At 50.2% G+C, this 55,417-nt stretch carries 44 protein-coding genes, 1 tRNA gene and 1 other RNA gene; 15 read left to right on the top strand and 31 right to left on the bottom strand.

Annotation, left to right across the window (positions count from 1 at the left end; all coding sequences use genetic code 11):
- Window positions 1–88: 88 nt before the first annotated feature.
- Window positions 89–433, top strand: coding sequence for a hypothetical protein (locus tag Q2J39_RS01780; protein WP_288338953.1), 345 nt, complete (start codon window positions 89–91; stop codon window positions 431–433).
- Window positions 434–531: 98 nt separating this feature from the next.
- On the opposite strand, the gene Q2J39_RS01775 is transcribed toward Q2J39_RS01780, so the two are convergent.
- Both Q2J39_RS01775 and Q2J39_RS01770 read right to left on the bottom strand, forming a co-directional pair.
- A tRNA-Leu gene (locus Q2J39_RS01775) sits at window positions 532–615 on the bottom strand.
- Window positions 616–927: 312 nt separating this feature from the next.
- The gene (locus Q2J39_RS01770; RefSeq protein ID WP_230266932.1) at window positions 928–2,163 is read right to left on the bottom strand and encodes a phosphoribosylglycinamide synthetase C domain-containing protein; all 1,236 of its coding nucleotides are present in this window, start codon (window positions 2,161–2,163) and stop codon (window positions 928–930) included.
- Between the two features lie 624 nt (window positions 2,164–2,787).
- Here Q2J39_RS01770 and Q2J39_RS01765 point away from each other — a divergent pair.
- On the top strand, window positions 2,788–4,281 hold the full coding sequence (locus Q2J39_RS01765; RefSeq protein WP_288338954.1) for a polysaccharide deacetylase family protein: 1,494 nt from the start codon (window positions 2,788–2,790) through the stop codon (window positions 4,279–4,281).
- A gap of 153 nt (window positions 4,282–4,434) precedes the next feature.
- Here Q2J39_RS01765 and trxB read toward each other — a convergent pair whose 3' ends face one another.
- The 9 genes from trxB to tmk form a co-directional block, all read right to left on the bottom strand.
- The gene (gene trxB / locus Q2J39_RS01760; RefSeq protein ID WP_230266934.1) at window positions 4,435–5,349 is read right to left on the bottom strand and encodes a thioredoxin-disulfide reductase; all 915 of its coding nucleotides are present in this window, start codon (window positions 5,347–5,349) and stop codon (window positions 4,435–4,437) included.
- Window positions 5,325–6,059 carry an HAD family hydrolase gene (locus Q2J39_RS01755; RefSeq protein WP_288338955.1) on the bottom strand — a complete coding sequence of 245 codons (735 nt, stop codon included), beginning with the start codon at window positions 6,057–6,059 and terminating at the stop codon, window positions 5,325–5,327. Before Q2J39_RS01755 ends, trxB begins: the two co-directional genes overlap by 25 nt.
- Before the next feature lie 231 nt (window positions 6,060–6,290).
- The gene (gene hprK / locus Q2J39_RS01750; protein ID WP_288338956.1) at window positions 6,291–7,277 is read right to left on the bottom strand and encodes an HPr(Ser) kinase/phosphatase; all 987 of its coding nucleotides are present in this window, start codon (window positions 7,275–7,277) and stop codon (window positions 6,291–6,293) included.
- Between the two features lie 411 nt (window positions 7,278–7,688).
- Window positions 7,689–8,153 (bottom strand): helix-turn-helix domain-containing protein, encoded by a 465-nt coding sequence (locus tag Q2J39_RS01745; protein ID WP_230266937.1) that lies wholly within the window; start codon window positions 8,151–8,153, stop codon window positions 7,689–7,691.
- A gap of 225 nt (window positions 8,154–8,378) precedes the next feature.
- Window positions 8,379–11,261, bottom strand: a complete 2,883-nt coding sequence (gene uvrA / locus Q2J39_RS01740; protein WP_288338957.1) for an excinuclease ABC subunit UvrA — start codon at window positions 11,259–11,261, stop codon at window positions 8,379–8,381.
- Between the two features lie 635 nt (window positions 11,262–11,896).
- Window positions 11,897–12,763 (bottom strand): 16S rRNA (cytidine(1402)-2'-O)-methyltransferase, encoded by an 867-nt coding sequence (gene rsmI / locus Q2J39_RS01735; RefSeq protein ID WP_288338959.1) that lies wholly within the window; start codon window positions 12,761–12,763, stop codon window positions 11,897–11,899.
- Window positions 12,735–13,613 (bottom strand): regulatory iron-sulfur-containing complex subunit RicT, encoded by an 879-nt coding sequence (locus Q2J39_RS01730; RefSeq protein ID WP_230266941.1) that lies wholly within the window; start codon window positions 13,611–13,613, stop codon window positions 12,735–12,737. The genes rsmI and Q2J39_RS01730 overlap by 29 nt, the downstream gene beginning before the upstream one ends.
- Before the next feature lie 141 nt (window positions 13,614–13,754).
- Window positions 13,755–14,813: a DNA polymerase III subunit gene (locus Q2J39_RS01725; protein ID WP_288338960.1), complete on the bottom strand. Its 1,059-nt coding sequence runs from the start codon at window positions 14,811–14,813 to the stop codon at window positions 13,755–13,757.
- On the bottom strand, window positions 14,803–15,453 hold the full coding sequence (tmk, locus tag Q2J39_RS01720; protein WP_230266943.1) for a dTMP kinase: 651 nt from the start codon (window positions 15,451–15,453) through the stop codon (window positions 14,803–14,805). Before tmk ends, Q2J39_RS01725 begins: the two co-directional genes overlap by 11 nt.
- Window positions 15,454–15,758: 305 nt before the next feature.
- Here tmk and Q2J39_RS01715 point away from each other — a divergent pair, with 305 nt between their 5' ends.
- A complete protein-coding gene (locus Q2J39_RS01715; RefSeq protein WP_288338961.1) occupies window positions 15,759–16,346 on the top strand; it encodes an SOS response-associated peptidase family protein in 588 nt (195 codons plus the stop codon).
- A 268-nt stretch (window positions 16,347–16,614) separates the two neighbouring features.
- On the opposite strand, the gene Q2J39_RS01710 is transcribed toward Q2J39_RS01715, so the two are convergent.
- The gene (locus tag Q2J39_RS01710) at window positions 16,615–16,953 is read right to left on the bottom strand and encodes a TIGR04076 family protein (protein WP_288338975.1); all 339 of its coding nucleotides are present in this window, start codon (window positions 16,951–16,953) and stop codon (window positions 16,615–16,617) included.
- Between Q2J39_RS01710 and Q2J39_RS01705 the strand changes: the two genes are divergently transcribed.
- The 5 genes from Q2J39_RS01705 (at window position 16,867) to gpmA (ending at window position 21,089) form a co-directional block, all read left to right on the top strand.
- Window positions 16,867–17,262 carry a hypothetical protein gene (locus tag Q2J39_RS01705; RefSeq protein ID WP_288338962.1) on the top strand — a complete coding sequence of 132 codons (396 nt, stop codon included), beginning with the start codon at window positions 16,867–16,869 and terminating at the stop codon, window positions 17,260–17,262. The genes Q2J39_RS01710 and Q2J39_RS01705 overlap by 87 nt on opposite strands.
- A complete protein-coding gene (locus Q2J39_RS01700; RefSeq protein WP_288338963.1) occupies window positions 17,255–17,884 on the top strand; it encodes a YggS family pyridoxal phosphate-dependent enzyme in 630 nt (209 codons plus the stop codon). The genes Q2J39_RS01705 and Q2J39_RS01700 overlap by 8 nt, the downstream gene beginning before the upstream one ends.
- Before the next feature lie 227 nt (window positions 17,885–18,111).
- The gene (locus Q2J39_RS01695) at window positions 18,112–19,137 is read left to right on the top strand and encodes an N-acetylmuramoyl-L-alanine amidase (RefSeq protein ID WP_288338964.1); all 1,026 of its coding nucleotides are present in this window, start codon (window positions 18,112–18,114) and stop codon (window positions 19,135–19,137) included.
- A gap of 119 nt (window positions 19,138–19,256) precedes the next feature.
- Window positions 19,257–20,180 (top strand): N-acetylmuramoyl-L-alanine amidase, encoded by a 924-nt coding sequence (locus Q2J39_RS01690; RefSeq protein ID WP_288338965.1) that lies wholly within the window; start codon window positions 19,257–19,259, stop codon window positions 20,178–20,180.
- A 162-nt stretch (window positions 20,181–20,342) separates the two neighbouring features.
- Entirely contained in the window at window positions 20,343–21,089 is a 747-nt protein-coding gene (gpmA, locus tag Q2J39_RS01685) for a 2,3-diphosphoglycerate-dependent phosphoglycerate mutase (protein WP_288338966.1), read from the top strand.
- A 115-nt stretch (window positions 21,090–21,204) separates the two neighbouring features.
- Here gpmA and Q2J39_RS01680 read toward each other — a convergent pair whose 3' ends face one another.
- The 5 genes from Q2J39_RS01680 to mutS form a co-directional block, all read right to left on the bottom strand.
- Complete coding sequence (locus tag Q2J39_RS01680; protein WP_230266950.1) at window positions 21,205–22,551, bottom strand: hemolysin family protein; 1,347 nt, start codon at window positions 22,549–22,551, stop codon at window positions 21,205–21,207.
- A gap of 184 nt (window positions 22,552–22,735) precedes the next feature.
- The gene (locus Q2J39_RS01675; RefSeq protein WP_288338967.1) at window positions 22,736–23,476 is read right to left on the bottom strand and encodes a tRNA threonylcarbamoyladenosine dehydratase; all 741 of its coding nucleotides are present in this window, start codon (window positions 23,474–23,476) and stop codon (window positions 22,736–22,738) included.
- Window positions 23,454–24,428 carry a tRNA (adenosine(37)-N6)-dimethylallyltransferase MiaA gene (gene miaA / locus Q2J39_RS01670; protein WP_230266998.1) on the bottom strand — a complete coding sequence of 325 codons (975 nt, stop codon included), beginning with the start codon at window positions 24,426–24,428 and terminating at the stop codon, window positions 23,454–23,456. Before miaA ends, Q2J39_RS01675 begins: the two co-directional genes overlap by 23 nt.
- A complete protein-coding gene (mutL, locus tag Q2J39_RS01665; RefSeq protein WP_288338968.1) occupies window positions 24,421–26,622 on the bottom strand; it encodes a DNA mismatch repair endonuclease MutL in 2,202 nt (733 codons plus the stop codon). The genes miaA and mutL overlap by 8 nt, the downstream gene beginning before the upstream one ends.
- Before the next feature lie 178 nt (window positions 26,623–26,800).
- The gene (gene mutS, locus Q2J39_RS01660) at window positions 26,801–29,335 is read right to left on the bottom strand and encodes a DNA mismatch repair protein MutS (protein ID WP_288338969.1); all 2,535 of its coding nucleotides are present in this window, start codon (window positions 29,333–29,335) and stop codon (window positions 26,801–26,803) included.
- Between the two features lie 305 nt (window positions 29,336–29,640).
- Here mutS and Q2J39_RS01655 point away from each other — a divergent pair, with 305 nt between their 5' ends.
- Window positions 29,641–31,020, top strand: coding sequence for an FtsW/RodA/SpoVE family cell cycle protein (locus Q2J39_RS01655; protein WP_230266954.1), 1,380 nt, complete (start codon window positions 29,641–29,643; stop codon window positions 31,018–31,020).
- A 128-nt stretch (window positions 31,021–31,148) separates the two neighbouring features.
- Here Q2J39_RS01655 and Q2J39_RS01650 read toward each other — a convergent pair whose 3' ends face one another.
- Window positions 31,149–31,934 (bottom strand): NAD(+) kinase, encoded by a 786-nt coding sequence (locus Q2J39_RS01650; RefSeq protein ID WP_230266955.1) that lies wholly within the window; start codon window positions 31,932–31,934, stop codon window positions 31,149–31,151.
- Between the two features lie 52 nt (window positions 31,935–31,986).
- Here Q2J39_RS01650 and Q2J39_RS01645 point away from each other — a divergent pair, with 52 nt between their 5' ends.
- Window positions 31,987–32,538, top strand: coding sequence for a CYTH domain-containing protein (locus tag Q2J39_RS01645; protein ID WP_288338970.1), 552 nt, complete (start codon window positions 31,987–31,989; stop codon window positions 32,536–32,538).
- On the opposite strand, the gene Q2J39_RS01640 is transcribed toward Q2J39_RS01645, so the two are convergent.
- From Q2J39_RS01640 to ffs, 5 genes are all read right to left on the bottom strand, one after another.
- Window positions 32,530–33,204, bottom strand: coding sequence for a hypothetical protein (locus Q2J39_RS01640; protein WP_230266957.1), 675 nt, complete (start codon window positions 33,202–33,204; stop codon window positions 32,530–32,532). The two genes, Q2J39_RS01645 and Q2J39_RS01640, sit on opposite strands and share 9 nt — an antisense overlap.
- A 1,206-nt stretch (window positions 33,205–34,410) precedes the next feature.
- Entirely contained in the window at window positions 34,411–35,001 is a 591-nt protein-coding gene (recR, locus tag Q2J39_RS01635; RefSeq protein ID WP_288338971.1) for a recombination mediator RecR, read from the bottom strand.
- A 468-nt stretch (window positions 35,002–35,469) separates the two neighbouring features.
- On the bottom strand, window positions 35,470–37,218 hold the full coding sequence (gene dnaX, locus Q2J39_RS01630; RefSeq protein ID WP_288338972.1) for a DNA polymerase III subunit gamma/tau: 1,749 nt from the start codon (window positions 37,216–37,218) through the stop codon (window positions 35,470–35,472).
- A 5-nt stretch (window positions 37,219–37,223) separates the two neighbouring features.
- Window positions 37,224–37,964 carry a tRNA adenosine(34) deaminase TadA gene (gene tadA / locus Q2J39_RS01625; RefSeq protein ID WP_353887465.1) on the bottom strand — a complete coding sequence of 247 codons (741 nt, stop codon included), beginning with the start codon at window positions 37,962–37,964 and terminating at the stop codon, window positions 37,224–37,226.
- Between the two features lie 101 nt (window positions 37,965–38,065).
- An RNA gene (ffs, locus tag Q2J39_RS01620) (signal recognition particle sRNA small type) lies at window positions 38,066–38,163 on the bottom strand.
- A 590-nt stretch (window positions 38,164–38,753) separates the two neighbouring features.
- Between ffs and Q2J39_RS01615 the strand changes: the two genes are divergently transcribed.
- Complete coding sequence (locus tag Q2J39_RS01615) at window positions 38,754–39,509, top strand: hypothetical protein (protein ID WP_230266960.1); 756 nt, start codon at window positions 38,754–38,756, stop codon at window positions 39,507–39,509.
- A gap of 117 nt (window positions 39,510–39,626) precedes the next feature.
- Here Q2J39_RS01615 and serS read toward each other — a convergent pair whose 3' ends face one another.
- From serS to dnaA, 7 genes are all read right to left on the bottom strand, one after another.
- Window positions 39,627–40,922, bottom strand: a complete 1,296-nt coding sequence (gene serS, locus Q2J39_RS01610) for a serine--tRNA ligase (protein WP_230266961.1) — start codon at window positions 40,920–40,922, stop codon at window positions 39,627–39,629.
- Window positions 40,923–42,188: 1,266 nt separating this feature from the next.
- Entirely contained in the window at window positions 42,189–44,837 is a 2,649-nt protein-coding gene (gene gyrA, locus Q2J39_RS01605) for a DNA gyrase subunit A (protein WP_255658162.1), read from the bottom strand.
- A 26-nt stretch (window positions 44,838–44,863) separates the two neighbouring features.
- Entirely contained in the window at window positions 44,864–46,840 is a 1,977-nt protein-coding gene (gyrB, locus tag Q2J39_RS01600) for a DNA topoisomerase (ATP-hydrolyzing) subunit B (protein ID WP_230266962.1), read from the bottom strand.
- The gene (gene recF, locus Q2J39_RS01595) at window positions 46,833–47,933 is read right to left on the bottom strand and encodes a DNA replication/repair protein RecF (RefSeq protein WP_230266963.1); all 1,101 of its coding nucleotides are present in this window, start codon (window positions 47,931–47,933) and stop codon (window positions 46,833–46,835) included. Before recF ends, gyrB begins: the two co-directional genes overlap by 8 nt.
- Complete coding sequence (gene yaaA, locus Q2J39_RS01590; protein WP_230266964.1) at window positions 47,930–48,133, bottom strand: S4 domain-containing protein YaaA; 204 nt, start codon at window positions 48,131–48,133, stop codon at window positions 47,930–47,932. The genes recF and yaaA overlap by 4 nt, the downstream gene beginning before the upstream one ends.
- A 425-nt stretch (window positions 48,134–48,558) precedes the next feature.
- Complete coding sequence (dnaN, locus tag Q2J39_RS01585; protein WP_288338973.1) at window positions 48,559–49,698, bottom strand: DNA polymerase III subunit beta; 1,140 nt, start codon at window positions 49,696–49,698, stop codon at window positions 48,559–48,561.
- A 172-nt stretch (window positions 49,699–49,870) separates the two neighbouring features.
- Complete coding sequence (dnaA, locus tag Q2J39_RS01580) at window positions 49,871–51,214, bottom strand: chromosomal replication initiator protein DnaA (protein WP_230266966.1); 1,344 nt, start codon at window positions 51,212–51,214, stop codon at window positions 49,871–49,873.
- Between the two features lie 1,402 nt (window positions 51,215–52,616).
- Between dnaA and rpmH the strand changes: the two genes are divergently transcribed.
- From rpmH to Q2J39_RS01560, 4 genes are read left to right on the top strand one after another with little or no spacing between them, the layout of a single operon-like run.
- Window positions 52,617–52,751, top strand: coding sequence for a 50S ribosomal protein L34 (gene rpmH / locus Q2J39_RS01575; RefSeq protein WP_230225730.1), 135 nt, complete (start codon window positions 52,617–52,619; stop codon window positions 52,749–52,751).
- A gap of 41 nt (window positions 52,752–52,792) precedes the next feature.
- On the top strand, window positions 52,793–53,155 hold the full coding sequence (gene rnpA / locus Q2J39_RS01570) for a ribonuclease P protein component (protein ID WP_230266967.1): 363 nt from the start codon (window positions 52,793–52,795) through the stop codon (window positions 53,153–53,155).
- The gene (locus Q2J39_RS01565) at window positions 53,136–54,197 is read left to right on the top strand and encodes a YidC/Oxa1 family membrane protein insertase (protein ID WP_230266968.1); all 1,062 of its coding nucleotides are present in this window, start codon (window positions 53,136–53,138) and stop codon (window positions 54,195–54,197) included. The genes rnpA and Q2J39_RS01565 overlap by 20 nt, the downstream gene beginning before the upstream one ends.
- A 6-nt stretch (window positions 54,198–54,203) precedes the next feature.
- The gene (locus Q2J39_RS01560) at window positions 54,204–54,842 is read left to right on the top strand and encodes a R3H domain-containing nucleic acid-binding protein (protein ID WP_288338974.1); all 639 of its coding nucleotides are present in this window, start codon (window positions 54,204–54,206) and stop codon (window positions 54,840–54,842) included.
- Window positions 54,843–55,012: 170 nt separating this feature from the next.
- On the opposite strand, the gene Q2J39_RS01555 is transcribed toward Q2J39_RS01560, so the two are convergent.
- Window positions 55,013–55,282: an HTH domain-containing protein gene (locus tag Q2J39_RS01555; RefSeq protein WP_230266970.1), complete on the bottom strand. Its 270-nt coding sequence runs from the start codon at window positions 55,280–55,282 to the stop codon at window positions 55,013–55,015.
- Between the last annotated feature and the right edge of the window lie 135 nt (window positions 55,283–55,417).

Below are 55,417 nucleotides of genomic sequence, written 5' to 3'. Positions count from 1 at the left end.
TAAGTGAGCTTGTGAAGCTTAAGTGAACAGCATTGGTTTTAAACTACAAAAAACAAAGCTCGTTGGGAAAGTTCTAGAGGAATAAAAAATGAATTTCAAAGATCCATATAGAAATCTTTTAAGAAAAAGAATAGCTGTTTCCGATGAAGCCATTACCTTCAGCGAGCTTTTCATCAAGGATACAGTACATTTATTTGCGGCTAACATTCCCGACGCCATGCACTTCTTAAAAAACAATTGCACGGAAGACGAGTATTCATGGATCAGCGAAATCATTGACGATAGTGCAGAACAGTCGAAAAGTGTTGAACTCATTGAGGCATATAAGAATCTGGCTGAAAAATATCCAGAAGAAACGAAGAGCTACAATATAAAATCATTCATTAATTCCGCTATGGCCATTGCTGAGCCCTGGCAGGAGGATGAAGACTAGTCTTCTAAACTCAATCTAGTATAAAAAATCGCACGTAAATCGCACATCAAAACAAAATAAAAACCCGATAGGCTTTACCTACCGGGATATTTGTTAAGTGGTGCGGACGATGCGAGTCGAACGCACACGGGTTGCCCCACTGCCGCCTGAAGACAGCGTGTCTGCCATTTCACCACGTCCGCATATGCGCTTTGTTTCAACGCTTTGATATTATAGCATGCGAAATCAGAACTGGAAGACCAAAGTACATTTAAATTCTAAAGATTTTCTAAACAAAATGCCCGGTTCACTTGTTCTGTTCCCTGAACGGAACGAGAAAACGGGCTTGTGCCTCTATGTGGACGTCTGGATCTGGATTTTTCTTTTGCTTTTTCCTTTGGCCAAGAGCGGATAACAGAAAAGAGACGGCATAGATCGACGAAAAGGTCGATGCCGTCTCTTTTATTTATTCAGGGATTTCGAAGATTCGTCTTTTCTTTTGCAACGGAATCCAGCTAGTCGAGATCCTGTCCAATGTCGGAACGATGAATCAGATCGGAGCAGTGAATGGCGTCTGCGGATTCCTGTACTTTTGCACAGGCTCCGGCAAGCGTTTCGTCTACGCGGGTAAGAATAAGTACGCGTCCGCCGTCCGTAAGGATCCGGCCGTTTTCTCCGACTTTTGCGTGGTTGTAGTTGATGATGCCTTCAAAGTCTTCATCCATCACAATCGGCGCATCGTGGGAATCGGTCTGCGGATAGTCCTTGCCGGCCAGAACAACGGAAACTGCTACTTTCGGCCGCCATTCGAGATTTACCGGTTTGCCTTCCTGCAGATCGAACCAGGCTTTGGCCAGATCGCTGCGCAGAAGCTGCAGATAGGAAACCGCACCGGTTTCTGAAAGACCCGGTTTCATGTTTACGCAGACCAGACCGTGATCGGTCAGCACAAATTCACCGGTCAGAAGACCGTTGTAGTCCACGCCACGTTTCTGGATCACCTTGAAGAACGGAACCATAATTCGCTCAACGGCTTCCTGGGCGTGTTCATGACTGATCGGACCTCTGGCGCTGCATACCGCGCCCATTCCTTTGGCCTGCGGATCGTCTTCATGTTCATAAATACCGCGCATCACAATATAAGGAAGAAGCGGAACCACACGGGCCTTATAAACCATAACCGGCAGATTAAAGCGGCGGCCTTCTTTAAATTCAGAAACCATGACGCGGGTACGTCCATTTCCAAACCATTCTTCCAGCAGATCCAGCGCTTCGTCTTCGTTATACGGAATGGCGAACCGTTTTTCGCCTTCCACTTCCTTCAGTACGAACGGGCATGGAAATTCTTCCACAAACTTTCGTGCTTCTTCAATCGTATTCAGCATGCGGAAATCCGCTACCGGAATATCGTTTTCCTGCATAATCTTGGCCCAGAGCGGCTTGTCATCAATCATATGACAGGCTTTGATATCCGGGGCCAGAACATTCCATCCACGGCTGGAGAGACTGTCTCCCCATCCCTTGCGGATGAGATCCTCATCACAGAGAATGACCAGATCTGGTTCAAACTCCACCAGCGTTCCAAAAATGTCTTCAGGATTATAGTTATCCGGGAGCTCTTCTACCGACTGCTCAAACTGAACCGTTCCCGGATTTCCGGGGACGACGAGTACTTCATTACTGCCGCGGCATTCCAGAAGCGAACCCAGAGCTTGTTCTTTCGCATTTTCACCAATAACAATTATTTTCATACACCAATCTCCTCTGTTCAGGTTTGCCATTTCTGCAATTCATATTACCATGTGCATTTTCCCTGACCGCAGATCCTGCTAACTCCTGTTCAGTTTGTCATATTTGAGGAAAGATATTTTTAACTGATGCAAAGGAATTTTAGGAAGGGCAATCTGTCCACAGTATGCGCCGTCCTTTTTTGTCTATTCTTTCCTACGCTCACGTTTCATCTTATCCGTATACTTTCATCCAGCTTTTCTTACTTTTCAAAAAAGGCCGGTTCATAAAGTCTTTTCTTCGGGTATCCGAAGAAGACGAACTTTAAACAGCCTTAAGATTGTACGACAGATCGTCATAATCTTTGTGATTTTTAGTGCATCCGTTTTCAAACCGCCTGTTTTGTCCTGCCGAACGCCTGAATCGTTTCCGATCGCACCCCCTGAACGTACACGGGGAAAACGTTCAGTTCTGTCATTTTGTCAGAAAAGAGCGTGCGCGGCTCAGAATTCTGTTACATTGATATATACCTTTTCCTGTCCGGACGATGCGTTTCCTTCACTTTGAAAAACGATCGCCGGCCGTTTAAAAAAGCAGGCAGACCGCAAACCTTTCCGCAAAATCTGCGCTGCCAGAAAGGAGAACCTGTGAATTCTGAACCGTCCAAATCCAGCCCTTCTTTACAGGAGCCGGCTGCCCAGAAGAAGGCTTCGAAAAAAGCTTCCAGAAAACAATCCCGGCCGGCAAACCGGAACAGAAACCGGCGTAGAAATCGGATTCTGCTTCTGATTGCGCTGATTGCCGCCGCCGTTGCGGGTTTCTATCTGCTTTTCAAGGCGCTGAACCCGATCAGCCTGGCTTCCGAAGTCTATATGGCTGAATATACCGAGTCGTTTAACTCCAAAGGAAACCTGAAATCGGTCTTCCTGGATTCCGAAGACAAAGTCACATTTAAAGGCTCAGTAGATAAAGATAAAATCGGCACTTACGATGCCGCCTATGTGTATAAAGGAAAAGAATATCCGTTTCTCGTTGAAGTAAAGGATACGAAAGGCCCCGAGCTCGAAGTCCACGATCTGACCATTACGACCAATGAGAATCTGACGCCGCGCATGTTCGTGACATCGTGTTCCGATCCGTCCAACTATTCCCTGAAAATGACCGGCGATGACCCCAAGCGCCGCGAAGGGTCCTATGAAATCACCATTACAGCCCGGGATGACTACGAAAACGAAACCAGCAAGACCGTCAAGCTGACCCGCGTCAACGATACCCATCCTCCGGTCATTGAAAACTTCACCGAAAGCATTGAGCTGCTCCAGGGAAAACCGTATCCCGCCGAACAGCTGATCATCACGGATGACTATGACGAAAAGCCTTCCGTACACATCGATACTTCGGCGCTGAATACGGAAGCCCCGGGTTCCTATCCGGTTACCATTCGTCTCATTGACCATTCCGGCAACGAACAGACGTATTCGCAGACGGTTACCGTAAAGGAAAATCCAAACTACGGAAAGAAACTGGTGTATCTGACCTTCGAAGAAGGTCCGTCCAGCCAGACCGATGCCATTCTGGACGCTCTGGAGCGCAATAACGTCAAAGCGACCTTCTTTGTTACGGCGGAGCATCCAGAATCCGCCGATAAGATCCGCAAAATTGCGGATGCGGGCCATTCGCTGGGCCTGATGTCCTATTCCAACAATCCTTCCGCCATCTACAAATCCGAAGACGCGTATTTCAAGGATCTGGACAAAATTTCCAGTCTGGTCCGTGAAGAAACCGGTCAGGATGTCAAACTGATCCGCTTCCCGGAAGGATCCGGCAACACGGTCGTTCCCGGCACGGGAATCATGTCCGATCTCGTTCGTGCCGTCAGCCAGAAAGGCTACATGTACTGCGACTGGAACGCGGATTCCAACGACTGGTATGACGTGAACATCGATCCAAACACGCTGATCAACACCTGTCTCCAGCATATGACAGCCGATCAGCTGGTCGTCCGCTTCCACGACTCGCCCGACCAGTCCACGACTGCCCAGGCGCTCGATGCGATCATTCAGAACTATCGGGACAACGGCTATTCTTTTGAAGTCATTGATGAAACGACGATCCTTCCGCATCAGGTTGTCATGAACTGATACGAATTTTCTGAGCTGCTCTGTGATTTTTCGCAGAGCGAAGACCATAGACAAAAGGCGATACGCTCGTGATTCTGCGCGCGTATCGCCTTTTTCTGTTTCTGACTCTGAATTTCTGTATGAATTTTCGTCTGCCGAAATCGATGAATGATCCTAGATTCCGGTGACGTAGTGGAAGGCTTCTTCCGCTGCGATAGCACCGTCTCCGCAGGCGGTAACGATCTGACGAAGTTCCTTGTCGATGCAGTCGCCGCATCCGAAAATTCCAGGAACGGCGGTTCTCATGCGGCGGTCAACGACCAGATAGCCGCGCTCATCGAGTACGCCAAGATCCTTCACAAAGCTGGTTTCCGGAATGTGACCGATGTAAGGGAAGATGCCCTGACATTTCAGATGTACTTCGAGGCCGTCTTCGAGGTTTTTGAGGGTAAGTCCGCTGACTTTGCCGTCTTCCATCTGAATGGAAACCGGGATGTGATGACGGATTACGCGAATCTTGTCGTTGGCGGCGATGTCCTGCTGCACTTTGGTTGCTGCACGGAATTCATCGCGGCGGATGACAATCGTTACCGAAGACGCGAAGCGCGCCAGGAACTGCGCTTCTTCCAGAGCGGAGTTGCCGCCGCCGATGACAACGACTTCCTTTTCACGGAAGAAGGCGCCGTCGCATACGGCGCAGAAGCTTTCGCCGTGACCGATGGCTTCCTGTTCGCCAGGGATATCGAGATGACGTTCTGCCGCACCCGTGGCGACAATAACGGCTTTCGCATTGATGATGGTGCCGTCTTTCAGGATGACCTGATGACCGGCGGATACGGATTCAACTTCGCCAAACATGTACTGGGCGCCGAACTCGATGGACTGCTGATACATCTGCATGGCCAGATCCGGTCCGGAAACGGAAGGTACGCCAGGATAGTTATCGACCTGGTACGTTTTGAGAAGTTTTCCGCCTGGAGCCGTACCGTCAATCATGACTGTCGTCAGTCCGGCACGGGAAGCATACAGTGCGGCGGTCATTCCAGCTGGGCCGGCGCCGATAATCACAAGATCATATTCTTGTTCCATTTTGATTCCTCCTTGAGAAGAAAAGGAAGCTGGCGAAGATCATCGATCAGATAATCCGGACCTTCCTTTTCGAGTGCTGTTCTTTGTACTGTATCTAAAGTATAGCCGATGGACACAAAACCGGCTCTGTGTGCCGCCTGAATGTCTGCGGCGTTGTCTCCGACGTAGACCGCTTTTTCCTTTGGATAGCCCATGACTTTCGCCGCATGCAGCAGTCCTGCCGGATCCGGCTTGCAGGCCGGCTGATCTTCCTTCGCGAATACCGCCTCAAAATATGGACGCAGATGACAGATTTCCATCCCCAGCAAAACCGGTTCGCGCCGCTTGTTGGAAAGGATTCCCATCGCATACCCTTCGTCATACAGCTTCTGAACGGTTTCGAGCGCATGCGGCATTTCACGCAGCAGCATGTAATGCAGATCCTTGTTAATTTTCTGATAGAGGTCGATCACGTCTTCCACTTCTTCCGGCGGAAAATAGCGAAGAAAGGTCGTTTCGAGCGTTGGGCCGAAAAAGGAATACAGCTCTTCGGGGCTCAGCTGGTAATCGGGAAGCTTCTGGGCAAACACCTGCCGGAACGTCTCGAACACAAGATTCTGCGAATCGATCAGCGTGCCGTCCAGGTCAAACAGCACCAGCGGCTTTTGCGGATCGACAGTATGTTTTGAGGATGGGGTCTGTCCTGCATTGGAATTTGGCAATTTTTCCATGTTCGCTCTCCTTAAAAAATGCCTTGCGGCATTCTCGTCGTTTTCGTTTCGGGGTACTTCGGGTATCCCCGGTCTATTTTGCGTACATCGGGTTCATTCCATCACGTGCATATCGCGTACATATGGAAACAGAGCGCCGGGAGCGCTCTGTTTTTCGATGTCTGATTTTTGTATTCGTTCATTCTTTCGGCAGTGTCTGTGATTCACGCCGTTTTTTACGCTTTGGCCATCTTAATTGAGCGGCTCTGCGTTTTGCATGGCTGCGGCTTTGACTTCTTCCTCTTCTTCACTGCGGTTCTTTTCAATTTCTTCGAGAACCAGCTCTTCGAAAACTTCTGCGGAATCGAAGCCGTCCTGCTGAAGCAGATAGTTGGTTACCGCCGTTTCAATAACGGTCGCCATCGGCCGGCCGTACGTAACCGGGATGACCATTTTCAAAACCGGGATGCCAAGGTAGTTGGAATACTGCTTGTCTCCCAGACCGACACGGTCATACGCCACGCTCGGATTATACGTTTCGAGACGAATTTCAAAACTGATTTCCGCGGAATTGGCAACCGAGGTAATGCCGTACAGGCGCTTGATATCGATAATGCCGACGCCGCGCAGTTCCATGAATCCGGAAATGACCTGAGCGGTTTTGCCGACGAGCGTGTTGTGAATTCGATACAGATCCACCCGGTCATCGGCAACCAGCTGATGGCCCCGCTTGACGAGGTCCAGTACGATTTCACTTTTGCCGGAGCCGCTGGTTCCGGTAATCAGAACGCCTACGCCGTAAATGCGGACGAGTTCGCCGTGCAGCAGTGTCGCCGGGGCGAGCAGTTCGTCGAGATAGTTGGTGACATTGACGACGACCTGGCTCGTTTTTGTCTTCGTTTCAAAGACAGGAAAGTCCTTCCGATCGGAAATCTCCTTGAGAATCGGCGGGCAGACGTGGCTGCCGGTCAGAAGAATGCAGGGGGTATCCGCATGCGTCACGAATTCAAAAACACGGCGCTGCTGGATTTCGTCCATCTGTTCGGTAATGTAGCGGTATTCTTTACCGCCGATCACGATCAGACGCTTCGTCTGCGAATGGGACAGGTAGCCGGCGAGTTCAAGACCCGGACGGTTAATATCCGGCAGGGTGATCGGGCGCTTGAGGGCTTTGCTGGTGCCGGCCACCTGGTTCCAGTGAAATTTCACAACCAGATCCCGGACTGTTGCTTTCGCCATGTGTTCTGCCCCCTTTCCCTGCTCTGCGGATTTCGCAGTTTTTTGCGGCCGCTGTTCAGAGCTTTATCATATCTTATCCAGCGGTTTTTCTGCGTACAGAAATGACCGGCATAGAGTATCCCATCACAAATTTCTGTGTTCCCGCTGTATTTCCTTAACATTAGACAGTTCGAAATGTCAAACGGATTCAAAATGCCCGAATGTTTCTTCCAGACGATTTTTCGACCTTGTGCAAGACGTACAGTCTCTCAGTTTACATGTATCCCCGGGAAACGGGGAAAGCCAGCACACAGGAAAATGCCGGATTCTGACCTGACTGTTTAAACAGCGGCCCGAATCCGGCCTGATGCGGTGAATTGGCGGTGAATTCGCAGTGAAGTATTGGCTGGAATGGGTGTAAAGCAGCTTTTCTTATTCGTTGGAATCGGAAGTCATTTTTCCCTTCCAGTACGGAAGCTTTTTGAGATGTGATGCGTAAAACGCCCGGCATTCTTTTTCGCTCAGGCCATTCTGCGGCATCGAAGCGACGAGAAAATCCAGCATCTGATCCGGTTCGGTATACACAAAGGATCCGTCTTCCAGACACCACTTGCAGTAGCCGGGATCGATTTCTCCTTCCTTATTTTTCCCCATGATCGACGGCTCAAGAGGCATTCCGCAGCATTCGCAATAGCGAATCACCGGTGACTCCAGTAAAGCGTCGATCGATACGCCAAACACTTCGGACAGCTTCACCAGCAAATCCGCTCCCGGTATAGTTTCGCCATTTTCCCATCGGGATACCGCCTGACGGGTGACGTGAACTTTGTCCGCCAGCTGGGCCTGCGTCATCATCGATGCATCTCGAAGCTGTTTGAGAATCGTTCCTGTACTCATTTGCGTACCTCTTTTCCTGCATTCAGTATGCGGGAAGCCCGTATGAGGCTCAAGCAACCGTCCGTTGCCTTTTCTTCCTCGTTGAAAGGCAGAAAAAAGCAGCAGCTCGAGGAACTTTTTCCTTAAGCTGTTGCTCTGGATTCGAATTTCTTCTGCTATTTTGGATTTTTCGTTTTTCGGTATTTAAGCTCTTCGGATGATTTTTCCGATTTGCGTTTTGGTTCTTTATTCTTCGGTTTTGCTTTCCTTCTCGTCTTCAAAGCCTTTCCATTTCGTATAGGCTTCGGCTTCGCCGCCGGTAAGCAGCGGGGCGAGATACTGACCGGTAAAGCTGTTCGGGCAGGCCGCAATTTCTTCCGGGGTTCCCTTGGCGATAATCGTACCGCCGCCGGCACCGCCTTCCGGACCGAGATCAAGAATATAGTCCGCGTTTTTAATGACGTCGAGATTGTGTTCGATGACGATGACCGTATTGCCGCCGTCGACCAGACGCTGCAGCACTTCGATCAGCTTGCGGACATCGCTCGAATGCAGACCGGTCGTCGGCTCATCGAGAACAAAGACCGTCTTGCCGGTCGGCTTTTTCTGCAGTTCGCTCGCCAGCTTGACACGCTGTGCTTCCCCGCCGGACAGGGTGGTCGCCGACTGGCCGAGCTTGACGTAGGACAGACCGACATCCGCCAGCGTCTGCAGCTTGTGACGGATGCGGGAAATCGGCTGGAAAAATTCAATGGCTTCTTCCACCGTCATTTCCAGAACGTCGGAAATCGTTTTGTCCTTGTACTTTACCTGAAGCGTTTCTTCGTTATAGCGCTTGCCGTGACAAATGTCGCATTCGACATAGACGTCGGGCAGGAAGTGCATCGAAATCTTGCGGGTACCGTCGCCCTGACACGCTTCGCAGCGTCCGCCTTTGACGTTGAAGGAAAACTGCGATTTGGTGAAACCGAGCAGTTTGGCTTCGCGCGTCTGTGCGAACAGGTCGCGGATATCGTCAAAGACGCCGACATACGTCGCCGGATTGGAACGCGGGGTACGGCCGATCGGCTCCTGCGAAATCTCGATCAGCTTGTCGATTTCCTCAAGACCGCGTATTCCCTTTGCCTGACCGGGTTTTACACGGACTTTTCCTAAATGATGCTGGATGCCGTGGGTGAGAACTTCAGTTACGAGCGACGATTTGCCGGAACCCGAAACGCCGGTGACAACCGTAAATGTTCCGAGCGGGAACGAGGCGTTCACGTGCTGGAGGTTGTTGTGGGTGGCATTGATGACATCCAGCGATTTGCCGCTGCCTTTGCGGCGCACAGCCGGATACGGAATTTTCTCCTTGCCGGACAGATAGCGGCCGGTAATGGAGTTTTCGTTGGCCATGACCTGTTCCGGCGTACCGCAGGCGACGACTTCCCCACCGTGCACGCCGGCGCCTGGGCCGATGTCCACGATATAGTCGCTGGCGCGCATCGTATCTTCATCGTGTTCGACAACGATCAGGGTGTTGCCCAGATCGCGCATTTCCTTCATCGACTGAATCAGACGGTCGTTGTCGCGCTGGTGCAGACCGATCGACGGTTCGTCGAGAACGTACATGACACCGGTCAGACGGGAACCAATCTGGGTGGCCAGACGAATACGCTGGCTTTCGCCGCCGGAAAGAGTCGACGCCAGACGGTCGAGCGTCAGATACGTCAGACCGACATTTTTCAGAAACGTCAGACGGTTTTTGATTTCATTCAGACCGAGTTCCGCAATTTTGCGCTGCGCCGGGGTCAGTTCGAGATGTTCGATGAAGTCGATGGCTTCCACAACCGACATCTGGGTCCATTCGTAAATGTTCTTGCCGCCGATGCGTACCGCCAGAACCTGATCGTTCAGACGGGCGCCGTGGCAGGTCGGGCACACCGCTTCGCCCAGGAACGTTTCGTACCAGTCTCTCGACCAGGCCGATCCCGTTTCGAGATAGCGGCGTTCAATCAGATCCGCTACGCCCTCGATCGGCTCGTTGTATTCGCGGGTCAGGCCTTTATTGTTGACGATAGTGTAGGACACCGGTTCGTCCGAACCGTGGAGAACGATGTCGAGTTCCTTTTTCGTCAGCTTGCTGATCGGCTTGTCCATATTGATGCCGAAATGGTCGCACAGCGCCACAAAGCGCTGCCATTCCTGGTTGGACGAGCCGGCAATGTTTTTAAAGTAGGCGACGCCGCCTTCATTCAGCGTCTTTTTCTTATCCGGAATCAGAAGATCCAGATCGACTTTCTGGATGACGCCGATGCCCTTGCATTCCGGGCACGCGCCCATCGGCGCGTTGAAGGAAAACAGACGCGGTTCGAGTTTCGGTACGGTAAAACCGCAGATTTTGCACGCGTAGCTCGAGGAAAAGAGCAGCGTATCGTCCGGCGTCATGACCGCCGCCATGCCTTCGCCGAGATTGAGCGCCGTATTGATGGAATCGTAGTAGCGGCCGCGGTTATTGCCTTTAATGATTCGGTCGATAACGACTTCAATCGTGTGCTTCTTATTTTTTTCCAGCGGTTCGAGTTCTTCGATCAGACGGATTTCCCCATCAACTCGTGCACGCAGAAAACCGTCTTTCATCAGTTTGGCAAATGTGTCCTTGAACGTGCCCTTCTTGTCGCGGGCAATCGGAGCGAGAACGGTCGTGCGGGTGCCGTCGGGCAGAAGCATAACCTGGTCTACCATCTCGGTAACCGTCTGGCCGGTAATCGGTTCGCCGTGTTCCGGGCAGTACGGCACGCCGATGCGCGCGTACAGCAGACGCAGGTAGTCGTAAATTTCCGTTACCGTGCCTACGGTCGAACGCGGGTTGTGCGAAGTCGTTTTCTGATCGATAGCAATAGCAGGAGAAAGACCGTCAATCTGATCGACATCCGGCTTTTCAGAATTGCCGAGAAACTGGCGGGCATAAGAGGACAGGGATTCCATATAGCGGCGCTGGCCCTCCGCATAAATCGTATCGAAAGCCAGCGAAGTCTTACCGCTTCCGGAAACGCCGGTCATGATAATGAGCTTGTTTTTGGGAAGATCGAGAGAAATGTTTTTCAGGTTGTTTTCTCTGGCTCCCTGAATGTGAATAACAGAGTCCATGTTGATCCCTTCTTTCTGTTTTTCTGTTCGGTTTGTGTATGTATTTCGATTTTGTATTTCTGTCTGAAACTGGAGTGTAGCGCCCGGCTCTGGATTTGGAAAAGCACAAAGCCTGCGCCTTTTAAACTTTTCATGATTTTGGCACGGACAAAATGTCGTGCCGATAAATGATTTCAAAAAAGGATCTCTGGACGCTGCCCCAAAGCGGGTATGGTCTGGCGGATCCGCATACGGCGTCTTTTCTGTTTTGGAGAATGGTTAAGAGGGCCGGCTTCTTTATTTTGTCTCGTCTGGTTTCGTTTTCGTAATTTCTGGATTCTTCCTTGAGCAAAAAACGCAGAATTTCCTGCGATCTGCCTGCAGCCTGTAAAAAGCGTATAATCCAGCTTTTCATTATTCCATTTTTCACGCAAATGTCAATTTGAATGTGCTCATATTATGCACAACAAATCCTTTAGACAAGCCCAAAATTCCGCTTTTTCCAGACCGGATTGAGCTGTATGAACATCGCCTTGCGCGTCGGAATTTTCTTCGAACCGGCCGGTATGCCGGTATATAGAACGGCCGGTATGCCGGTATATAGAAAAGGCTGATTTCTGGTTTTGAAATCAGCCTCGTTTGTTTAAGAATGGGTTTTACTGCTCTTCCTGTTCCTTTTTCTGGCGCATCATTTCCTGATACACCTCGTTTTTGGAAAAGCCGCTTTCTTCGCTGGCTTTAGCGGCTGCCTGTTTGGGCTTGATGCCCGAGGCCGCCAGTTCAGACGCCATGCGAACCGTTTCTTCAAAAGAACGGTCAGTCTGCTGCGGGCAGCCCTGTACGACTACGACCATTTCTCCTTTCAGCTGGGAAACCAGCGGGAGAATTTTGGAAATCGTGCCGCGCAGGAACTCTTCGTGCAGCTTGGTCAGTTCTCTGGCCAGACAGATCTGCCGGTCGCCAAAGACTTCCTTTACGTCTTCCAGCATTTTTTCAATGCGGTGCGGCGCTTCGTAAAAAATTACCGTATACGGCAGGGACTTCAGACTTTCGAGTTCCTTTTTCCGGCGAACGCTTTTCGCATCCAGAAATCCGTAAAAGAGGAAATGAGACGTTTCCAGGCCGGAGGCCACCAGCGCGTTTAACGCCGCATTGCTTCCGGAAACGGGAATGACCGGATAGCCGGCCTGGGAAGCGAGCCGGACGAGTTCACTGCCCGGATCCGAAATGAGCGGATAGCCGGCATCGGAAATGACGGCGACTTTCTTTCCTTCTTCAAGCAGCTTTAAAATGCCGGTCGAACTCGTATGCGCGTTGTATTCATGATGCGCGATCAGCGGTTTGTGAATTCCGATCGATTTCAGAAGAAGGCCGGAATTGCGCGTATCTTCACACGCGATCACATCGGCGTTTTCCAGCGCCTCTTTCTGGCGAGGAGAAATTTCCGAAAGATTGCCGATCGGGGTCGGGACCAGATAGACGGCTGGTCCATTTTCATTCTGGAAGCTTTTCTGTCGATTCATGTTCTGCCTTTCTTGCCGGGAACAGTTCGTCAAAGGAGACAAACAGCGTTTCTTCCCGGTTTTCAAGCTTGGCTTGTTTCTGAAGCACGTTCATCGAGCTGATCCGATAGCGATTTCCGTTGTATTCGATCTGGGAATTCAGCTTCGGCAGGTTTTTGCGCAGCTCGCAATAGGCTTCGTTTTCAAAACGCAGACAGCACTTCAGCTTGCCGCACTGTCCAGACAGTTTGGAAATATTGAGCGCGAGCAGCTGGTTTTTCGCCATGTTGATGGACACAGTATCAAAGTCGCTCATGAACCGGCTGCAGCAGCATTCCATGCCGCAACTGCCGATGCCGCCGACCAGTTTGGCTTTGTTGCGGGGGCCGACCTGGCGCAGTTCAATCCGGCCGCTGATGCATCCGGCGAGCTCTTTGAGCAGACCGCGGAAATCGACGCGATCTTCGCTGACGTACGTAAAAATCACTTTGGAGCGATCAAGGGTATACTCGCAGGAAATCAGATGCATGTCGAGCTTGAGGCGCTCGATGGCTTTGGCACAGATCTCAAAGGATTTGCGTGCTTCTTCTTCATTTTCAGCTTTCTGGTGCAGGTCTTCCGGCGTGGCGCGGCGGACGATGCCTTTTAAGTCGCCCTGGACTTTGGACGCGTCAAAGGGCATCGACGGTACATAGACCGTACCGATTTCCTGACCGCGAACCGTTTCCACAACGACCGCTTCACCAGTTCGATGTTCCATTGTCGTTCCGAAGGTATACACCTTCTTGGATCCGTCAAACTGGATATACACCATGAAAGGGTAAGTTTTCGTATTCGATGCCGGCTTGGCGGCACTGGATGGTTTCGACATAATTCGTCTTGCCTTTCTAAGGAAGCAGACGGGTTTCGATCGATTTTGATTTTCTCTCAAAGAAAGATCGACAGCGTCCGTTCCAATCTATGGAGAAGCCGCCCGGTTTTGCGTGAACATGCAAAACGGCGGCTGAAATTTCTAAGGATATGCATCCTGCTGCAGGATGCCGGTTGAGCGTCTTTGTTTTCTGAGCGCTTCTTTGCGCAGATCGCGGGCAACGCGTTCGATCAGAAGAACAGGGTCGAGCGGCTGACGCAGGGCGTCGAGCGCTTCGACAAGCGTTGAGCGCTCTTCGAGACGATCCGCCTGTTCCGTCTGCTCCTGCTCCAGAAAGTAAAGCAGGCAGTGCAGGAAAAAGGCGGCCGCTTCCCGGGTGGGAAATTCGCTTTTGGAAAAGACGCCGCATTCCAGACGCACAATGGCGGAATGCGAAGTTCGCTGCGGCCAGTATTCCTTCGCCGCATCGCGCAGTTCAAACAGCGCTTCGTTTTCCAGGAGCGCTTCCAGACTGTCCGGACCGTAGCCGGCCCGGGCGAGAATCGCCACAATTTCGGGATCGTCGATTATTTCGGCAATTTCCGCTTCGAGTGCCGCTCGTGCAGGCGGCCGCATGGGGATCAGCTGACAGCGGGAAACGATCGTCGGCAGTACGGTATTGATCGCGCTTGTACACAGGATGCCGGTCAGCCCGTCCTTGGGCTCTTCAAGAAATTTCAGAAGCGTATTGGACGCGGAAGCGGTCGCCTGTTCGTACTGTTCAATAATATAAACCTGTCGTCGGGCGTCCGTCCCGCTCGAGGTGGCAAATGTATCCTGCAGACGCAGAATGTCTTCTTTGCGCAGTCTCCAGCTCGTTTTCTGTTCGCTGGGAACCGCGTTGGTTTTCCACCAGGCGTCGAGTTCCTTTCGCGTCAGCGGCTTGCGCGCCTGCAGACCGCCGGGATGCAGCCAGAAAAAGTCCGGATACATGTCTCGGGCGATCAGCTGACAGGTTTCGCAGTTCTGGCAGGCAATCCCGTCTTCATCAGGATGTTCGCAGTTCATCGACTGCGCAAACAGCAGAGCCAGCCGGCTCTGATCCGGGTTTTTCTGTCCATAAAACATGTAGGCGTGCGAAATGCGTCCGCTTTTCAGGGCATTGGAAAGAATTTTCCATGCGACCGGCTGGCGTTCCTTCAGCTTTTTCTTATCGACCATAGCCGGCCTCTTCGAGAAGACGGTCTACCTGCTTCATCGTCTGATTTGCTACGTCTTCGATCGACCCCGACGCGTCAATGCGGCAATATTCGGGATGCGTTTTGAGAATGGCTTCAAATCCGTCGGCTACCCGGGAGAAAAACGCTTCCTTTTCCTGATCGAGACGGTTCAGATTGCCGCGCAGGTTAATCCGCTTTGCGGATGTTTCCCGATCGAGTTCAAAAAAGAGCGTCGCGTCCGGCCGGAAGCCTTCCAGACCAAAATCATTGAGATGTTCAATCGTCTTCGCATTCAGATCGCGTCCAAAGCCCTGATAGGCGATCGACGAATCCAGAAACCGGTCGCAAAGCACGATTTTGCCTTCTTCCAAAGCTGGCAAAATGGTGGAAACCAGATGCTGGCGGCGGCTGGCGGCGTACAGAAGCGCTTCGGTTTTCGGATCCACTTCATTTTCGGGATCGAGCAGAATGTTCCGGATTTGTTCCGAGAGCGGCGATCCGCCCGGCTCGCGGGTAGTGATGACGGGAAGGCCGCGTTTCAAAAGTTCTTCATAGACATGCGCCATCGCAGTGCTTTTCCCCGCTCCGTCGCTGCCTTCAAAGGCGATCATGATGCCTTTGCTTCCTTCTGGCTTTTTCATCCTCTTTCCTCCCCGAGCGCTGCTTTCCTTTTTTCGCTCTGTTTTCTATATGGTTTTCTCTACATATTCTTGATTTCGCATCTTTGCTTTTGCAGATACAAAACGCTCTGCAGTCGAAATCCGCTTTTCCTATTGTATCAAGCGGCGCAAGCTCTGACGATCGGCCAAAACGCAGGCCCGGCTTTACAAAGGAAATCCGGGGTTTGCTACAATCAGGACAGGAAGCCATTCTGCCCGTTTTGCCGCAGACAGAGCGCTGTTTTGCCTGGCGGGCAGAAGGACAGAAAAAGAAAAGAGGAATGTGTATGTGCGGTCAGTTTCTAGTCAGCGAAGAAATCGTAGATTCTCTGCGTCATCTGGTGCCCAGGGAACACTGGGAGGAGATCGAGCTCGATCTGCATCCGCGTGTGATTTATCCTTCCGCCCGAACGATCGCCGTCTGCGCCAGAGACCAGGCGCTGAATCTTTCCGTAATGACGTTTGGCTTTGCCTCGTCTTCCATGAACCGCCGTATTTTCAATGCGCGTCTGGAAACCGCGTCGTCCAAGCCCCTGTTTGCGCGCGCCTGGAGATCGAATCGCGTTGCCGTTCCGGCCACTGCGTTTTACGAATGGACACCGGATAAGGAAAAAATCACCTTTGATGAACCCGGGCGCGTTCTGTATCTGGCCGCGCTGGCCCTCGATGATCAGTTCATCATTCTCACACAGGATGCCAATGAAAGCGTGGCACCCTATCACCATCGCATGCCGGTCATTCTGCAGGAAGATCAGGTGCCCGCCTGGGTCCTCGATTCCGCACAAAGCGCCATTCTGGGCCAGAACGCTTCGCCCGCTCTGCATGCAATTCTTCCAGAAGAGCCGCTTACGCTTTTTTTAAATTTTCTCGTTTAGAACATTCTGACGCCGCAGACCGGCGTCTTTTTTGAACCGCTTTTCAACCGATCTTTTCAGCCGCTTCTTTCAACCGTTCTTACCCCAGGAAAAGAATCGTTTCATCTTTCCTTAATCCCGGTCTGGAAGGATAAGAGCGGCAGCTGCTCTCCGGAAAAAGAAAAAGAGATCCGGTCGCGCTGGCAAAACCTTCCGCCAGAACTCCAGATCTCAAACCATTCCGACTGTATGGACGCACCGATCGGCTTGAAAACGGATGATTCGAAACTCAGCCGGTATAGGCGTCCTGGGCGCGGTTGGAAAAGTCCTGCTTTTCCAGCCATTCTTTTTCTTCTTCTGTTTCCGGAATATCGATCCGTTCAATCTTGAAAATCACCGGCCGCGTGCCGTCGTGGCAGCAGGCGATCATCATCCGCTCATCGTTCGTCCATTTATACATGATCGATCCGCCCTGCAAAGCCGCGGAAATGTAGCGGCTGATGGCATCCCACGCTTCTCCGCAAAACCTGCCGTTCATGAGATGGTAAAAATCGTCCTGTTTTTCCGTCCGCTTGAGAACAAACGTATCGCCGGGCTTAAAAAAACGGACACGGTCCGGACTTTGGATTGGCCAGATACTGCTGCTGAAGCTCTGGAAACACTTTGGTTTCCAGTACGGTCACTTTACATTCGTGCTGCATCTGCGCACCTCCTTTTTTCTTCTATTATCTTCTCGTATTCTGACGGTACTGTCGCCTTTTTGGCAGAAGGTCTGCCGCCTGCATGCTCTGCAATCTGGGCCGGTCTTTCCCTGCTCTGCCGGTTCTGCAATTCGGTATACAATAAGGGACGCAGGTACTCCAGACGATTTGAAAACAACGATTTGATTTTTCGCCGTTCTGGATACCGTTTAAAGAAGGACTCTCGTTATGAATGAAAAACTGATTAAAGAACGTCTGAACGATCCAAAGGTCACGCTCGTTGCGGTGACGAAAAAGCATTCCAAAGAAGAAGTCGATGAACTGTACCGTCTCGGGGTTCGCACGTTCGGCGAAAACCGCGTACAGGAATTTCTTGAAAAATACGATCCGAACTATACCTGGCACATCATTGGCCATCTGCAGACGAACAAAGTGAAATACGTTGTCGGCAAAGTCGCCATGATCGAATCCGTGGATTCGAAAAAGCTGGCCGCGCAGATTGAAAAGGAAGCCGCCAAGCAGAATCTGGTCCAGGACATTCTGATCGAAGTGAAAGTGTCGAAAACGGATGAAACCAAAACCGGCCTTCCGCCCGAAGAACTGGACGATCTGCTCGCGTACTGCGATACGCTTGAGCACGTTCGCGTACGCGGTCTGATGACGATCGCCTCGCTCAATCAGCCCGAGGAAGTCAACCGGGAAGAGTTCACGCTGCTTCATTCCCTGTTTGAAAAACATAAGGCAAACCGCCCCGATTTTGAGTATCTGTCCATGGGCATGAGCCATGACTACAAGCTGGCTATCGCCTGCGGAAGCAATATGGTCCGCATTGGAACGGCCCTTTTTGAGAACGCCTGATCACGGCGTTCTTTTCTGTGAACGCACGTCTCTGATTTTATAAAATGTCTATCATCCTTTACGTATCGGTTTTTTCCAATTCTGGTAAATTTTGTTTTCAAATCGGAATCTGTCGGACGATGTGATAGAATTACGTATCGCGCGGCGGACGTCGACGGACGCCATCCATTGATATCCGCCATGAATAACGATCGTCTGCGCAAAGACCGGGAAAGGAGGAAGGCCGTATGGCAAAACAGAAACTGAAACTCAAACGTTCCGCGGCCGCCGTCCTGTACGGACTCGGTCTGCTTGCGGTAACGACCGCTTTATACGCGCTGTTCCCTTCCGCCTTTGAAAACGGCAAGAATGCACAGACGTCTTTCACAACTGCCGCCCTCGCCCAGAGTCCGCAAAACGCAGACGCGGCTTCTTCCAGTTCCTCGAGCGATCGTTCGAGCGCTCAGGCGTTGGAAGGTTTATCCTCTGCAGAGACGGAAGTCTCCGCTTCATCGGATTCTGCCGATGCGGCTTCGACGCAGACGGGAAGCGAAACGAGCGAGACCCTCGAAGAAACCGCCAGAAAAGCGGCCGCTTCTTCCAAAGACGATTACGGCTTTGCGATTCGTGAAGCCGACGGTCAGAATGCGAAAACCATTCTGATTGACGCCGGTCACGGCGGATCGGATCTTGGCGACGGCGCCAAAGACGGCAGTCAGGAAAAAAATATCGTTCTCGACTACGCGAAAAAGCTCAAAGCCCATCTTGAAAAGCAGAATCCCGATCTTCACGTTGTCCTCACCCGTGAAGACGATACCCGTTTAGGCAGCAACAACTGGAACGATACGGCCGCCCGCATCCAGAAGCAGGAAGACGTGCAGGCCGATTACGTAATTTCTCTGCATGCGCACGCCAGCGATGACCCTTCCGCCAGCGGCTTTCAGATCATCCTCAACGATGACGATGACATGGCTAAGGATCTCGCCAGCCGGATCGTCGAAAACTTCGCGACGGTTTCCTGGCTCCCCGATCGCGGTATTGTCTTTACCCGCGACTATCCCCTGCAGATGATTTCCATGTCCAATGCGCACGCGATTGAACTCGATCTCGGACTGTTAAGCTCGGATACCGATCTTTCGTATCTTAAGGATTCCGCCCGCCTGGAACAGTCCGCCGCAGCAGCCGCTGCTGCCATTTCCGATACGATTCTCTACAACCCGGGCGCACCGGGCTACGCATCCAGACAGAAGCAGAATGCGGCCTCTCGATCCTGAACCCGACAGGATCGGTGATCAATTTTTGTTTTTTCCTGTCTTTCATCTTTTCTTTTGAACTCTTCAGAATCCCGCTTCCTGCGCGGATTTCTGTCTTTTGATTTTTAAAGGAGGTATACATGCCATCCCCTTCCCCAAAAAAGCAGTGCAAAGGCAAAAATAAGGCCGCGCATGCTGGACTGTATTTCGCGCTCCTGCTCTGCCTTTCCATCGTTCTTTATTCCACGCTGTTTACCCGGGCCTATTCCCCCGTCCAGCAGCCTCCTGAACCGAAAACTTCCAAGACTTCCCAGTCGCAGACATCCAGCACCCAGACGTCGGTCGCGTCGACCGAACCGACCCCGCCGACGTATAAAACGTATCCGGATACCGGAGAAAAAGTGGCTACCGTTCTCATCGATGCCGGTCATGGCGGCGTAGACGGCGGCAAAACGACCGATAACGGCACGCTGGAAAAAGATCTGAACCTGGCGATCGCCATGAAAATGGGTCAGTATCTCGAACAGCTGAATCCTCAGATCGAAGTTAAATACATCCGTCAGGACGACAATGTGTTCTGGGGCGATGTCGAATCCGATGACCTCAATTACCGTCTTGCCCAGCAATGGGAACAGGACGCGGATTATTACATCTCCCTTCACTGCAATTCCTTTGCGGATCCTTCCGTCGAAGGCACGATCTTCTTCATCAACCCCGACGACTCGATTACCCGCGCGCTGACGGATAAAATGCACGAATATCTCAGCGCGATCGGCTGGGCGCAGAACTACCAGACGATCGACGATCAGCTTTTGCAGCTGGTGACCATGTCCGATATTCATTCGATGCTGATCGAGCTGGCGTACATGTCCAATCCGGACGATCTTGCCAAGCTCAACAGCGAAGAAAAGCAGGACGAAGTGGCCGAAGCGCTCGCCGCTGCCGTTTCGGATTACATCATGGAAAATCCGGACGCCCCGCAGTACCAGAACCAGCGCTACCATCACGGTCAGCTCATTGAAAAAAAGGATTCTGCCAGCTCTTCTTCCGCCGCGGCTCAGTAAACCGTTCTGCTTCTGATCTTTCCGTCTTTCCATCTTGTCTTTTCCAGACTCTGTCCGCTCGACAGAGTCTGTTTTTTTCTGGCATCCGATTGGATTGGATCGATCCAATCTGCTACTCTTCGATTAGACTAAACTAACAATCAAAGAAAGGAGAGTCTGGATATGAAAAAACTTGTGCTGCTTCGCCATGGCGAAAGCGAATGGAACCGGAAAAACCGCTTTACCGGATGGACGGATGTGGATCTGTCCGAAAAAGGGCATGAAGAGGCAAAAGAAGCCGGCCGTCTGCTCAAAGAGGAAGGCATCGTTCTCGACCGGGCCTACACCTCGTATTTGAAACGGGCCATTCACACGCTCAATCACGTGCTCGATGAACTGGATGAAAACTATATTCCCGTCGAAAAGACGTGGAAACTCAACGAACGGCATTATGGGGCACTCCAGGGACTGAACAAAGCCGGCACCGCCCGCAAATACGGAGACGAACAGGTTCTCATATGGCGGCGTTCTTTTGACGGGCTGCCGCCCGTTCTGGATCCAGAAGATCCAAGAGCGCCGCAAAACCAGCCCCACCACGCCAAAATTCCGGCCGATGAACTGCCGCTGGCTGAATCGCTCAAGACGACCATTGAACGCGTCGTTCCGTACTATCTGGAACATATTGAACCGAAAATTCGCGACGGAGAGACCGTCATCATAGCCGCCCATGGCAATTCCCTTCGCGCGCTCGTGAAGTATCTGGACGGAATCGGCGATGAAGAAATCGTCAAGCTAAACATTCCGACCGGCGTACCGCTCGTCTATGAATTCGACGACGATATGAACGTCCTGCGCCATTACTATCTGGGCGACGCGAAACAAATCAAAGCCAAAATGCAGGCGGTAGCCAATCAGGGAAAAGCGCACTGATTTTCGGTCGGATTCCGCTTTGGAATCCGACCATGAAAAAAAGACCATTTGTATGATATATAAAGTTCAGATGGTCTTTTTATTCTTGGAAAAATACGCTTAATCGCCAGTCGGATTATTTCTGCTTTTTCCGATCCGTTTCGCCGGATTTTTCCTGGGAAGGTTCGGGTTTGGCTTCTTCTTTTGAAGCGCTCTTTTCTTCGGTCTGCGCGTTGGGATCCTGAATCATGAGCATGACTTCTTCGATTCGGTTTTTGTGCAGGGACGTTACGCGGACACTGAGTCCGTCATCAAGCTGGACGAGTTCGCCAAGCGTCGGGAATCGGCCGAGCTTTTCAATGAGCAGGCCGCCGATCGAATCGTAGTCTTCACTGTCCAGATGCAGCGACAGCGCATCGTTAAGATCGTGCAGGGAAAGATAGCCGCGCACTTTGTAGCGGCCAGGACCGACCTGAATGATGTTTTCATTTTCCGAAGCGTCGAATTCGTCCTGCACTTCGCCGACGATTTCCTCAATGATGTCTTCGACCGTCAGAATGCCGGCCAGTTCGCCGTACTCGTCGAGCACGATCGTCATGTTGTACTGGTCTTTCTGCATTTCTTCAAGAAGCTCGTTAATGCCCTTGTTTTCAATCGTGAAATACGGCTTGCGAAGCATTTTCTTGAGATCAAACGGTTCATCGGGATCGTGGAAAATAAGATCTTTCATGTTGAGGATGCCGATAATGTTGTCCGGATTGTCCTCATACACCGGGATTCGCGTAAAGTGGTCGCGATCGTAAATCTGCTTGAGCTCCTGGCTGGTGATGCTCGAAGGAACGGACGTCACATGGACGCGGGGGACCATGATTTCGCGCGCCTTGGCATCAGTAAACTCAAACACGTTGCGGATCATATCGCGCTCGTCTGCTTCAATAACGCCTTCTTCATGCGATACATCCAGAATGGTGTGGAGTTCGCTTTCGGTAATCTGGGCGTTTTTCTGACTGCCCTTTACGCCGAACATGCGCAGGATCAGACCGGAGAAAATGTTGATGAACCAGATGACCGGCGTGAGAATCTGCATGAGAAAGCGGATAATCGGCGCGTACATCAGCGCGAACTTTTCCGAGCTGATCGTCGCCAGCGTTTTCGGGGTGATCTCGCCAAAGACCAGGATCAGAAACGTGATCAGAAAGGTCGCGATCGACACGGCGTAGCCGCCGAATCGATAGGCGATCATGGACGACAGAGAGGCCAGGAACGTATTGACGAGGTTGTTTCCGATCAGAATTGCCGACAGCATTTTCGGCTCGTTTTCAAAAATCTGAAGCAGTATTTTCGCCCGTCGGTTGCCCTGATCCGCAAGCGTACGGATGCGGATGCGTGAAACAGCGACTAGCGAGGTTTCCGCCGAGGAGAAAAAAGCGGACAGAAGCAGGAGAACAACTAGCAGAATAATTTGGATTGTCAGTTCGTTCATTCAGTTTTAGGTTTCCTTTCCTTCCTTTGGGGAAGTCATTTTTTATCTGGGGATGAAGCAAAGAAGATGAAACGATTGTATTGGTTTGATCTTGTTTTTTGAATTTACTTTTTTGTGCGTTTGCCTGTTTATGGCCATGCACACGTACGATCTCTCAGACCGGGAAATCCATGGATAATCGGATTTACTCGCCCATCGAAGCGGCAGGTTCTTTTTCTGCCTTCGGGAGCGCCTTTTTCTGCAGATCGCTGACGCAGCGCGACGCCATGAGAATGCCGGCGGTTGACGGTACAAAAATCGAAGAAGGCAGCGGTTCGCCTTGTGGCATGGCCATCGGAATTTCCTTCGAGCAGACGGTCATGATCTTGCCGCGAATCCGGCTCTTGCGCTTCCACAGGCGAAGAATTTTCGCCATGGGATCGCCGGCCGTCTTTTCCAGTTCCACGAGTTCCACTTTGGACGGGTCAAGACGTCTGGCCATGCCCATGCTGGAAATGAGCGGAATTTTTTCGCGCAGGCAGAAACGGATCAGGTCCTTTTTGGAGCCGATGGAATCAATGCAGTCGAGCACATAGTCCGGGTTCTGTTCGAGGAGCTGTTCGTCCATGTTTTCGTCGTACCAGCCAGTAAAGAGAACGACCTCGCAGCCCGGATTGATCTGCGCGATCCGCGCTTTCCAGACGTCGGTCTTATACTGGCCGATCGTGCTTTGCAGGGCGCAGAGCTGGCGGTTGATGTTCGTTTCTTCCACTACGTCCTTATCGATGAGCACAAGTCTGCCCACGCCGCTGCGCGCGAGCGATTCAATCGCAAAGGAACCGACTCCGCCGCATCCGGCGACGATCACGCAGGCGTTTTTCAGGGCGTCCAGCCCTTCTTTTCCGTAAAGCAGGGATGCCCGCTTAAATGGATTTGTCTTTTCCATACCAGTCCTCCAGCGCATCGAAGATTGCCTGCTTATTGGCCGGATCAAACCAGTGCACCGGCATCTGGTGATTAAACCAGGTCATCTGCCGTCTCGCGTACTGCCGCGTATGCACCTTGATCTGCTCTCGAATGGACTGAAGCATCGTTTCGCTTTCCGCTTCGGTCAGCTTTTTTGTACTCTGTCCGTTTTCATCGTCTTCCAGACGCTTGAGCCACGGCGCAAATTCCTTGTACCCGATGGCCTGAAAGCTGTTATACGTGCGGCTTTTCTCGGAAAGAAAGAGTGCACGTACTTCGTCTGCAAGTCCGGCATCAAACATCTGATCGACGCGGCGGTCGATGCGTTCAATTTCCAGGGCGCGGTCCGCTTTGAGACCGACCATATATACATCATAAATCGGCTCATGTTTCTGCCCGTTTTCACGCATGGATTTTGTTTTTCCCGAGCGGGCCATGAAAGCGGCGCGAAGCAGACGCTTGCGATTGTTGATGTGAATTTTTTCCAGGGCCTGCGGATCGAGTTCCTGCAAAAGCGCGTACAGTTCTTCGTTCGTTTTCGTCTCGAGCTCAGCCGTCAGTTTCTGATCTTCTTCGCTTTCCGATTCGTCTTCAAATTCGTAGTCGTAAAGCGCGGCTTTGACGTACAGTCCCGTTCCCCCGCAAAGAATCGGCACTTTGCCTTTTGCGCAGATTTCTTCAATTTTCTGACGGCAGAGCGTCTGGAACTTGCGGACATTCCAGGGCGTATCGATGTCTTCGATATCGATCAGAGAATGGGGAATGCCTTCCATTTCCTGAGGCGTAATTTTTGCGGTGCCGATATCCATGCCTTTGTACACCTGCATCGAATCCGCCGAAATGATTTCTCCATTGAGCCGTCGGGCCGCTTCAATCGCAATGGAGCTTTTTCCGGAAGCCGTCGGTCCGACGATTGCGATCACCTTATGCACGTTCAAACTCCCTGGCCAGCTGCTTCAGTGTCAGCCGGATAATCGTCGGGCGGCCATGCGGGCAATGATACGGCTGGCGGCAGTGTTTCATGTCTTCAATGACTTTTTTCATTTCCTCCATCGAAAGCCGGTGGTTAAAGCGGATGGAAGAATGGCAGGCAATCGTCGCGATCATATGACGACGGAGTTCCTGCATGTTCACATCCTTGTGGGAGGCAAACCAGACGAGCAGATCATCGACAAATTTTTCCGCGTTCATGTTCGTCATCCAGCCCGGAATTTCGCGCAGAACCAGCGACCTATTGAGCACGTCGAAGTGCAGTCCGTAACGGCCGACGCTTTCGTTGAGCGTATCGACCATTGCGATCAGCGACGCCGGAACGGTTTTGGAAATGGGAAGAATCAGCGGCTGCATGTAGGGAGAAGGCTGTTCAAAGGAGTCGGCAATCTTTTCAAAGTTGGCGCGCTCCTGGGCCGCATGCTGGTCGATAATGACGAGTCCTTCGTCGTCTTCGCAGACGATGTAGGAATCCTTAAGCTGGCCGATAATGCGCAGCGTATCCAGATAGCCAATGCCGCGGGCGTCCTGACGGGCTGCCCATTCGGCAGGATCCGCAGTTCCCTGCGGATAGTCAGGCGTCGTACGCTCCTGCACAGGACGGCCTGAAGCCGCACTTTCTTCCGGACGATGGGCAGAGGCGTTTTCGGCTCTTTCCTCCCCAGAATTCAAAAGTGTTTTTTCACCAGCAGAGACCGAAGTCTGTGAAACGGGATTTTGCACAGGAGAAAGATCTTCTCCGGCTGGATTCTGGGGATTCACCGGAGCGGTCTGAGCGGGCATGTCGCTGGCGGTCAGATCGGAAAGTTTTTTCTGCGCCTGATTGAGAAAGGACGAATTGAGAAAGGCAAGCTCTGCATCTGCCGATGCTTTGGTGCCGGAGCGCTGCGGGGCTTCTTCTCTGGAAGCTGCCGTGGCGGCTGATTGGCCCTTTGAATCGGTGCGCGGCGGAACCGCTCCGGCCGGATAGCCAAACGGTGCGGAAGGCTTTCGATCCATACGGGGCGCACCGGATCCGGCGGGATACGCAGATGCAGCCGGCTTTCCGTAGTCGCGCACGCGGTTTTCCTGGACTACCATCGTTCCGGGAAGGGGCTCCATGGAATACGTTTCCTTTTGGTGCACAGCCGGATTCTGAATCTCGGGCGCCTGAATTTTTTCTTCAAACAGCGACTGAATCGTCGTTTTGATCAGATCAGCCAGATATTCTTCCTTGGAAATCCGCACTTCCAGCTTGTTTGGATGCACGTTGACATCGACGAGCTGAAAATCCGTTTCGATATTCAGGAAGCAGACCGGATAGCGCTCCCTGGGCAGGAATTCGCGATAGCCTTCGACAATCGCGTTGACAATCGGCCAGGAACGAATCGTACGGCCGTTCAGGCAAAGGTAAATATAGGATTTGGACGCACGGTTGACGGACGGCTGGAGCGCGTAGCCGCTGATTTTGAAGTCGGGACTGGATGCTTCAAACGCTTCGGCTTTGCTGGCAGCGTCGCGGCCAAACATCTGAAAGAGAATTTCAAGACGGTTGGATTTGCCGGTCGTCTGAAAAATCAGACGATTGTCATGGCGCAGCGTAAAGCGGACTTCCGGATGGGCGAGCGCGATTTTATTGACCGCATCCGCAATGACCGCGAATTCATAGTTCGGCTTTTTCAAATATTTAAAACGGGCTGGCGTATGCAAAAACAGACCGCGCACTTCGATTCGCGTTCCCTGGGGTACGTCCGCGTGTTCATGCAAAATCAGTTCGCCGTAGTCAAAGACAATGCGCGTACCGCCATGGACATCGGCGGTCGTCATGCTGACGCGGGCAACCGAAGCGATCGAAGGGAGCGCCTCGCCGCGAAAGCCCATAGTGGAGATGGAAAACAGTTCATCTTCGCTCTGGATCTTGGACGTGGCATGTCTCTCAAACGCCATGCGGGCATCATCAAAGCTCATGCCGCAGCCGTTATCGGTCACGATGACGCCATCGATGCCGCCCTGGAAGACTTCAATATCAATGGAGTCCGCACCGGCATCGAGCGCGTTTTCCACGCATTCCTTGACGATATTCACCGGCCGGTCGACGACTTCGCCAGCCGCAATCATATTGGTCAGCTGCTCATCGAGTACATGAATAATTCCCATGTCCCTTCCCTCCTTCTCGGGTTTCTGTCTGTATTTCTATTGGTTTCGATTTATAAAATCGTGTGTTTCTCCATTTCAGGTAAAAAAGCAGCCGGTCCGGAATCGCAGACCGGCTTGCGTAAATTGTAAGGCCAGAACAGCGGATCAAATTTCCCTGTCTGAAGCGGAAAATTGGAAATCAGCTCAGCTTGTCGGCTTCCTGCTTGAGGCGATACAAAATGTCGAGCGCTTCTTTGGCCGAGAGACTGTCGGGATCGATTTTCTGAATTTTTTCGATCAGCGCCATGCGGTCCAGATCTTCCGGATCCATCACAAAGAGACTGGATGGAATATTGGAGGCCGGCGAATCGGCTTCAAATTCGTGGAGCAGATCGTCCGCCCGGTTGATGACAATTTTCGGCAGACCGGCCAGCTTCGCGACATGAATACCATAGGATTTGTCCGCTTTGCCCTCGACAATGCGGTACAGGAATTCGATTTTGCCTTTGTTTTCGCGCACGTCAACGTGGACATTGCGCAGATTATCGATCGTTTCTTCGAGTTCCGTCAGTTCGTGATAATGGGTGGAAAACAGCGTTTTCGCGCCGATGGCGCCGCTGAGATATTCCAGCATCGCCCGGGCAAGCGCCATGCCATCGTACGTGGCGGTACCGCGGCCGATTTCGTCAAACAGAATCAGCGAGTTTTTCGTGGCGTGGCGCAGTGCGTTATTGGCTTCCATCATTTCCGTCATGAACGTCGACTTGCCCTGAAGCAGGTCGTCGCTGGCGCCAATGCGGGTAAAGATGCGGTCAAAAACCGGCAGCTTGGCTTTTCTGGCCGGAACGAAACTTCCGATCTGCGCCATAATCACAATCAGCGCGTTCTGGCGCAGCCAGGTCGATTTACCGCCCATGTTCGGACCGGTAATCAGGCAGATGTCGCAGTTTTCATCCATAGTCCAGTTGTTGGAGACAAAGGAAGGCATGCGCTCATCGAGAATCGGATGACGGCCCTCGACGATTTCCACGCTGCGCGTCTGGGTAAATTCCGGACGTTCATAGCCTTGCATCGCCGCCAGATCAGCCAGCGAGACGAGAACATCGATCAGACTGAGCGCCTTGGACAGCTGATGCAGATCCGCCAGTCTGGATTTGATCGTTTCCAGCAGGCGGGAAAACAGTTCTTCTTCCAGAACGATTTTCCGCTCCTGCGCGTTCAGAATCTTATCTTCGAGCTGTTTCAGTTCATCAAAGGTAAAACGGGCACTGTTGGCCAGTGTCTGTTTCTGGGTATAGCCAAGATCCGGCGTAATCTGCGAAAGCTGGCTGTTTCGAACTTCGACATAATAGCCGAATACCCGGTTGTAGCCGATTTTCAGATTTTTAATGCCTGTCCGCTCGCGTTCTCTCGCTTCGAGTTCCATTAACGCCTCGTCACTGGACGTGACCAGACGGCGCACCTCATCGAGTTCGGCGTCGTAGCCGTCCGCAATATAGTTGCCGTCCTTGGTGGACAGAGGCGGTTCGGCCACAATGGCGTCCTTGATCTGCATGTAGAGATCCTGACAGTTGTCGACTTCCTGAATCATCGGAAAGCTGTCGAGGCACGAAGCCAGATCGAGAATCGGCGCCGCGTGTTCAAGCGAGGCACTCAGCTGCAAAACGTCTCGAGGCGAAGCGCTGCGATAGCTAATGCGCGCTGCCAGACGTTCGAGGTCGTAAATGAAGGAAAGATGATCCTGTAAAGACGCGCGGATCAGAAACTGATCGAGCAGCGTCTGTACGGCATCCTGACGGGCCGTAATTTCTCCGACCGAAAGGAGCGGGGCTTCAATCCATTCGCGCAGCAGGCGGCCGCCCTGCGCGCTTTTTGTATGATCCATGAATTCCCATAAGGAAGTGGCTTTGGAAGAGGAAGAACTCGAACGGGTCAGTTCGAGATGCATGCGGGTTTCTGAATCGAGAATCATGCAGGCTTCCGGAAAGAGAGGGGTCATCTTCATCAGATGGTCCGCGTGCTGCATGGACGTCGCCTGCAGGTAGCCGGTCAGCAGGGAGAGCGCCTGTTCGATCAGCTTGTCCGGATACGGAATCAGGCTTTCATCAAACGGTGTGAGCGGCGCCGGCGATCCGATGGAAAACGTCAGATCCTCATCGGCTTTCAGCGCGGCCTGCCACGTTTTATCGAGCTTTCGGGAGGCGACGACTTCCTTGACCTGCAGTTCATTGAGAAGGGAGCGAACGGCGGTAATGGATTTTTCCATTTGCGTAAAGCGCAGCTCGCCTGTCGACAGTTCGCAAAGCAGAACGAGAATATGAAGGTGATCGGAAGCGAGAACCGCCAGATAGTTCAGAGAGCGCTTGGAGTTTTCTTCTTCGAGCAGCGTTCCCGGCGTCACAATCTGAATGATTCCACGTTCCACAAGGCCCTTGGCTTCTTTTGGATCTTCGAGCTGTTCGCAGATCGCGACTTTATAGCCCTTTTTTACCAGACGGGTAATATAGGATTTTGCTGCGCGAAACGGCACGCCGCACATCGGTGCCTTTTCCGCGCCGGCGGAGCGTCCGGTTAAAACGAGATCCAGTTCCCGGGAAACCGTTTTGGCATCGTCAAAAAACATTTCATAAAAATCGCCGAGACGATACATCAGGATCGCATCGGGATTTTCTTCTTTGAGCTGCAGGTAATGCTGCATCATGGGGGTATATTTTGATTTATCGATCTTATCCATATTCGTTATCTGTCTTCTCTGTTCCTTGCACTCGAATCATCGACGGCTTTCCTGTCGGTTCTGACCTGGCCGGATGGAAGGATCAGGTCCTTTTCTTTAAAGCGTTCGAGTATTTTTCCATGCGCGAAATGTTTCGCATTCATTTTTAGGTTTCGCGTTTTTGGTCTTTCGCATTATTATAGCAAACCGTACAAGTCCCCCTGCAGGCTCCCACTTCCAGCCCGGTTTTGTCTCTTTTTGGAGGGGCCATGCGATCGGTGCGGGTATGGTATACTGAATCACAACTTAAGGAAGGAGGAGATTTTTTGAAACAGAATATTCAAATTGGAAAACGAACGTTTTCTCTGGATTTCGGCTTTATTTTCATCCTTCTCGTCCTGTTCTTTACGAGCTGCTTTGCACTGTATAACGCCTTCAACCTGATCCGGACCGGATCTGGCGAATCCTATTTGCGCCGGCAGATTCTGTGGTACACAGTCGGGTTTGCGACGATGTATCTGATCACCCGCATTACCAATAAAAAGGTCATGGAATATTTGCCCATGGCTTACAAAATACTGCTTGGCATTCTGTTTTATCTGCTGGCTTCCAAGCTTCTGTTTCGCTTTACCTCGCATTCCCTGCCCTTTGCGAGTGCCGTCAACGGCGCCTATTCCTGGCTCCAGCTGCCGGGCATCGGTTCCTTTCAGGCTTCGGAGTTCATGAAAGTCGTTCTGATTCTGAAAACCTCGCAAATCATATCTTCCTTTCAGGCGGAACATCCAAATCCAACGGTGAAGGATGATATGAAAATGTTCATGGAAATTCTTCACTGGGCTCTGCTTCCGATGATTCTGATTCTTCTCGAACCGGATACCGGCGTCTTCATCATTATCGGCTTCACTCTGCTCGTTCTTCTGCTCTGCTCTGGCATTCGGAAAATGTACATCTGGATCGCGCTGGGCTTTGTAGCCGTTCTTCTTGGCGGCTTTTTCCTGCTTTATTTCTTTAATCCGGATTTCCTTTCCTCGGTCTTCTCTTCCTATCAGATTCGAAGAATTGACGCGTGGCTGTATCCGGAACGCAATATGCTGGGATCGAGCAACCAGCTATATACCGCCCTGCTCTCTTTAGGATCCGCCGGTCTGACCGGGCATGGTCTGCAGGCTTCCATCATTTCGATTCCGGAAGCGCACACCGACTTTATTTTCGCAGCATTCGGCCAGTGCTTCGGCCTGGCGGGAACGACGTATATCCTGTTCGTCTGCATGTGGCTCGATCTGTACCTTTGCAAAATGGCCTACAATTCCAAAGTGCCGTTTAACCGGCTCGTCATGATTGGCGCGATTGCCATGCTGCTGTATCAGCAGATCCAGAATCTGGGCATGATCGTCGGCCTTGTTCCGATTACCGGCATTACCCTGCCGCTCATTTCCTACGGCGGATCGTCCACGCTTTCCTACTTCATTCTGTTTGGCGTCATTCTCAATATGTCGCCGCGATCGAAGAAGACCATTCGCTTCCGCCGCTATTCCTGGAAGACAATCAGCCAGAAAATTCAGAAAGGAACGCGCCGTTTTATCGACCAACTTCGTCAGCCGGATCCCGAACATCCGCACGCCGCTGAAAAAGATCGAAAGAACCGTAACGATTCCGATCGCCAACAGCGCCGTTACCGCGCGCATGAATCCGAAATTCGTGTCTGAACTTCTTCATCGGACTGTCCGAATGAACAATTGGAACGAACAGCCGGAATGAATAGCTGAAATGAAAAGCTGAAACAAGAAAAAGAAAGACTGAGAATCTCAGCCGGTCTGCGAAAACCATTTGCAGATCAGAAGAGGTTTCTCAGTCTTTTTAAATACGAATAAGGACGAAGTCTGGCAAATCGGACGCTTTGCACAGAAAGCCGGATTTCTACCCAGTCGATATCGGTGAGTTTGGGCGTTTCGAAATAGTCGCAGCAAAGAATGGATTCTTCCAGCGACTTCCCTTTCAGCGTGACAACCCGGTTTTTATTCATGATGTAAGGAGAGACAAAGGAATGGTGATTGGCATGACTGACGGGCATGATCTGCGTAATTTCCAGAACATCCAGTCCGTTTTCTACAACCGCACCGCCAAGAGAGCGGTTGGCGCCGCTGCTTCCCGCCTGCGTCGATACGCAGATGCCGCAGCTGTTGGTCGTTTCAAAAAACTCTCCGTCGATCAGAACATCAAAGCGAACGGTACTTAAAAAAGAGCCGATTCGAATTTCATTGAGCCCTCGAAAGATGCGCCCATCCGAAAGGCAGGCTTCGATCATCGGATACTTTTCAATGACAGAACCGTTTTGATCGAGTTCGCGCAGATCGGCAAGAAAACTGTCGATCTCATCTTTTGTGTAATCGGTAAAAAAGCCTAATGTACCGGTATGAATGGCGGTAAACAGAAGATGATCAAGCTGTTCCTTATACTTCTGAATCGCGCGCAGGATCGTTCCGTCTCCGCCGATGCAAATGCAAAGATCGGGATGGTCCGCGTCGAGAATCCAGTGGAGATCTTCCAGTATTATCTGTTCAAGATCCGCTTTAAGTTTTCTGGAATACCCGTCAAAACGGGAAAAAACAGTGAACTTCAATTCAATATCTCCTTGGGTTCTTTGATTGTATCATGGTGAAAGGAGGCTCCTTATGTCCGATCAAGAACGAGAACTGAAAGTGCTTTTAACAAAAGAAAATTATGAAAAGCTTTGTACTCTGATTCCCTGCGATGAGCAGAGACTTCAGATCAATACGTATTACGACACACCCGATCAGGCGCTCAAGGCGCGCGGATTTGCCTGCCGAATCCGTGAAACGCAAGGAAAATACAATCTGACGATCAAAAAACCGCTGGACTCCATTACGAAATATGAATATGAAAAGGAAGTCAGCGCGCCGACTGTCAGTGAGCTCGATCCGGAAGATCGCAGCTGGATGCTGGAAAAAATCGGTCTGGGCGATATTGAGCTGCATCCCTTTGTAACTTTTGAAACCATTCGCCGGATTACCCAGCTGGAAAATGCAGAACTTTCTCTGGATGAAACCCATTTTCCAAAGCATACGGATTATGAAATTGAATATGAATACAGAAAAGACCATGATGGGATTTCCGTTTTCAATCAGATTCTTGAAAGAGCTGGTCTCCAGTATGAAAAAAACTGCATGAGCAAGCTCGCCCGTGCAGTTCAGGATTTATTTTAAAGAAAATTTATGTGTCAAACGATAGAAGAAGGATTTCGAATTGTATTCTTCTTCTTTTTTTCTGTAGTCTTCTTTCGTCTTTTCGAGTTCTTCCTTCGATTTTCGAAGATCTTCCATTTCGGATTTCAGCTGCCGCTCGGCTTCTTCTGTTTTCGACTTCGTTTCCTGTAATTTCTGATTTTCAGATTCCAGATCCGAAATTTTTGTTTCATGTTCTTCAATCAGTTTTGCCTGATCATCGAGCATGGTCTTCTGTTCGGAAATCGTATCTTCGTTTGATTTCTGTTCGAGAAGGTAGGTCTGCCTCGCTTTATCCATTTCGAGCTTCAGCCGTTCCTGATAAAGCATTTCCAGATTGGCGATTGTTTTATCTTTTTCGTCCAGAATCGCATTCAGTTTTTCAATTTCCATACGGAGTTCCGATTCTACGGCCGAAACTTCGTGCTTTTCCTTTCGAAAATACGTGGAAAGGACTTCTACGCCGTCCGCTTTAATCGTAATTCGCCTGGTTTTTGGATTTTTATACTTCCATCCAGCATCTGGATAGTTACGAACTAGTTTAGCGACGGCTTTATCCACTGTATTTCTCGATTTTCCGAAATGCGCGCAGATCTGAGCAATATCCATATCGTAATAGACGTCAATTGGGGAATGATCATCTGCCATGGGGTTCACCGCCTTTCCAGAGTTCGCAAAAAACTTTTTTCTTTACGATCTCTGGTTCAGATAGTGCAGAAGACCGTACGCATGGGCGATTATAGCACAATCATTTTGAAAACAAGAAGAAATATGAAATACGGATGAATTTCATATCCAAGTCCATTTTACACGCTACAATGCGTATCGGAAATTGAAGAACTCTTCTAAAGTAAAAGAGATTGAATGAAAACAAACTCAATTTTCATCAACCAATTTATAGGAAATCCTATTGTGAAAAAATAAGGTAGAGGAATGAGAATATGATAATCGTATCAAGACATATTCCAGGGAAAACTTGCACGACAGGAAAGTTTTTGTTTCGTATGAATATTCATAAATTCAAATTCTTTGGAAGAAAGTCCAAGCGAGTACACGGAATTGAAAACCTCCGTTTTCATATGAATGAGAAATATTGTTATTTTGGTCTCCGCTAAAATCCATAAAATTCATATTGAAATCAGATATCATCGTATTCCAATAATAGGAATTTCAGAAATAGATTTCATATAGCATGTGATCGATCTGATTTTTGGATAACTGTTCAGATATTTAGCGAAATATCAAAGAAGAAACAATTTGGAAAGAAATAGGATATTCAGATTTGCTCTTCCGTTCCTTTCTTTCTTTTTATGAATTTCCGATATTTGATTTCGCTCATTCCTACTTTCTATCCTATTCTCTTTTTCCAATTTCAGATTTTCATATTCTCTGGAAAATTTCTTTTCTCCCTCTGATCTGCCTTTTCATATTTCTGGAATTTTTTTGCTGCAAGAATTTCTGATATTCATAAATTCTGATTTTCTGTCTTTCATCTGCTTTTTTCATTTATTTCCTTCTCATATGATTGCTCAGGTTTAATGAAATCTGGCTTTTTTGCTTTATTTCCGATCGTATGATCATTCAGATTTGATACCTGCTGCATGGAATCCTTCATTTTCCTCTATTTCCCTGTTCCTATGAAAAAAGCAGGGGATTCACTCTGGTTAGTCCAGGTGATCCCCTGCTTTTCTTATCTTAGATATGAATTGACCAATTTCGCTGAAATTCCCGTTTCTTTTCCTTCTTCTAGAATATGAATTTCCCAAAACGTAAGTTTTATGAATAGGATTATTCCTATTTATGTAGGAATTCCATATGAATAATGTTTTTAATCGGATTTTCGTATAGGAATGATCAGATATCGTCCTTTTTACGTCCATCAAAGGCTTTTGCGATCGTTTTTGCATCCGCATAGTCGAGTTTTCCGCCAAATGGAATGCCGGAGGCCAGTTTGGTGACCAGAACTCGATCTGAAAGCAGACGGCTCAAATAAAGCGAAGTCGTTTCTCCATCCTGCGTAGGATCGAGTGCGAGGATGACTTCTTCCGTTTCATCAGTGATCCGATCTTCCAGCGCATCAATATTCAGCTGATCGGGCAGAATTCCTTTCTGAATATTTATGGTTCCGTGTAAAACGTGGTACACACCGTTGTATTCGTTAATACTTTCGATTGCGTACAGATCTTTCTCATTCTGAACGACGCAGATCTGGTGATGATTGCGATCTGAATTTTCACAGATTTCGCAGATTTCTCCTTCTGTAAGATTTCCGCAGATTTTGCAGTGCTTCAGATTGGCTGCATTCTTAAATGCCTGAATCATCTGTTCTTTCTGGTCTTCATCCCAGCCAAGAATCGCAAACGCCATTCTCTCGGCACTTTTCATACCAACACCGGGCAGTTTATGAAGTTCCAGAATCAGATTCTCAAAGCTGACTGGATACATAGTTCCTCCTTGTTCCTGTTTATCTGATTTTCGGATGATCGTAAGAAATCGGCTGGGAAACTGATTTTTAGCCGCGTTCTTCAATCGGTCTGTTATTTCTCGTCGATCGGATTTTCCGATACACCAGACTATTTGTTCTTTTCATTTCTGTTGCTGTTGCAGACGGATTCCTAACGGATCCCATCGGCTTGTCGTTTTGATTTTTTGTTACTAACAGAGCAGGGAACAGTGACCTGATTTTTCTCAGCTGCTGTGCCGGTTTTTTCTCTCTGTTTTGATCCAAACGTTCCGCATTTATGATTTTCCGATCTGATTTCTTCTTTTCAAGGTCCAGAAAAGGCTGTGTTATGTCTTTTCAAAGCTTTTAGAAGAGCAGATCGGATCATAATCTGATTTTTACAGTGTGCTCAGACGCTCTATAAGGCGTTATGCGCCATTTGAGGCGATTTATGACCACTCAGCAGGGAATTAGTCGTCCTGGACAACCAGGTCCGGGAAACGGGCCTTTAAAGATTCCTCAAGGGATTCTTCCGGTTCGGAACTGGCCAGGGAGACTTCGATTTTCGCCGGTTCTGGCAGCGTCTTCTCCTTGGATCGCTTAACGAATGTCTGCAGAAGAGTCACTCGATCGTTTTCTGCGAGCGAAAACAGCTTTTTCGGATGGCCCAGCCACTGATTGGTAAATTCTTCAAAGCCATCTTCATTCTGAAGAGCATTGATATGATCTCGTTCCAGCATATGCGGTGCACTTACCAGCATGTACGTCTCGGCTGAGGCAACGATCTTAGAACCCTTCAGTGCGTTCGCAAATTTGCCCCAATCCACGTCTTCAAAGTATTTCGGAAGATCATTCATATGACCTTCATCTTCCGATCGGATCGTTTTCGAAGCGCCGACGAGCAGAGAAAGAAGAAAATCTTCCTCTAATCTGAATTCAGATTTCGGATTTTTCTCTTTTCCCATTGTTTCACGTGAAACATCAGAATTCCAAAAAAGCATGGCCAGGTCGGATTTCTTACTTACCTTAGGGCTTTTTGCAGGTTTCACCGGAGCAGGAATGGGATTTTCCGTTTTTTGTAAGATTTGGCCTGCAGCCATATGTGGCTGATCATGTGATTGACGATTGGATACTGCAGAAGCGGACTGTACGGAAAATGCGGATTTCAGCAGGGCCGTCTCAATGTAGTCGAGCATATTGGATGCATAGCCGAGCTTGTTATAGACGTTCATCAGCTCGTTAAGCATCTGAATTCGTTTCCAACTGGGAACTGGGGAAAGCGACTTCTTAATGACTTCTTTTTTTCGTTCCGAAAGAAGGGAAGTCCCGCTAGCCAGATCATAGATCAGGGAATCCTTGAGCAGACCGATCAGATCGGCTGTGAAACGCTTAAGATTAAAGCCGCGTGCTTCAATATCTTCCACGAAGGCAATCGTTTCTGAAGCCTGTTCCGGATTGAGCTGTTCAATGATCTTGCCGAGTTCCTCGGTCTGAACAACACCATAAATCTCGCGGACAGCTTCCAGTGTCAGATGATCAGGTTCATAGGCAGCGCACTGGTCGAGAATCGACAGAGCGTCACGCATACCGCCGCTCGCCAGTTCGGAAATCAGTTCCAGAGCATCCTCATCCGCTTCAATCTGTTCGGATTTGCAGACATCCTGGAGTCGATGCAGGATATCTTTCTCGCTGACCTGGGAAAAATCATATCGCTGGCAGCGGGAGAGAATTGTAGCCAGAACCTTATTCGGTTCGGTTGTCGCAAAGATGAAAATCACATGTTCAGGCGGTTCTTCGATGGTTTTAAGCAGAGCGTTAAAAGCTGCTGCGGTCATCATATGAACCTCGTCAATAATGTAGACTTTGTATTTTCCTAAAAGCGGGGCATAGCCGACACGTTCAATCAGATCGCGGACATCATCAACGCCGTTGTTGGAGGCGGCATCAATTTCCACAATATCGGGATGGGAACCGTTCAGAGATTCCCGGCAGTTTTCGCATTCCATGCAGGGTTTGTGTTCTCCCGTACAGTTCAGCGTACGTGCGAAGATTTTCGCGATCGACGTTTTACCGGTTCCGCGCGGTCCGCAGAACAGATAGGCGTGAGCGATACGATCTTTCTCCACCGCGTTTTTCAGCGTCTGGACTATGTGTTTCTGGCCTACCACTTCGTCAAAAGAAGCCGGTCTGTATTTTCGATATAGAGCCTGATAGGACATTCAGATCACTCCTTTCCTTGACGATCGGCCATCGGCCATTGATCGGACTGTGATTTGGGATTTTCAGATTTCGTATGCATATCCATTTCTGCCTTGAGATCCGGATCGGATTTTAAAATCGGATCGATCCGTTTTCTGTCCTCGGCAGAATTCAGGACAGGCAAATAAACAAAGATGGAAGAGTCTCCATCCAGGACGTTCTCTGACCTACTTTCATCTCTTCGAACGTCTGGCTCAGAAGGCAGTGCATTTTGTCTGGCCAGAGCCTTCAGTTTCTTCTTTTCCTCTCTTCGTCTGCGAAAGAAATTCTTGAGGATCGTCGAACATTCTTCTTCCAGAATACCCCCGGTCCATTCGGGATGGTGATTCCACTGAGGGACTTCAAAGAGGGAAACGACCGAATCCACGGCGCCGGCTTTCGGATCTTTCGCACCGTAATATACGTGAGCGATTCTGGACTGAATGATGGCCCCGGAACACATCACGCACGGCTCGAGGGTGACATACAGCGAACAGTTTTCCAGCCGCCAGGAATGAAGCTTTCGACACGCAGAGGCAATCGCCATGAGTTCGGCGTGTTCGGTCACACTCTGTCTTTTCTCACGTCGATTGTATCCGCGGCCAATGATCGTACCGTTCTCATCGACGACGATGGCTCCGACAGGTACTTCATTTTCCGTTTCCGCTTTACGGGCAAGCCGTAAAGCTTTTTTCATCATCTTTTCTTCTGGGCTCAATCTGTTCATGTGTTCATGATACCAAAAGGACTCCATGCCAAAGGAATGACTTTCCCAAAAGAGGGGCAGACAAAAAAGGCAGACCCCAATGAAACTGGGATCCGCCAAACGAACACAAAAAAACTACTGCACATAACAGAGCCAGCACGGTGCTGCTTCGTTCCCGACCTGACACGGTTAGCAGGATGCTATTGCAGTAGCTCAATAAGAATAGCAAATTCAAAGGCGATTTGGCAACTGAATTGTTTATCAATCTCCTAGGACCAGACGCTGGTTGGGCGTGACGATCTGCCGGATGCCGCCAGGTTTTAAGGACAGCCCTTTGGCTTCCGGGCGGCAAGTTTGATCCTCTGAAAATACGTTTGAAATTCCTTTCTTTGTTTGAAGCGGGAGTAAGCCTGACGCGATCGGAAATTCAGATTTCACGTGAAATTCGTCTGGGGGCTTTCCGGATCTGAGGATTATCTCGAATCCTTCCAAAAAGGAAATACCGGCAATCCAGCGGTAGAGAATAAACAATTCCGATCAAAGGAATCCGTGATTCACCGCACATACGAGACAATAGAAATAGACAATTTCAATGACGACAACCGATTGACCGCAAATGGGCAAGCCGAATGAAGGCAGCGGGAAATCCGGTCACCGTCTTTTTCTGGCAATCTGAATTTCTGATCGAAGAAGGCGGCAAACGCAGATCCCCAAGCCGTAAGAGACAATCCAGTCCGAACGCGGATCTGAGCGCACCCATTTCGACACGAAGGAAAAGAAGAAAAAAGAAACTGAAGAAAGGGAACACCCATGGTAAACAAACTGAAGCATGTCCTGCTGATCGCAGCCGCCGCGCTCGTTCTGGGCGCCTGCTCGAATCTGATCAGCGTGATTCATCTGAACGTGGAAGACGGACAGAATATGATCACCGGTCAGACGGTTCTGATCGATTACCAGACGGAACCGATCCAGACCCGGATCGATCCGAACGCCGTCCAGATCTCCGGCGGAGAATCCTGGATCGAAGATGGAAAACTGAAATTCCAGGCAATGAAACCGGGAACGTATACGATCTCTGTTACGCAAAACGGAGTCACCTCCAATACCGTCACGGTCGACATCAAGGCATCTCCACTGGCTGATGCGTCTTCGTCTCACGACGATTCCAAAGACTCGTCCGCGCAGGATCAATCGTCGGAAAACTCGTCTTCTTCATCCGAAGACGATCCGCTTGCGGATGCTAAAGCCACCGTTCAGGACCATATTATTTCGGTGGATCAGGCGTGGGAAGACGCAGATTCTCTGGCAGGATCGGGCAAGCTCATCACCGTCGACGGCAAGCTTCCGCAGTCGACCATTCAGGATAAAGCGGGAAATAATGTCGTCGTGTTGTGGAATTCCGACATCAGCAAATACATCATTCTGGAAGGATTCCCGATTCCTTTTGGCAACTGCGACGCCAATGTAACCGGACGGCTGCGTCGAAATGATAACGGTGAACTGGTGATGGATATGACGTACGTCGAAGCGACGAACATGGAGCCCTCTGCCACTCCAGCCCAGTAAAATGGAGCTCGAAAATACGCATCTTCACTCTTGCTGTGCTCCGTATGGGGTACGGCTTTTCTTTTTGAACCGGCACCTGAAAATGAAAAAAAATCCTTCTTTCGAAGGATTTCAAATTTATTTCTTTTTGTTTGGAACGAGTACTTTCTTGCCACCCATGTAAGGCTGCAGAGCCTCTGGAATGAGGACAGTTCCGTCTTCCTGCAGATTGTTTTCCAGGAAGGCGATCAGCATACGCGGAGGCGCTACGCAAGTGTTGTTCAGCGTATGGGCGAAGTACTTCTTGCCGTTTTCGTCTTTGACACGGATTTTCAGACGACGAGCCTGCGCATCAGTGAGGTTGGAGCAGGAGCCGACTTCGAAGTATTTCTTCTGGCGCGGAGACCAGGCTTCAACGTCTACGGATTTGCATTTCAGATCCGCGAGGTCGCCGGAGCAGCATTCAAGCGTACGTACGGGAATGTCGAGCGTACGGAAGAAATCTACGGTGTTCATGTACAGGCGAACGAACCAGTCAGCCGATTCTTCCGGTTTGCAGACGATGATCATTTCCTGTTTTTCGAACTGGTGAATACGGTATACGCCGCGCTCTTCAATACCGTGCGCGCCTTTTTCCTTACGGAAGCAAGGGGAGTAGGAAGTGAGCGTATAAGGCAGTTCTTTCTCGTCGATGATCTGGTCGATGAAGCGGCCGATCATGGAGTGTTCGGAAGTTCCGATCAGATACAGATCTTCGCCTTCAATCTTGTACATCATACCGTCCATTTCAGCAAAGGACATAACGCCGGTTACGACGTTGGAACGAATCATGTAAGGCGGGATGACATACGTAAATCCGCGGTCGATCATGAAGTCGCGGGCATAAGAGAGGATAGCGGAATGGAGTCTGGCAATATCGCCAACCAGATAATAGAAACCGTTGCCAGCTACACGGCGTGCAGCATCGAGGTCAATTCCCCCAAAAGATTCCATGATGTCGGTATGGTAGGGGATTTCGTAATCCGGTACAACCGGTTCACCGAAGCGTTCGAGTTCAACGTTTTCACTGTCGTCCTTACCAATTGGGACAGTGGGATCAATCATATTTGGAATCTGCATCATGGCGTCGGTAACGGCCTGGCGCAGTTCTTCTTCTTTTTTGGACAGTTCTTCAATCTGATCGCCAAGTGCTGCCGTTTCGAGTTTTGCAGCTTCGGCTTCTTCTTTCTTGCCCTGTCCCATCAGCATGCCGATCTTCTTCGAATTGCTTTTGCGCTTCGAGCGAAGTTCGTCAGCCTGCTGCTGCGTCCGACGCAATGCTGCGTCGTTGCAGATCACTTCATCTACAAGATGCAGTTTATGATGCTGAAATTTCTTTTCCATGTTCTCTTTAACGAGATCCGGGTTTTCACGGACAAATTTCAAGTCAAGCATTCAGGATTCTCCTTTTCATATCTTCATTACGATATCACGCCAAAATATCTCATTCAAACATCCCTCTTTTTCCACAGGCTCTAAACATCAAATCCGCGAAAAAGACAGCGGAAACAAACCAGAGCGGGCCGTAGAAATCCTAAGACAAAAGGGAAATCCAAACGGAAAAAATCCGCAGGACTGCCTGGGCTGTTTTGCAAAGTCTGTATGGTTTCGTCCCGAAAAATACAGTCCAGATTCAGGCGATATAATCGTGCAGAATCGCTAGATCCAGCCGTTCAAAAACAGGACATCTTTTCCAAGAACAGCACTTAGAAAAGAGTCTCTAAAACATCTTTCGACTCGGGTGTCATCCGATCGGTCTGATCCCCGACGGGTATCCTCGCCTTCGTTCGAACAGAAAACCGCCAGCTGTTTGCACGGAGGAAAAGGGGATGAAGCGATCGGTCCGATTCAGAATCCAGCAGCTGCTCCAGAACCGCCAGATCATTCAGCCCGGATTTCCTGACAGGAATGAACAGACGAATGAAGACAGACAGAACAGGCAGAGAGGAAAGCTCCAAATACGACAAAGGCAAACACAAAGTCAGGAAAGAAGCTTGCCCAAACAAACCGAATTGCAGATTTTTCCCTGCTGGATCCGATTTCTGTCCTTCCTATGGCTGGTCAGAGATCGAACAGTCCAGCCTCCTTCCAAAGACGGATATGGGCTCAAAATAGCCATTAAGTTTCAGTATGTTGAATGTTATAGGCTGTTTAGATCGGAATTCCGATATTTTGATCGGAATCGCATACGAATTTTCCAATATTGGATCGAGGATCAGCTTTTTAGAAATCGGAATACGATTTTCTATTCCTATCGTCTTTTCTTATTCCTATAGGATAGGTAAAGGAAATCTTCGCTGCTTCTGATTAAGAGACCCAGATCTTCCAGACACCGATTTTGAAAAAAGGGAAAATCAGACGCTTCTCCTCTCCCATTTCTGAAGCAGGAAACTTTTCCGATTTTCCCAGTCTCTTCTGGAGCTGAGCGATCCAAATTGGGGAATCCTTTTCGTATTAATGCGATCTGCTTACCGGATTTAGAGGAAAACTGGATCGAAAAACGGACAGCCATCCAATGAAAAAACGATCCATGCCTTTTCGCTGGCAGAAAAAAATCCGATATCCTGCGCCCTCAAAAGACTGGATATCGGATTTCATTTTCTTCATTCAGGAATTCAGATCCATCTGCCTATTTCTGAAAATCAGATTTCAGAAGCGGGATCAGACCGTTTCTGGTTCCTTGCCTGCTGCGTCTTCTGATGCCGATTCCGATTCGTTTTCTGGAAGCGGGCTTCCGTCTTCCGTGGTCTTGTAATCGAAATCGCCGACCGGCTGATTCAGCTCATCCAGAACGTAGTTGTTCTCGTTGTCATCCTCTTCTTCCTGGTGCCCGGTGAAGGTCATGCGGTTAACCTTATCGTTTTCCGAAAGACGGATGATATGAACGCCCTTGGTGTTGCGTCCCTGAATTTTGATGTTGTGCAGATGAACACGAATCATCTGGCCGTAGTCTGTTACGATCATCGCATCTTCGTTTCCGTTAACGGCCTTGAAGGCGATGACGTTGCCCGTAGCCGGGCTGATAGAAAGCGTCTTAACTCCTTTTGTACCGCGGTTGGTCAGTCGGTATTCATCCACCGGTGAACGCTTGCCGAATCCGTTTTCGGAAAGGACAAGAATCGTATCGCCTTCGCTGGCGAGCGTAGCGCCAATGACATGACCGCCTTCGAGATTGATGCCTCGAACGCCGGCGGCTGTACGTCCCATCAGACGAACGGTTTCTTCAGGGAAGCGAACCGCGTAGCCGGTATCGCCGGCGATCAGAATTTCATCATCGCCATGGGTCGGCAGGATGTAGGCAAGGGAGTCGCCCTCGTTGAGGGTGATCGCAATTTTACCGGTACGGTTGATGTTCTTGAATTCGGCTACCGGAGTCCGCTTAACGATACCCTGGCGGGTGACGAACAGAAGGTTCTTCGCGGTGTGTTCCTGATCATACGGCAGGATCGCCTGAACCTGTTCGCCGTCCTGAAGCTGGATGAAGTTTACGATCGGCGTGCCCTTGGCGGTTCTCGAACTCATCGGGAACTGGAAGCCGCGCATACGGTAAACGCGTCCGGCGTTGGTGAAGAACAGAACGTAGTCATGGTTGGACATGGTCGCCATGAAATCGATCGTGTCTTCGTCGTTGAGCGAAATCGAGCGGATACCCTTGCCGCCGCGCAGCTGGGTATGGTAGTTCGAAATGGCGGTTGCCTTGATGTAGCCGGAATGGGTCAGCGTCATCAGGATGTCTTCCTGCGGAATCAGATCTTCGTCGATCACATCAAAGCTGCCTTCGAGAATTTCCGTGCGGCGTTCATCGCCGTACTTGGCTTCGATATCGTCGAGGTTGCTGCGAATGATATCGAGAACGCGGGAATGGTTGGCCAGGATATCCTTGAAGTCCGCGATTGCGGCCAGCAGCTGTTCGTATTCGTTTTCAATCTTCTCGCGTTCCAGTCCGGACAGACGGCGAATCTGCATGGCGAGGATCGCCTTGGACTGCAGATCGTCCAGACCGAACTGCGCGTTCATATCTTCAATCAGACCGGCTTCTTCCTTGTGGGAGGAACGGATCAGGTTGATCAGTTCATCGAGATGGTCGAGCGCAATACGCAGACCTTCGACAATGTGCAGACGCTCCTGCGCTTTCTTCAGGTCGAAACGGGTCCGACGGACGATGACATCCGTCTGATGCTTGACGTAGTCAATGATCATCTCGCGGATCGTCAGCTGTTTTGGTCTTCCGTTTTCAAGCGCCAGCATGTTGATGCCAAACGTAGACTGCAATGGCGTTTCTCGGAACATCTGGTTGATGACAACATCTTCCTGAACGTCCTTTTTCAGATCCATGACGATACGGATACCTTCACGGTTGGATTCATCGTTCAGATAGGTAACGCCCTGGACTTTCTTTTCGCGGATGACCTGCGCCATCTTCTCGTACAGCTTCATCTTGTTGATGCCGTATGGAATTTCGTAGTAGATGACACGCTTCTTGCCGTTGGGCAGATCTTCGATGCGGTACTTCGAACGGATCGTGATCGAGCCGCGTCCGGTTTCATACGCTTCGCGAATGCCTTTGCGGCCAAGAATGATGCCGCCGGTCGGGAAGTCCGGTCCGGGCAGATATTCCATCAGTTCCGGTACGGAAATTTCCGGATCGTCCATGACCGCCTTAATGGCGCGGACGACTTCGGTGAGGTTGTGCGTCGGAATGTTGGTGGCCATGCCGACCGCAATACCGACTGCACCGTTGAGCAGCAGGTTCGGAATGCGGGACGGCAGAACCGTCGGTTCTTTACCGTCGCCGTCATACGTTTCAATGAAGTCGACGGTTTCCTTGTTCAGATCCGCAACCATTTCAGTTGAAATCTTGGACATGCGGGCTTCGGTGTATCGCATAGCCGCAGCGCCGTCGCCGTCCAGGGAACCGAAGTTTCCGTGACCGTCAACGAGCGGGTAGCGATAAGAGAAGTCCTGCGCCATGCGGACCATGGCGTCATAAACGGCGGTATCGCCGTGCGGGTGGTATTTACCAATAACATCACCGACGATACGGGCACTTTTCTTGTGGGCGCTGCCCGGGGTAATGCCCAGGGTTGCCAGCGCATAGAGAATCCGGCGGTGAACCGGCTTCATGCCGTCGCGTACATCCGGCAAAGCGCGCTGTACGATAACCGACATGGAGTAGTCCAGAAACGAATCTTTCATCTCTTTCGAGATTTCAATATCTTCAATCGCGTCCCTGGCTTTCTGGCTTTCCTCATCAGAAAAGGAATCGTCCAGAATATCTTCTTCGGGAGTTTTATTTGCGTTATCTTCCATAAATGGATATTTCCTTTATTTCCTTTCTAGAGATCCAGAGTCGCGTATTCCGCATTGTTCTGAATAAATTCTTTACGGGGTTCGACGTCTTCGCCCATGAGCATGGCAAAGGTATCGTCCGCCATCATCGCGTCTTCAATCGTGACACGCTTGAGGATACGGCGTTCCGGGTCCATAGTCGTTTCCCAGAGCTGTTCGGCATCCATTTCACCAAGACCCTTATAGCGCTGTACTTTGTAGCCGTCCTTGTACTCGGCACGCAGAGCATCCATTTCCTGTTCCTTGTAGGCGTAGTCCATGCGCTTGCCTTTCTGAATCTTGTACAGAGGCGGCTGGGCAAGATAGACGTAGCCGTGTTCAATAACTGGCTTCATGAAGCGGTAGAGGAACGTCAGCATGAGGGTGGCGATGTGCGAACCGTCGACATCGGCATCGGTCATGATGATGATCTTGTGATAGCGAAGCTTGGAGAGGTCCGTATTTTCCTTAAATCCGCATCCGAACGCCGTGATCATCGAGTTGATTTCCGCGTTGGCGAAAATCCGGTTTTCTCTGGCTTTTTCCACGTTGAGGATTTTTCCGCGCAGCGGCAGGATGGCCTGGGTACGGGCATTTCGGCCCATCTTGGCCGAGCCGCCGGCAGAGTTACCTTCGACGATAAAGATTTCGCATTCACTCGCATCGCGGCTCGAGCAGTCCATCAGCTTTCCAGGAAGGGAAGTGATGCCGTCGAGTCCCGATTTGCGCTGTACGGCTTCACGGGCCTTGGCTGCCGCAATGCGCGCGCGGCCGGCTGTGAGACCTTTTTCAACGATCGCCTTGGCTTCGGTCGGGTTTTCCATCAGGAAGCGGTAAAGAGCGTCGCCGAAAATGCTGGAAACGATTTTGCGGACTTCGCTGTTTCCGAGCTTCGTCTTCGTCTGTCCTTCGAACTGCGGGTCCGGATGCTTGATCGAAATGATCGCTGCCAGACCTTCCTTGACATCGTCCTGCGTGAGGGATTCGTCTTTTTTCAGAAGGTTGTTTTCCCGCCCGTACTTGTTCAGAACACGGGTCAGGGCCAGACGGAAGCCGTCTTCATGGAAGCCGCCTTCAGGGGTATTGATGTTGTTGACGAAGGAGTAAATCTGGTTCTGGTAATCCCGGTTGTACTGCACCGCGACTTCGACCAGAATGTGGTCCTGTCCGCCCTCGGCGTAAATTACCTTGTCGGAGATGACTTCCTTGCCTTTGTTCAGATGGCGGACATATTCGATAATGCCGCCTTCGTACTGATACTCCTTGCAGACAGGATGTTCGCCGCGCTCGTCGCAGAGAGTCATTTTCAGATCCTTGTTCAGATAGGCGAGCTGACGAATACGGGAATCGAGCACATCGAAATTGAACTCAGTCGTTTCGGTAAAGATTTTCGGATCCGGTTTGAAGCGTACGGTCGTACCGGTACGCTCGGTCGTTCCGATCTGCTTGAGCGGCGCAACGGTATGGCCGCCGTTTTCAAAGCGGATGTAGTAGCGTTTGCCGTCCTGGTCAACGGTGACTTCGAGCCACTCGGAAAGGGCGTTTACAACGGAAGCACCGACACCGTGCAGACCGCCGGAAACTTTATAGGCGCCGCCGCCGAATTTTCCGCCGGCGTGCAGTACGGTCATAATGGTTTCTACCGCACTGATTTTTGTTTTCTGGTGAATGCCTACCGGCATGCCTCGTCCGTTATCCCGAACGAGAATGGAATTGTCTTTTTCAATGACAACATCAATCTGGCTGGCGTAGCCGGCCAGGGATTCGTCAATGCCGTTATCGACAATTTCCCAGACGAGATGATGAAGACCTCGCGAAGACGTTGAGCCGATATACATGCCAGGACGCAGACGAACCGCTTCCAGACCTTCCAGAACCTGGATATCGTTGGCGGTATAGGCATGATCGACATGAATTGCTTCATCTTCAAGCTTGTCGAACTCAAGAACAGAAGCCTCGAGCGACTTGTTTTCAGTTTCAGACATCAAATATTCCCTCCTTCATCTTGCCGTGATCAACTGTATAAAACTTGACCGGCCGCTTGAACCAGCCTGGGGAGACGGGTTCGGCCGTGGTAATAAAAATCTGAATTTCTTCCGGAAAAGAGGCGATGAGCCCCTGCCGGCGGGATTCGTCGAGCTCCGAAAATACATCATCGAGAAGCAGGACGGGGTTCTGTCCGGTCTTTTCCCGGATCACCTGACAAAGTCCGATTTTCAGCGCCAGCATGACCGATCGTTTCTGGCCCTGGCTGGCGGTCTGCGTAATCAGCTTTCCGTTAAGATAAAATTCAAGATCATCCTTGTGGATGCCCGCGGACGTTGTTTTCATGCGGCGATCCCGCTCAAGCGTCGAGTCATAAATCTGCCTGAGCTGTTCGCGGATATCCTGATCGGGATCCACACAGGTTTTGTAGCGAATGCTGAGCTGTTCCTTCCCCTGCGAAAAACGAGGAAAGATTTCAGAGGCTTTCTGTTCCAGAAGCGTGATAAAGGCGCGCCGCTGCACAATGAGCACGGCCTGCGCCTCAATCATCTGGGCTGTCACGGTCGACAGCAGAATTTCATCGGGTTTCCACGATTTAAGAATCGCGGAACGTTCCTTGAGCAGTTTCTGAAACTGGGAAAGAAGCGACGTGTAGGAACGGGAAAGCTTCACCAGTTCCATATCGATCATTTTTCTTCTTTCCTTTGGCGAATCTGAAAAAAGGGTCAGATCGTCCGGTGAAAAGAGAACCGCATTGAGAATGCCGACAAACTCCGAAAAAGAGCGGACCGGCTTGTCATTGCGGTACAGAAATTTTTTCCCCTGTGAAAACACCGTTTTCAGCTTTTCGAGGCGGCCTTTGTTTTCGATGGTTCCTTCGAGCACAAATGAATCCTGGCTGTGCCGGATTAAGGACGGTGTCTTTGATGTTCGCCACGAGCGCAGGTGGCTTAAAAAGTAAATGGATTCGAGAAGATTGGTTTTTCCCTGCGCGTTTTTTCCCCAAAAGATATGAATCGTATCCGGATCAAAAGAAAAAGAAGCCGTTTCGAAGTTTCTGTAGTCAGAAAGCTTCAGCTTCTGTATGTTCATTCAATCTCAATCCGAATATTGCCGGTTTCTACGACATCACCCGAACGAAGCTTCTTTCCGCGTCGGTTTTCTGGCTCTGCGTTTACGAGCACTTCGTTCTGTGCCAGCCACGCTTTGATCTGCCCGCCGGAGTCAATGACATTGCAGGCTTTCAGCAGCTGCTGGAGGGTAATATATTCATCTTTCAGGTTAAACTTCATATTTGAACCTCACTTCAAGCTCAATTATATCAAAAAAAGCCTTTATTTTCCACAGGACAGAGATCACCGCCGGAACATAGGGAAATACGATGAATCAAAAATTCAGCGTTACGGCCCTTTAAACGGCTTTTTTGAGAAATAATCCTTCGCATGGGGCACATATTGTGACTTTGAAGGGTGCAAATCGCTTCTCAAATTCGACAAGGCGGCGACGGGCCGCCTCGTTTTCTGGAAAAAGGCCTTTTCTAAGCCTTTTGAGCGCCTTCCAGGTCTGCATGCGAACGGATGACGTTCGGCTTAGCGGACGCTTTCGATTTTCCTGTGCAAAAAAAAACGAGCCGGTGCTCTGCAGCATGCAGCATCGGCTCGTTTTTTGTATGGACAGAAATAAATCGTCGTATGAAAAATGCAGGAAACAGGAAACGCTAGACGTTGCTGCGCATGGCGACAAAGAGCAGTTCGAGGGAAGGGTCATCCGGGAGGGTGATGTAGAGCGGTTTGAGTTCGCCGCTTAGTCCGAGATTGAATTTTTCATGATCCTTAATCGCCCGCAGACCATTGATCATCAAACTCGCGTTAAACGCGATATTTCCCGACTCTCCATCCATCTCCATCTTTTCAATATTCTGGCGGCAGGATCCGAGCGTACTGGAAAGAACTTCGACAAACGTCTGATCCGGAGTATAGGTCATGCGTACTGGAATGACGGAAGAATCCGAAGTCTGCGCGCCCGTATAAATGATCGAACGGCTCATCATGCCTTCGAACTCATTCGTATCGAGAATCATATGGGTTGTCGGATGCGTCTGCAAAATCCGGTCGCAGTCGGGGAATACGCCGTCGTAGAGCGTCGTCTGCAAAAGCAGATCGTCCTTGACGAACTGAATGCGCTGACGGTCGAGATATACATCGCATTCGCCTTCGCTTCCAAAAAGCGAAGCCACGAGACTGATGGCTTTGACCGGGATGTTCGCCTGGGCGGACGCATCGGTCTGTACCGGTACAATTTTGCGGGCCATCGCCAGCGTATTGGTCGCCGTCGCGATCAGTTTATGGTCATTGATGCGCAGGTTGACGCCGTTGAGATAGACACGCGGGCTGTTGGTTGCCGCCGCAAAGGCTACCTGACGGGAAATATCCTGCAGCGCATGAATCGGCAGCGTCAGATGCTTCGCCGGCTGCGTGAGATTGGGATCCGGGTATTCGCTGGGGGCGCGCCCAAACAGTTCGAATTTGGAATCGGAAGGCCCATTAAAGCGAATCAGCGTATCGTCGATCGATTCGACGTGCAGGATATCGCCGTTCATGCGGCGGGTCAGTTCGATCAGAGCGGAGCAGCGAATGATAATGGATCCGCGCTCTTCAATGACGAGCTGGTTTTTCTCATCGGGAGAAATGACGACCTGAATAGCCAGATTGGAATCGGATCCGGTCAGAACAATATAGTCCGGAAACACCTGGATCAGAACGCCGGTCAGCGCGATGGTCGGGGAAACCGAAGGAATGGCGTGTACAACCGTCGCGAGCTTGTCGGCAAAGTATGAACGATTAATGGAAAAACGCATGAGAAAGTTCCTTTCTTCTTCTCTTATTAAAGAATAATAACAATAAGGAATGCCCCAGACGGGGATAACTCAAAGCTTTATACGAAAGATAAAGGGAAAAAACGGAAAATCGGGGCGGGGATTGTCTGTGGATAACCCGCAAAGGCCGGGGATAACCCCCAAAAACGGTGGATTACCCGCTGATTTTCTTTCGGAGCGTATCTACAGCCTCTTTCCAGGCTGGATCGGAATCGATCAGCTTGCGAACGCGGGAACAGGACGAAGAAATCGTCGTATGATCGCGTCCGCCGATTTCCTTGCCGATGGCGGAATAGGAAATCCCCAGCAGATCGCGCATCAGATAAATGCAGATCTGTCTGGCCTGCACAATTTTTTTCTGGCGGCTTTTGCCCTCGAGATCCTGGTACGAAAGACCGTAATGACGGATGACCGCTTTCTTGACGGTTTTCGGACTGAGCTCTTCGGTCGGGGCCACAGCCGGCTCATCGCGCAGAACGCCCATCGTGAATTCCATCGTAATGGAAGGCGGATCAAAAAGGGTCGCGTTGAATAAAAGACGGTTGAGCACGCCCTCCAGTGCGCGGACGTCATGCGAATAGCTGACGGCCAGAAAATCCAGAACATCTTCATCGATGGGCTGCACCTGTTCGTGCCCGTCGAGTTTCTTTTTCAGAATCAGTTTGGCCGTTTCCGTGCCCGGTTTTTTGATGCTTACGGTAAGACCGGACTGAAAGCGGCTGATCAGACGCTTCGTCAGCGTCGGAATTTCCGAAGGATGCACGTCGGATGTCAGAATAATCTGCTTATTTAAACGTATTAATTCATTGAAGACGGTAAAGAACACTTCCTGGCAGGACGCACTGCGCAGGTTCTGGATGTCATCCACCAGAAAAAAGTCGCAGTCGATCAGCTGAGCCTTGACCACATCCACCGCATTGGAAGAGGGGTTTTTGGAGCGCATCGCTTCCAGCATGAGGCTGACCAGATCGCCCGCATAAAAATAATTGACCTTGCATTCCGGCCGGTGAACGGCGAGGTAGTTGCCCACCGCATTCAGCATGTGCGTTTTGCCCAGACCGGAACTGCCGTAAATCAGCAGGGGGTTGAAGCGGTTTTCCCGTGTGACCAGCCGGCAGGCAGCCAGCGCTTCCTGGTTGCTGGGGCCGGAGACAAAGGAATCAAAAGTATACGCCTTGTCAAAAGGGCGGTCTACCAGCTTATTGGTTCGAATTTTCAGCGCTTCGTCCGGCATCATCTGCTCCATCTCCCGCTGGGAAATGAGTTCGATCTGAAGCGTCGATCCCCAGATCTGGGAAAGAGTATCTTCAAACAGCGACAGATTATCCTTGATCAGATTGGAAGCAATGATATTTCGATAGGTCAGGTAGGCCTTTCCGTTCTCGATTTTAAATAGCGAAGTCTTTGAGATCCATGTAAGTGTGCTTTCGTCGAAATACTGGCTGGTGCGAATCATCGAAAGCGTCTGATCCCAGTACTGATTGATCGAGGAATCCATATTGAATCCATCCTTTCCACCTGGATGTTTATCATAACCGATTTTATTCCATTCGGGACGTGTGGCTATTCGCATTATCCCCTGTTTTTGGGGGATAACTCTTTGGCACACCTAGAAACGGAAAATTATCCCCAATGGGGACAATGGTGGATAACTTCAGCAAATTGTGCAGAGCCCGCAGGCTGTATCCCCGCCCAGGCTGAATCCAATCCTCCATAGCTAAAGGAGAAATCCGAGTTATCCCCCATGGGGGATTGTGCGCAGCATTCCCCTTTCCGGGGATATCTTTTCGGGGGACAGCGCGGGGATAACCAAAATGCACAGGGGGAAAGCACGCAAAGAATCTCCCAGTTTCGGGGAATTGTCCTCATTGCTTTGAAACGCGGGGAAAAGGGATGGGGACAGGATGTGGATAACCTGTGGATAACTGGGGGATAACGCGCATATCCCCCGAAAAGCGGGGATTTTCCCCTGGATTTACGGAAAAAAAGCCGCTTTTCCAAAGGCAGTCCCCCGTTTTTGACGAAATCCTGCACAATCCCCCGCAAACGGTGGATAACGGGGATAACCCGAAGAAGGCCCCAACCGGAAGATGCGGGTATGAAAACAGAGGGAGAACTGCCATACGCTCCCAGTCCGTAATCGAACCGTCCCCGCTTTCCACCCAGACGGGGGATAACTGCAAGTCACGCCGATTCAGGGCGGACGAACCAGACCATCGCAAAAAAGCCGCAGACGAATCTGCGGCTTTTAAACATCATCTGAACAGACAGTTCCAGAAAGAGGAGAGGGGGAAAGAAAGAATGGAAGACTGCATCTGGAAAAGAGACAGGCGGATAAGAAACGGGGGATAAGAAACAGGGAGAGACAGGGAAAAAGAAGGCTGTGCGGATGCATGGAGATCCGGCTGGATCGAGAACCGAAAGAAGAGCAGAACGAACAGCGGCGAGAATACTGCGCTGAAAATATACAGATAATAAAATAGGAATCGGGACGAAGCAGAAATGCTGACAATCCACAGAAAAGAAGATCACCGCTGTATTTTCGGGTGCAGGCAGGACCTGCCGGGGTCTGTGGGGGGAAGAATCCGAAAAAAAGGCGAAAAAAATTGGAAAAACCGCCTGTTTACAGGTGATTGCGCGTGTCGTTTCTGTTATCCTTGTTTACAGATTGCCACGATACAGGATCGCTGCTGTTTAGCGGTGAACAGATAGGAATCGATCAAGCTGCGCAATCCATTTTTCTTTTATATTTCGCATGAATGAAAAGGACCTTTAAGAAAATCACCCCCTGAAACGGCTTCGTGCGCGTTGACATCCTTTTTTTCATCATGATATAGTGACATGCGCAATTAATAAGAAAATAAGAATCACTCTTATAGAACGAAAGGAACTGAGTCGACATGAAACGTACTTATCAGCCAAGTAAAATCAAACACCAGAGAACTCACGGCTTCCGCGCTCGTATGGCTACCAAAGGCGGACGCAAAGTATTAGCAAGAAGAAGAGCTAAAGGCAGAAAGGTTTTATCCGCTTAATAAATCACCTGCAAAGGTGATTTTTTTCTCTGTCTGAGTCAATGAAGAAACATCAGAGAATCCTTAAGAATGCAGAGTTCTCATCCATCATTTCCAAACGGAAGTCCTTCGTCTGCCCGGCCATGATTGTGTATACGGCGCCGAAAAAGGAAGAACATGCCCGTGTTGGGATCAGCGTCGGCAAGAAAGTTGGAAAAGCGGTTGTCCGCACCCGTGTAAAACGCCAGCTTCGCGCGCTGATCGATTCTGTATTCACCTTTGACGAATCGTTTGATTCCATTGTTATTGTCCGCCCTGCCTTTTTAAAGATGGATTACGAACAGAGACACAAGATGCTCTCTGAACTGCATGAGCGGGCCCGCCTAAAATACGAAAGAGGATCCCATGAAAAAATCGCTTCTTGAAAAATCACGGATTCTGTTTCTGTGCGTACTGGTATCCCTGGGTCTTGCGGCCTGTTCCAACCCGCGAGGATCTGACGGAAAAACCAAACTCGACCAGATTATTGCTCTTAACCAAGAGACCATTAATAAGGAACAGGTCAACATTTCCGAAATCACGGATGAAGATCTGAAAGCCGAAGTCGAATCTTCAGAATCAGAAACAGTAACTATTGAACCCACCAGCTGGTCCTCCTCCTGGAAGAGAGGATGGTTTGACGGTCTGATCGTCTGGCCGATCGCCCAGCTGATCAACCTGTTTGCCAGCTTTACCGATGCCGGCTGGGGCATCATCCTGGCAACGCTCCTGATCCAGCTGCTCATTTTTGCGTTCACGTTCCGTTCGCAGATTTCCCAGCAGCGCATGCAGGAAATCCAGCCGGAAATGACGCGCCTGCAGGCCAAATACGAAGGCAAGAACGACGAACGTTCGAAAATGCTGATGGCGCAGGAAATGCAGAAGCTTTACAACGATAACGACATTCATCCGTTCGGAAGCATGCTCGTTATGTTCATTCAGCTGCCTGTCATGATGGGTATGTTCTACGCCACCATGCGTGCGGCAACGACCGTATACGGCTCCTTCATGGGCATGCCGCTGTCGGAAACGCCGCTGGCCGGTTTTCAGCATCTCGACTGGGGCATCATGACCGTCTACATTCTGATGATCGTCATGTCCATCCTGCAGATGCAGATTCCGAAATGGCTTGGCAAGCTGGATGTAAAAACCGGCCGTGTCAAAGCCCAGAAGGAAGAACCGAAAGCGGGCGGTATGATGGCCAACACCATGAACATGACCATGTACATGACGACGGCACTGATCGCCTTCATGTATATTTCCTGGCCGATTGCGATGTCCTTCTACTGGCTAGTTTCGTCCATTATCCGTGCCTTCACCAGTGTTCTCAGCCACTACATTTCGCTGAATCAGAGAGAAAAACGTGAAAAAGAAGAAAGAGTACGCGATACCGAAGGCATTCTGAAAAACAGAAAGAAGCAGGGATAGGAAAGTATGGAATTTGATCGTTTTTCCGGGAAAACTCTCGATGAGGCTCTCGCCGCTGCCTGCAATGCGAAAAATGCGGCTGTTGAAGAACTCACGTATACCGTTGTAGAAGAAAAGTCTGGCTTCCTCGGTCTCGGTCGGACGATCACCATTGAAGCCTGGGCCGAAAGCGACATTATCGTTTTCCTTCACGACTACATTCAGACCTATTTTGACAACGCCGAAATGGATGGAACCGTCTCGATCGAACTCGATGACACCGGCTTCTATCGTATTTCTGTCGATACGAACGCCAATGCGGTTCTGATCGGACGTCAGGGAAGAACGCTTCAGGATTTCACCGTCCTCGTTCGTTCCGCGGCCAGCGCGGTCTTCAAGAAACATATCCGTCTGATGATCGACGTCAACGGCTATAAGGAAGAGCGCTACGAAAAAGTCGCACGCATGGCGATCCGCGTTGCCCGTGACGTACGCCGCACGAAAGTGGACGCGGTTCTTGAACCGATGCCTGCCGATGAAAGAAAAGCCGTTCATAACGCCCTGAGCGATATGGATGACATTTCCACCAAGTCGCATGGCGAAGGACCGGAACGCCGTATTCATATTCTGTATACGCCCGGAAAAGTCAGCGAGCCCGCTGAATAATCCGATTTACGCCAAATGAATTCCGAAAGAAAAGGGGATTGCTTCCCCTTTTTTTGTGCAGATTCGAAAGCAGCAGGAAAAACGACAGGAAACAGGAAAAGGACAGAGAAAATCAGAAAGGCAGAAATCCGTTTCTGGATTTCTGCCGTATACAGAACTCTTTTTCCTTTTTAAAATTCTTTGTCTTCCGGACTCAGAATATACTCCAGCGATCCGCGCAGCCGCTGATCCATGGCGATCATCCGCTCTTTCCCGATGAATTCTGGATTGTAGCCCAGCGTCAGAAGGATATCTTCCGGCGTGGCATGGCGTGTGCGCAGGCGCACATACATCAGACAGAACACCTGGGTGAATTCGATGGTATCGTTTGTCACGCGCTGGGTGTACGGATTACCCTGAAGCGCAATAATCTGTTCCAGCGTAAATCGCTTGTTTGGCATTTCTTCACCTCTTTCATACATTCATGCATGAATAGTGTTTAAACAGTCAGCTGACATTCTGATTATATCGAAGTACATTTAAATAGAACTTTCCCAATCAGCTAAACTATACGGTCGGATTTTTGCGTGGACGAC

The sequence above is a fragment of the uncultured Allobaculum sp. genome, assembly GCF_948576815.1.
In the GTDB taxonomy this organism is placed as follows: Bacteria; Bacillota_I; Bacilli_A; order Erysipelotrichales; family Erysipelotrichaceae; genus Allobaculum; species Allobaculum fili.
Note: the sequence above shows the minus strand (reverse complement) of the source record. Positions and strands in the feature narration are given on the sequence as shown.

What these genes read in the sequence shown, in the direction of transcription:
- rnpA (WP_230266967.1), top strand. Translation starts at nt 52,793, where the DNA reads ATGAAGAAACATCAGAGAATCCTTAAGAATGCAGAGTTCTCATCCATC.
- dnaA (WP_230266966.1), bottom strand. Translation starts at nt 51,214, where the DNA reads ATGGATTCCTCGATCAATCAGTACTGGGATCAGACGCTTTCGATGATT.
- rpmH (WP_230225730.1), top strand. Translation starts at nt 52,617, where the DNA reads ATGAAACGTACTTATCAGCCAAGTAAAATCAAACACCAGAGAACTCAC.
- mutS (WP_288338969.1), bottom strand. Translation starts at nt 29,335, where the DNA reads ATGGATAAGATCGATAAATCAAAATATACCCCCATGATGCAGCATTAC.
- recF (WP_230266963.1), bottom strand. Translation starts at nt 47,933, where the DNA reads ATGAACATACAGAAGCTGAAGCTTTCTGACTACAGAAACTTCGAAACG.
- Q2J39_RS01645 (WP_288338970.1), top strand. Translation starts at nt 31,987, where the DNA reads ATGTCCGATCAAGAACGAGAACTGAAAGTGCTTTTAACAAAAGAAAAT.
- Q2J39_RS01705 (WP_288338962.1), top strand. Translation starts at nt 16,867, where the DNA reads ATGGTAAAAATCGTCCTGTTTTTCCGTCCGCTTGAGAACAAACGTATC.
- Q2J39_RS01755 (WP_288338955.1), bottom strand. Translation starts at nt 6,059, where the DNA reads ATGGAAAAATTGCCAAATTCCAATGCAGGACAGACCCCATCCTCAAAA.
- dnaX (WP_288338972.1), bottom strand. Translation starts at nt 37,218, where the DNA reads ATGTCCTATCAGGCTCTATATCGAAAATACAGACCGGCTTCTTTTGAC.
- gyrA (WP_255658162.1), bottom strand. Translation starts at nt 44,837, where the DNA reads ATGGAAGATAACGCAAATAAAACTCCCGAAGAAGATATTCTGGACGAT.
- Q2J39_RS01695 (WP_288338964.1), top strand. Translation starts at nt 18,112, where the DNA reads ATGGCAAAACAGAAACTGAAACTCAAACGTTCCGCGGCCGCCGTCCTG.
- mutL (WP_288338968.1), bottom strand. Translation starts at nt 26,622, where the DNA reads ATGGGAATTATTCATGTACTCGATGAGCAGCTGACCAATATGATTGCG.
- Q2J39_RS01640 (WP_230266957.1), bottom strand. Translation starts at nt 33,204, where the DNA reads ATGGCAGATGATCATTCCCCAATTGACGTCTATTACGATATGGATATT.
- Q2J39_RS01745 (WP_230266937.1), bottom strand. Translation starts at nt 8,153, where the DNA reads ATGAGTACAGGAACGATTCTCAAACAGCTTCGAGATGCATCGATGATG.
- hprK (WP_288338956.1), bottom strand. Translation starts at nt 7,277, where the DNA reads ATGGCGAAAGCAACAGTCCGGGATCTGGTTGTGAAATTTCACTGGAAC.
- Q2J39_RS01770 (WP_230266932.1), bottom strand. Translation starts at nt 2,163, where the DNA reads ATGAAAATAATTGTTATTGGTGAAAATGCGAAAGAACAAGCTCTGGGT.
- dnaN (WP_288338973.1), bottom strand. Translation starts at nt 49,698, where the DNA reads ATGCGTTTTTCCATTAATCGTTCATACTTTGCCGACAAGCTCGCGACG.
- Q2J39_RS01560 (WP_288338974.1), top strand. Translation starts at nt 54,204, where the DNA reads ATGGAATTTGATCGTTTTTCCGGGAAAACTCTCGATGAGGCTCTCGCC.
- Q2J39_RS01715 (WP_288338961.1), top strand. Translation starts at nt 15,759, where the DNA reads ATGTGCGGTCAGTTTCTAGTCAGCGAAGAAATCGTAGATTCTCTGCGT.
- Q2J39_RS01565 (WP_230266968.1), top strand. Translation starts at nt 53,136, where the DNA reads ATGAAAAAATCGCTTCTTGAAAAATCACGGATTCTGTTTCTGTGCGTA.
- Q2J39_RS01780 (WP_288338953.1), top strand. Translation starts at nt 89, where the DNA reads ATGAATTTCAAAGATCCATATAGAAATCTTTTAAGAAAAAGAATAGCT.
- Q2J39_RS01675 (WP_288338967.1), bottom strand. Translation starts at nt 23,476, where the DNA reads ATGGAAAAGACAAATCCATTTAAGCGGGCATCCCTGCTTTACGGAAAA.
- Q2J39_RS01700 (WP_288338963.1), top strand. Translation starts at nt 17,255, where the DNA reads ATGAATGAAAAACTGATTAAAGAACGTCTGAACGATCCAAAGGTCACG.
- rsmI (WP_288338959.1), bottom strand. Translation starts at nt 12,763, where the DNA reads ATGAATCGACAGAAAAGCTTCCAGAATGAAAATGGACCAGCCGTCTAT.
- tadA (WP_353887465.1), bottom strand. Translation starts at nt 37,964, where the DNA reads ATGAACAGATTGAGCCCAGAAGAAAAGATGATGAAAAAAGCTTTACGG.
- trxB (WP_230266934.1), bottom strand. Translation starts at nt 5,349, where the DNA reads ATGGAACAAGAATATGATCTTGTGATTATCGGCGCCGGCCCAGCTGGA.
- Q2J39_RS01725 (WP_288338960.1), bottom strand. Translation starts at nt 14,813, where the DNA reads ATGGTCGATAAGAAAAAGCTGAAGGAACGCCAGCCGGTCGCATGGAAA.
- tmk (WP_230266943.1), bottom strand. Translation starts at nt 15,453, where the DNA reads ATGAAAAAGCCAGAAGGAAGCAAAGGCATCATGATCGCCTTTGAAGGC.
- Q2J39_RS01690 (WP_288338965.1), top strand. Translation starts at nt 19,257, where the DNA reads ATGCCATCCCCTTCCCCAAAAAAGCAGTGCAAAGGCAAAAATAAGGCC.
- Q2J39_RS01680 (WP_230266950.1), bottom strand. Translation starts at nt 22,551, where the DNA reads ATGAACGAACTGACAATCCAAATTATTCTGCTAGTTGTTCTCCTGCTT.
- serS (WP_230266961.1), bottom strand. Translation starts at nt 40,922, where the DNA reads ATGCTTGACTTGAAATTTGTCCGTGAAAACCCGGATCTCGTTAAAGAG.
- gpmA (WP_288338966.1), top strand. Translation starts at nt 20,343, where the DNA reads ATGAAAAAACTTGTGCTGCTTCGCCATGGCGAAAGCGAATGGAACCGG.
- yaaA (WP_230266964.1), bottom strand. Translation starts at nt 48,133, where the DNA reads ATGAAGTTTAACCTGAAAGATGAATATATTACCCTCCAGCAGCTGCTG.
- Q2J39_RS01615 (WP_230266960.1), top strand. Translation starts at nt 38,754, where the DNA reads ATGGTAAACAAACTGAAGCATGTCCTGCTGATCGCAGCCGCCGCGCTC.
- Q2J39_RS01730 (WP_230266941.1), bottom strand. Translation starts at nt 13,613, where the DNA reads ATGTCGAAACCATCCAGTGCCGCCAAGCCGGCATCGAATACGAAAACT.
- gyrB (WP_230266962.1), bottom strand. Translation starts at nt 46,840, where the DNA reads ATGTCTGAAACTGAAAACAAGTCGCTCGAGGCTTCTGTTCTTGAGTTC.
- recR (WP_288338971.1), bottom strand. Translation starts at nt 35,001, where the DNA reads ATGTATCCAGTCAGCTTTGAGAATCTGATTCTGGAACTTCATAAACTG.
- Q2J39_RS01555 (WP_230266970.1), bottom strand. Translation starts at nt 55,282, where the DNA reads ATGCCAAACAAGCGATTTACGCTGGAACAGATTATTGCGCTTCAGGGT.
- uvrA (WP_288338957.1), bottom strand. Translation starts at nt 11,261, where the DNA reads ATGGACTCTGTTATTCACATTCAGGGAGCCAGAGAAAACAACCTGAAA.